Source organism: Treponema sp. UBA6852, assembly GCA_002449305.1.
Classification (GTDB): Bacteria; Spirochaetota; Spirochaetia; order Treponematales; family Treponemataceae; genus Treponema_D.
Genome location: DKDI01000040.1, coordinates 1 through 41,788, shown reverse-complemented (window position 1 = coordinate 41,788; position 41,788 = coordinate 1). Strand labels below are relative to the sequence as shown.

Annotated in this window: 34 protein-coding genes; 15 read left to right on the top strand and 19 right to left on the bottom strand. The window is 40.3% G+C overall.

The window, feature by feature from the left end:
- Nucleotides 1–208: 208 nt before the first annotated feature.
- The 4 genes from mmsB to eno all read right to left on the bottom strand — a co-directional run bounded on the left by mmsB (nucleotide 209) and on the right by eno (nucleotide 5,953).
- Nucleotides 209–1,459: a multiple monosaccharide ABC transporter permease gene (gene mmsB, locus B3209_RS09285; protein ID WP_295800204.1), complete on the bottom strand. Its 1,251-nt coding sequence runs from the start codon at nucleotides 1,457–1,459 to the stop codon at nucleotides 209–211.
- Between the two features lie 177 nt (nucleotides 1,460–1,636).
- Entirely contained in the window at nucleotides 1,637–3,169 is a 1,533-nt protein-coding gene (gene mmsA / locus B3209_RS09280; protein WP_296664467.1) for a multiple monosaccharide ABC transporter ATP-binding protein, read from the bottom strand.
- 81 nt (nucleotides 3,170–3,250) lie between these two features.
- Nucleotides 3,251–4,315, bottom strand: a complete 1,065-nt coding sequence (chvE, locus tag B3209_RS09275; RefSeq protein ID WP_273352073.1) for a multiple monosaccharide ABC transporter substrate-binding protein — start codon at nucleotides 4,313–4,315, stop codon at nucleotides 3,251–3,253.
- Between the two features lie 348 nt (nucleotides 4,316–4,663).
- Nucleotides 4,664–5,953, bottom strand: a complete 1,290-nt coding sequence (gene eno / locus B3209_RS09270) for a phosphopyruvate hydratase (protein WP_296664464.1) — start codon at nucleotides 5,951–5,953, stop codon at nucleotides 4,664–4,666.
- 284 nt (nucleotides 5,954–6,237) lie between these two features.
- On the opposite strand from eno, the gene B3209_RS09265 reads away from it, so the two are divergent.
- From B3209_RS09265 to B3209_RS09255, 3 genes are all read left to right on the top strand, one after another.
- Nucleotides 6,238–7,530, top strand: a complete 1,293-nt coding sequence (locus B3209_RS09265; protein WP_296664462.1) for an aminotransferase class I/II-fold pyridoxal phosphate-dependent enzyme — start codon at nucleotides 6,238–6,240, stop codon at nucleotides 7,528–7,530.
- Nucleotides 7,514–8,779: a hypothetical protein gene (locus B3209_RS09260; RefSeq protein WP_296664472.1), complete on the top strand. Its 1,266-nt coding sequence runs from the start codon at nucleotides 7,514–7,516 to the stop codon at nucleotides 8,777–8,779. Before B3209_RS09265 ends, B3209_RS09260 begins: the two co-directional genes overlap by 17 nt.
- A 101-nt stretch (nucleotides 8,780–8,880) precedes the next feature.
- A complete protein-coding gene (locus B3209_RS09255; RefSeq protein WP_296664460.1) occupies nucleotides 8,881–9,282 on the top strand; it encodes a hypothetical protein in 402 nt (133 codons plus the stop codon).
- A 3-nt stretch (nucleotides 9,283–9,285) separates the two neighbouring features.
- On the opposite strand, the gene B3209_RS09250 is transcribed toward B3209_RS09255, so the two are convergent.
- From B3209_RS09250 to B3209_RS09220, 7 genes are all read right to left on the bottom strand, one after another.
- Nucleotides 9,286–10,641: an SLC13 family permease gene (locus tag B3209_RS09250; protein ID WP_296664458.1), complete on the bottom strand. Its 1,356-nt coding sequence runs from the start codon at nucleotides 10,639–10,641 to the stop codon at nucleotides 9,286–9,288.
- Nucleotides 10,642–10,657: 16 nt separating this feature from the next.
- Nucleotides 10,658–12,778 (bottom strand): energy-coupling factor transporter ATPase, encoded by a 2,121-nt coding sequence (locus B3209_RS09245; protein WP_296664456.1) that lies wholly within the window; start codon nucleotides 12,776–12,778, stop codon nucleotides 10,658–10,660.
- A 2-nt stretch (nucleotides 12,779–12,780) separates the two neighbouring features.
- Entirely contained in the window at nucleotides 12,781–13,455 is a 675-nt protein-coding gene (locus B3209_RS09240; protein WP_296664454.1) for a YfcE family phosphodiesterase, read from the bottom strand.
- A 1-nt stretch (nucleotide 13,456) separates the two neighbouring features.
- Complete coding sequence (locus tag B3209_RS09235; protein WP_296664452.1) at nucleotides 13,457–14,227, bottom strand: hypothetical protein; 771 nt, start codon at nucleotides 14,225–14,227, stop codon at nucleotides 13,457–13,459.
- Nucleotides 14,228–14,330: 103 nt separating this feature from the next.
- Complete coding sequence (locus tag B3209_RS09230) at nucleotides 14,331–15,212, bottom strand: FecR family protein (protein ID WP_296664450.1); 882 nt, start codon at nucleotides 15,210–15,212, stop codon at nucleotides 14,331–14,333.
- A gap of 24 nt (nucleotides 15,213–15,236) precedes the next feature.
- Nucleotides 15,237–16,427, bottom strand: coding sequence for a hypothetical protein (locus B3209_RS09225; protein WP_296690552.1), 1,191 nt, complete (start codon nucleotides 16,425–16,427; stop codon nucleotides 15,237–15,239).
- A gap of 7 nt (nucleotides 16,428–16,434) precedes the next feature.
- Nucleotides 16,435–16,905, bottom strand: coding sequence for a hypothetical protein (locus tag B3209_RS09220; RefSeq protein WP_296664445.1), 471 nt, complete (start codon nucleotides 16,903–16,905; stop codon nucleotides 16,435–16,437).
- A gap of 74 nt (nucleotides 16,906–16,979) precedes the next feature.
- Here B3209_RS09220 and B3209_RS09215 point away from each other — a divergent pair, with 74 nt between their 5' ends.
- On the top strand, nucleotides 16,980–19,826 hold the full coding sequence (locus tag B3209_RS09215; RefSeq protein WP_296664419.1) for an adenylate/guanylate cyclase domain-containing protein: 2,847 nt from the start codon (nucleotides 16,980–16,982) through the stop codon (nucleotides 19,824–19,826).
- A gap of 92 nt (nucleotides 19,827–19,918) precedes the next feature.
- Here the strand turns inward: B3209_RS09215 and B3209_RS09210 are convergent, their stop codons facing one another.
- Nucleotides 19,919–20,917, bottom strand: a complete 999-nt coding sequence (locus B3209_RS09210) for a hypothetical protein (RefSeq protein WP_296690551.1) — start codon at nucleotides 20,915–20,917, stop codon at nucleotides 19,919–19,921.
- A 497-nt stretch (nucleotides 20,918–21,414) separates the two neighbouring features.
- Between B3209_RS09210 and B3209_RS09205 the strand changes: the two genes are divergently transcribed.
- A complete protein-coding gene (locus tag B3209_RS09205) occupies nucleotides 21,415–22,923 on the top strand; it encodes an L-fucose/L-arabinose isomerase family protein (protein WP_296690550.1) in 1,509 nt (502 codons plus the stop codon).
- A 91-nt stretch (nucleotides 22,924–23,014) separates the two neighbouring features.
- Here the strand turns inward: B3209_RS09205 and araD are convergent, their stop codons facing one another.
- Nucleotides 23,015–23,731: an L-ribulose-5-phosphate 4-epimerase AraD gene (gene araD / locus B3209_RS09200; protein WP_296690549.1), complete on the bottom strand. Its 717-nt coding sequence runs from the start codon at nucleotides 23,729–23,731 to the stop codon at nucleotides 23,015–23,017.
- 28 nt (nucleotides 23,732–23,759) lie between these two features.
- Complete coding sequence (locus B3209_RS09195) at nucleotides 23,760–25,358, bottom strand: xylulokinase (protein WP_296690547.1); 1,599 nt, start codon at nucleotides 25,356–25,358, stop codon at nucleotides 23,760–23,762.
- Nucleotides 25,359–25,586: 228 nt separating this feature from the next.
- On the opposite strand from B3209_RS09195, the gene B3209_RS09190 reads away from it, so the two are divergent.
- From B3209_RS09190 to B3209_RS09170, 5 genes are all read left to right on the top strand, one after another.
- Nucleotides 25,587–26,516, top strand: coding sequence for an ABC transporter substrate-binding protein (locus B3209_RS09190; protein ID WP_295797679.1), 930 nt, complete (start codon nucleotides 25,587–25,589; stop codon nucleotides 26,514–26,516).
- Between the two features lie 122 nt (nucleotides 26,517–26,638).
- The gene (locus B3209_RS09185; protein ID WP_296690546.1) at nucleotides 26,639–28,153 is read left to right on the top strand and encodes a sugar ABC transporter ATP-binding protein; all 1,515 of its coding nucleotides are present in this window, start codon (nucleotides 26,639–26,641) and stop codon (nucleotides 28,151–28,153) included.
- Nucleotides 28,150–29,244 (top strand): ABC transporter permease, encoded by a 1,095-nt coding sequence (locus tag B3209_RS09180; protein ID WP_296690545.1) that lies wholly within the window; start codon nucleotides 28,150–28,152, stop codon nucleotides 29,242–29,244. Before B3209_RS09185 ends, B3209_RS09180 begins: the two co-directional genes overlap by 4 nt.
- The gene (locus B3209_RS09175) at nucleotides 29,245–30,297 is read left to right on the top strand and encodes an ABC transporter permease subunit (protein WP_296690544.1); all 1,053 of its coding nucleotides are present in this window, start codon (nucleotides 29,245–29,247) and stop codon (nucleotides 30,295–30,297) included.
- A 114-nt stretch (nucleotides 30,298–30,411) separates the two neighbouring features.
- Nucleotides 30,412–31,194, top strand: a complete 783-nt coding sequence (locus B3209_RS09170; protein ID WP_296690543.1) for a helix-turn-helix domain-containing protein — start codon at nucleotides 30,412–30,414, stop codon at nucleotides 31,192–31,194.
- A gap of 71 nt (nucleotides 31,195–31,265) precedes the next feature.
- Here the strand turns inward: B3209_RS09170 and B3209_RS09165 are convergent, their stop codons facing one another.
- Nucleotides 31,266–32,126, bottom strand: coding sequence for a flagellin (locus tag B3209_RS09165; protein ID WP_273355447.1), 861 nt, complete (start codon nucleotides 32,124–32,126; stop codon nucleotides 31,266–31,268).
- Nucleotides 32,127–32,263: 137 nt separating this feature from the next.
- Nucleotides 32,264–32,692 carry a hypothetical protein gene (locus B3209_RS09160; protein WP_295797656.1) on the bottom strand — a complete coding sequence of 143 codons (429 nt, stop codon included), beginning with the start codon at nucleotides 32,690–32,692 and terminating at the stop codon, nucleotides 32,264–32,266.
- A gap of 110 nt (nucleotides 32,693–32,802) precedes the next feature.
- Here B3209_RS09160 and B3209_RS09155 point away from each other — a divergent pair, with 110 nt between their 5' ends.
- From B3209_RS09155 to B3209_RS09135, 5 genes are all read left to right on the top strand, one after another.
- A complete protein-coding gene (locus B3209_RS09155) occupies nucleotides 32,803–33,741 on the top strand; it encodes an AraC family transcriptional regulator (RefSeq protein ID WP_295797653.1) in 939 nt (312 codons plus the stop codon).
- A complete protein-coding gene (coaBC, locus tag B3209_RS09150) occupies nucleotides 33,735–34,925 on the top strand; it encodes a bifunctional phosphopantothenoylcysteine decarboxylase/phosphopantothenate--cysteine ligase CoaBC (protein ID WP_296664006.1) in 1,191 nt (396 codons plus the stop codon). Before B3209_RS09155 ends, coaBC begins: the two co-directional genes overlap by 7 nt.
- An 11-nt stretch (nucleotides 34,926–34,936) precedes the next feature.
- Entirely contained in the window at nucleotides 34,937–35,746 is an 810-nt protein-coding gene (locus B3209_RS09145) for a mechanosensitive ion channel family protein (protein ID WP_296664007.1), read from the top strand.
- A 50-nt stretch (nucleotides 35,747–35,796) separates the two neighbouring features.
- Nucleotides 35,797–36,285 (top strand): hypothetical protein, encoded by a 489-nt coding sequence (locus B3209_RS09140; protein ID WP_296014780.1) that lies wholly within the window; start codon nucleotides 35,797–35,799, stop codon nucleotides 36,283–36,285.
- 78 nt (nucleotides 36,286–36,363) lie between these two features.
- Nucleotides 36,364–37,464 carry a hypothetical protein gene (locus tag B3209_RS09135; RefSeq protein WP_296664009.1) on the top strand — a complete coding sequence of 367 codons (1,101 nt, stop codon included), beginning with the start codon at nucleotides 36,364–36,366 and terminating at the stop codon, nucleotides 37,462–37,464.
- Here B3209_RS09135 and B3209_RS09130 read toward each other — a convergent pair.
- The 3 genes from B3209_RS09130 to B3209_RS09120 all read right to left on the bottom strand — a co-directional run bounded on the left by B3209_RS09130 (nucleotide 37,461) and on the right by B3209_RS09120 (nucleotide 41,496).
- Entirely contained in the window at nucleotides 37,461–39,005 is a 1,545-nt protein-coding gene (locus B3209_RS09130) for a peptide ABC transporter substrate-binding protein (protein WP_296664011.1), read from the bottom strand. The two genes, B3209_RS09135 and B3209_RS09130, sit on opposite strands and share 4 nt — an antisense overlap.
- A gap of 18 nt (nucleotides 39,006–39,023) precedes the next feature.
- Nucleotides 39,024–40,430 carry a hypothetical protein gene (locus B3209_RS09125; RefSeq protein WP_296664013.1) on the bottom strand — a complete coding sequence of 469 codons (1,407 nt, stop codon included), beginning with the start codon at nucleotides 40,428–40,430 and terminating at the stop codon, nucleotides 39,024–39,026.
- A gap of 163 nt (nucleotides 40,431–40,593) precedes the next feature.
- Entirely contained in the window at nucleotides 40,594–41,496 is a 903-nt protein-coding gene (locus B3209_RS09120) for a 1-acyl-sn-glycerol-3-phosphate acyltransferase (protein WP_296664015.1), read from the bottom strand.
- Nucleotides 41,497–41,788: the final 292 nt, after the last annotated feature.

Sequence of the window (41,788 nt, the reverse complement as noted above, 5' to 3'; positions counted from 1 at the left end):
GAAAGAAACTCGGTTAATAATCCATTGCAAATTTACATCAGATTGCCGTGTCAAGAACGGCAATGACAGACTTTCTAGCACTGGAATGACAGTTAGGTAACTGTTTTTATCAAAACTTGAAATTGAACCTAAATATAAAAAAATACCCGGCATCTTTTTAGACACCGGGCAAAACAAAAGGAGGAAAAAAATGAATAAGAATTAACTTTTATTTTGAACTGCTTCTTTTCTTTGAAACAACATCAAAGATTACAGCAAGCAAAAGAACAAGACCTTTTACAGCGCGCTGCCAGTTAGCATCAACACCAAGAATCGACATACCGTTGTTAAGGATTCCCATAAAGACAGCGCCGATTACAGCACCGCCTACAGTTCCTGTTCCACCATAAGCTGAAGCTCCGCCAATAAAGCATGACGCAATTGCATCCATTTCGTAGCTTGTTCCAACAGTAGGAGCAGCAGAGTTCAATCGGGCAGCACAAACAAGGCCAGCAACAGCCGCAATGAATCCCATGTTTGTGTAAGCAAAGAACATAACGTTGTCTGTGTTTACACCGGAAAGACGGGCAGCTTTTTCATTTCCGCCGATTGCATAAAGATAGCGGCCAGGAACTGTATTTTGTGTGTAGTAAGAATAGATTCCGACAATCACCGCAAGAATTACAAGAATAAGCGGAAGTCCTTTGTCCTGGGCAAGAAGCCAGCCAACAAGCATAATCACAGCACACAAAACAACCTGCTTTCCAATAAACGAGCCTGCAGAAGATACAGAATATCCCTTTCTCTTTTTTGAGGCGCGGCTACAAACTGCGGAAGCAACAGTAACAAAGCAGCAGATAACGGCAATAATCAAAGTTACAATCAAAGTAATCTGCGCATTCTTGTCAACAAGAGCATAATAGGCATCTTCTGAGGCTTCAAAAAGCTCGTCTGTTGCCTGCTCAAGCGCAAGGTCTGGAAGATAGCTGTTAAAGATATTCATGAATGTTGAAGGGAACGGAGAAATTGTCATTCCGCCAAGAAGAATCAAGGCAACTCCGCGCCACAAAAGCATTCCGGACAAAGTACAAATAAACGGCGGAATATGAACATAGGCAATAAAAAATCCATGCCATGCGCCGATTGCTGTTCCGACAATAAGACATACAATAATCGAAGGAATAACTGGCCAGCCAAGATTTACAATTAAAATTCCTGCAACCGCGCCAACAAGACAAATTACAGAACCAACAGAAAGGTCAATGTTTCCGCCGGTAAGAATACACAGAAGCATACCAGTTGCAAGAATTACAACCCAAGCGTTCTGGTTTATAAGGTTTGTAATATTTTCCGGAGCAAAAAGCGAGCCTTTTCCGAATCCAACAATCAAAGCCTGAAAAAACAGCATGACCGCCAGAAGAATAAAAATCATCGTGTTGCCCTTAAGCATTTTCTTTAAGCTGTTTGTGTTAACTGCCATATTTACACTCCTATAAAAAGTCAATGAGGAAATATCAATTTCCGATTTGACTTTTTAACACAATTTCGCAACAAAGTGAGAAATTGCATTTAATAAAAAGTTTGCAACGCAAACTTTAAGTAGATAAAACAGACGCTATTTCGACTGTTTTATCTTACACTCCTTAATTAGGTTAGGCTATTTATTTTCCGAGTTGATGATGCATGACATGATTTTTTCCTGACTTGCATCCTTAGCGTCCATTTCTGCAATCATGCGGCCTTCATTCATAACATAAATGCGGTCACTCATTCCAAGTACTTCCGGCATTTCAGAAGAAATCAAAATTACAGATTTTCCTTCTGCAACCATGCGGTTTATAATGCAGTAAATCTCGTATTTTGCGCCAACATCAATTCCGCGTGTCGGCTCATCAAGAATCAGAATATCCGGGTCTGCAAAAAGCCATTTTCCAAGAAGAACTTTCTGCATATTTCCGCCCGAAAGATTTCCTACAGCTTCGTCTACACTTGCGCATTTTGTACGCATTTCCTTTGCTGAATCCTGGGCAACGCGCCGGCATTCGTCAAAGTTGTAAATTCCATGCTTGGAAACTTTTTCCGGCTTTGCAGAAATTGTATTCTGTGTAATTGTTTCTGAAAGAATAAGTCCATTGCCTTTGCGGTCTTCTGTAACATAGGCAATCTTGTGGTTGATTGCGGACTTTACATTCGGAAGCTCAATTTCTTTTCCGTTAAGAAAAATCTGTCCGGAAATATTCGCGCCATAAGAATGCCCAAAAACGCTCATTGCAAGTTCAGTGCGCCCGGCTCCCATAAGCCCCGAAATTCCAAGAACTTCGCCTTTGCGCAAATTGAAATTCACATTGTCGCAAACCTTGATTCCGTCGAAAACAGGATGATCAACGCACCAGTTCTTGACTTCAAAGCAGACATCTCCAACTTTTGAAGCGCGCTTAGGAAATCTATCTGTAATATCACGGCCAACCATCGCCGCAATAATTGTATTCTCTGAAAAATCGTCTTTGCTCTTGTCGAGCGTTTTTATTACAGCGCCGTCGCGGATAACTGTAATTTTGTCAGCAACATAAGAAATTTCATTCAGCTTGTGGGAAATAATAATTGAAGTCATTCCATGCTTTTTGAATTCAAGGAGCAAATCCAAAAGATGCTTGGATTCGTTTTCATTCAATGAAGCGGTTGGCTCGTCCAAAATCAAAAGCCGAACTTTTTTTCCAAGTGCCTTGGCAATTTCTACAAGCTGCTGCTTGCCAACGCCAATGTCCTTTATAAGTGTATGTGATGATTCTTTAAGACCAACTTCCGCAAGAAGGGAATCAGCCTTGTCGAATGTTTCTGCCCAGTCAACCTTGAATTTTGAGCCGCGCTCATTTCCAAGGAACATATTTTCTGCAATCGTCAGAAGAGGAACAAGAGCCAACTCCTGATGAATAATTACAATGCCCAGCGATTCACTGTCTTTTATTGTCTGGAATTTGCAGAGTTTGCCGTCATAGATAATATCGCCGGAATAAGAGCCGTATCCGTAAATGCCGCTTAAAACATTCATAAGAGTAGACTTTCCAGCTCCGTTTTCGCCGCAAAGAGCATGAATCTCGCCTTCTTCTACAGAAAGCGTAACGTTGTTCAGAGCTTTGACGCCAGGAAACTCTTTTGTAATATTCCGCATTTCCAATAATGCTTTTGCCATTGGAATCTCCTATTTTAAGCCGATTATAAACTTCTAAAAAAGACGGGGCTTTTGACCCCGCCTTGACCATTTTAGCTTTTGCTATTTAAGCTGAGCTTCTGTGTAGTATCCAGAATCAACAAGGAGAGCCTTGTAGTTTGAAACATCAGCGTAAACTGGATCACAAAGGTATGAAGGAACAATTCCTTTGCCATTGTCATAAGTCTTTGTGTCGTTGATTTCTGGTTTTGTTCCCTGAAGAAGAGCGTCAACCATTCCAACAACTTTTTCTGCCAAAGTGCGTGTGTCTTTGAAAACAGACATTGCCTGAGTTCCCTTGAGCATGTTCTTTACAGAACCAATGTCGCAGTCTTGTCCAGTAACAATCGGGAAGTTTGCCTTTGTGTAGCCAGCTGCAACAAGAGCGTTTGTAATTCCCATTGCAACAGAGTCGTTTGAAGAATAAACAGCGTCAAGTTTTGTTCCGCGTGGACCGTATCCATTTGAAGTAATAAGGTTTTCCATGCGTTTCTGACCTTCTTCTGTAGACCAGTTCAAAGTTGCGCACTGTGCTTTTGAAGTCTGTCCTGAACGGCAAACGAGAACTCCGCTGTCAAGGTAAGGCTTGAGTGTGTCCATTGCTCCGCCGAAGAAGAAGTTGATGTTGTTGTCATCTGGAGAACCTGTGAAGAATTCGATGTAAGCAGGATCTGATTTTGTGCGGTTCTTGAGATTCAGCTTGTCAACAAGATATTCACCCTGAATTGTTCCTACTTTGTAGTTGTCGAATGTTGCATAGTAAGAAACTGAATTTGTGTTCATAATCAAGCGGTCATAAGCAATAACCGGAATTCTCTTTTTCTTTGCACCGTCAAGCGCGTTTTTAAGAGCTGAACCATCAATAGAAGCAACAACAAGAACATTGCATTTTCCAGTAATCATGTTTTCAATCTGGGAAACCTGAGTTGCAATGTCGTTGTTAGCATACTGCAAGTCAACAACATAGCCTGCTTTTTCCAGCTGAGCCTTCATGTTTGCTCCGTCCTGGTTCCATCTCTGCAAGTCTTTTGTAGGCATAGAAACACCTACTTTTGTTCCTTTCTTTTTTGCTGCGAAACATGGAAGCACAAGAGCGCAAGCCAAAAGAACAGCGATAATTTTTTTCATAAGATAAACCTCCTTAAAAATGCATATCTTATTTTTTTTTAGTTAACAGAACTCCAAAAACGTTCCGTTACTTTTTAGCTTGATTAAAGTATACAATATGAAACGTTTCCTGAATTCCCAATTTTCTTGATTATTTTGTTAATTTATGTGATTTTTTGAATAAATCCATAAAAAAGGAAAGAAACTTATTAGGATTTTTTTGTTGTAAGAAAAATGCAGAACTGCAAAACCGTAAATTTTTTCCCGAAACAAAAAAAACTCCGGGCAAGGAGGCTTACATTCCTTTTCCCGGAGCATATTCTACAAAGGTCTCGAGGTTGAACCCTATTGTATAAAAATTAAAAACAGCTATTTCACTCTCTTGTAGCCGTAAACCGCCAAGTCTCCAAGTTCTTCTTCTATGCGCAAAAGCTGATTGTACTTTGCCATGCGGTCTGAACGAGATGCGGAACCTGTTTTAATCTGTCCTGAATTTGTTGCAACTGCGATGTCGGCAATTGTTGAATCTTCTGTTTCGCCGGAACGGTGCGAAGTTACACTTGTATATCCGTGGCGGTGAGCCATTTCAATTGCATCAAGAGTTTCTGTAAGAGAGCCAATCTGATTTACTTTTATAAGAATTGAATTTGCGCATCCAAGCTCGATTCCTTTCTTTAGATATTCAACATTTGTAACAAAAAGGTCATCGCCAACAAGCTGACATTTTGAGCCGATTTTATCAGTAAGAAGTTTCCAGCCTTCCCAGTCGCTTTCCGCCATTCCGTCTTCAATTGAATCAATAGGATACTTTGAAATAAGATCTGCAAGATAATCTGCCTGCTGTGCCGAAGTAAGTTTTTTTCCGTCCGCGCCTTCTTTCCAAGTATAATCGTAAATTCCGTTTTCATAGAATTCAGAGGAAGCGCAGTCCATTGCGATTTTTACATCTTTTCCAGGCTCATACCCAGCTTCTTTTATAGCCTTTACGATTGTATCAAGAGCATCTTCTGTTCCGTCAAGTTTAGGAGCAAAACCGCCTTCATCGCCAACAGCAGTTGAAAGTCCGCGTGCCTTTAAAACAGCCTTCAAGCTATGGAAAACCTCTGTTCCCATGCGGATTCCTTCTTTAAATGAAGAAGCTCCAACCGGGCGAATCATAAATTCCTGGAATGCGATAGGAGCGTCTGAATGCTGTCCGGCATTTATAATGTTCATCATTGGAACTGGCAATGTGTAAGTATTTGTTCCGCCAATGTAACGGTAAAGAGGAATGCCAAGGTAAGCTGCGGCTGCTTTTGCCACTGCAAGTGAAACTCCAAGAATTGCATTTGCTCCAAGCTTGGACTTTGTTTTTGTTCCGTCAAGCTCAATCATTTTTTTGTCAATCGAGCGCTGCTCAAGTCCGCACATTCCGATAAGAGCCGGAGCAATTACTTTGTTAACATTTTCAACTGCCTTGAGAACGCCTTTTCCCAAGTAGCGTTTTTTGTCTCCGTCGCGCAATTCAAGAGCTTCATTCTCACCAGTAGAAGCTCCAGAAGGAACTGATGCTCTGCCAAACGCGCCGCTTTCCAAAGTAACGTCAACTTCTACTGTAGGATTTCCGCGAGAATCAAGAATTTCACGTCCGACAATTTTCTGAATTTTACAACCGCCCATAATTTCCTCCTGGGATAAAAAGAATAGTTAGCTATTGCTAATTTCTTTAAATATAATAAAATCTATTAAATTTTTCAAGTTAAATTCAAAAGATTTTCAAGAAACTTCATTTTTGTGCCACGACACTTGTCATTCCCTGACTTGATCAAGGAATCTAGCAAAATTTGTAACATAAGATTATCGGATCAAGTCCGATAATGACATATCAAAATACAAAACTCTACATTTATCCTGCAACTCAAAATTATTGAAACAAACAGGCAAAAAAGCTATAATTTGCAATCATGATAAACCCATTAGCACAAGAATTAAATGACGCGCTCAAAGGCACAACGCCAGGCGAGCTGCTTTCTGATGTTGGAACAAGACTTTACTTTCCAAAGGGAATAATCGCACAAAGCGCAGAAGCCAAAAAACTTGGAAAAACTGCGAACGGAACAATCGGAACCACAGTTGTTGAAGGCAAACCTATTATGCTTCCTTCTATAAAAAAATATGTGCCGGACTTAACTTCTTCAGAACTTGTAGGATATGCGCCGACAGCAGGAAATCCAGATTTGCGTGCAATGTGGAAAGAATCAATTATCCGCAAAAATCCGCTTTTAAAAGATAAAAAATTCTCATTGCCGGTTGTTGTTCCTGGACTTACAGCGGGAATTTCCTACCTTGCAGACCTTTTCCTTGATGAAACAAAGCCGCTTGTTGCAGCAGATCCGTCTTGGGACAATTACGTTCTTATTGCCGAAGCAAGACGAAACGCAAAATTTGTTCAGTTCAAGATGTTCAAGGATGGAAAATTCAACATTGAAGGATTGAAAGAAACTATGCAAAAACAGGCTGAATCTGGCTCTGTTCGGATTCTTCTGAATTTTCCGCAGAACCCTTCAGGCTACAGTCCAACTTCAGACGAAGCAAAACAGCTTGTTTCAATTGTAAAGGAAATTGCGGAAAAAGGCGCAAAAGTAATGGTTTGGTGCGATGATGCGTACTTCGGACTGAACTATGAAGACGATATAGAAAAACAGTCGCTATTTGCATATCTGTGCGACCTGCACGAAAATGTTCTTGCCGCAAAAATTGACGGACCTACAAAAGAAGATTTTGCCTGGGGATTCAGAACTGGATTTATAACTTTTGGCTGCAAAGGACTTTCTGATGCGCAATACGAAGCTCTTGTAAAAAAACTTATGGCTGCAATCCGCTCATCAGTTTCATGCGCGGCAACTCCATCTCAGTCGCTGATTTTAAAAGCGGCATCAGACGGAAAATTTGAAGAAGAAAAAGCCGAATTCCGCAAAATCCTTGAACGCCGTTATAAACTTGTGCGCGAATTTGTTTCCACACACGAAAGCAAATTCATAAAGCCGCTGCCATTCAATTCCGGCTACTTTATGTCTTTTGACACAATGAACATTGACGCAGAAAAGTTAAGACAAAAACTTTTGACTGACCGCGGAATCGGAACAATTTCCATAGACGCAAAAACTTTAAGAGTTGCTTTCTCAAGCCTTGATGAAGAAAAAATCAACATTGTTTATCAGGCGATTTACGACGTTGCGGATGAACTTGGAAAATAAAAAGATTCTTGCATTTATAGCCGCGCTGATTTCTCTTTTGCTTGCCTCCTGTAAAAATTCGGGAAGCAAGCCATTAATTATCTGGACAGACAATGCAGAAATTGTTTCCTATGTGGAGCTTTTTAATGCCACGCACGAAAACATAAACGCATTTGCAGTCTACAAAGATGAAGCGGCGCGTTCACTTCCGTCGGCAAAAGACGAGCTTACCCCGGATTTAGTCATAGGTTCCTGGCTCAAAAATTCTACAACACGAAAATATTTTCAGCCGCTGGATTATCTTTTTCAAGAGAAAAGCCTGAACCGCACTTTGTTTTATAAACAGCTTCTTGAATACGGACAAATAAACGACAAGCAATATCTTATTCCCATAAGCTTCAATTTGCCAGCAATGGTTTTCAGCAAAAAAAATGAAAGCTTTGTAGAATCAGAGCATTTTTTAAATCTTGAGCAGATAAGGACATTTTCAGCAGCATTCAACAAAAAAAATAAAAACGGAACATATACAGCAATGGGGTATGCGCCTTCCTGGGATGCAGATTTTATGTATCTTGTAACAAAACTTTTCGGAGCCGCCTACCACGAAAAAGGAACAAGCTTTATATGGAACGAAAAAGCGATGGAAACTTCAATTTCTGAAATGCGCCAATGGACAATCGCGCGAAATTCCAGCACTTCCGCAGAGCAAAACTTTCAGTTCCGCTACCTTTATATGCCGGGGTACAAGCAGGTTGCCACAACACGATGCCTTTTTTCTTATACAACCAGCGATAAGCTTTTTACGCTCACAGATGCGCAGATTACAGATCTTTCTTTTAGATGGATTGAACAGGACAATAAAATTCCAGTTGAAGACAATATTCTGACAATCGGGCTTTACAAAAAATCAGAGCATTCAGCGCAAGCAGAAGAATTTATTTCCTGGTTTATGAAAATTGAAACTCAACAGCTTTTAATTGAGCGCACAGAAAGCATGAAATTGGACACTGTAAACTTTGGGATTGCAGGCGGATTTTCTACCTTGCGCGAAGTAAACGAAAAATTTTATCCGGCATTCTACAGACATCTTTTAGGAAATATGCCGCCGGAACAATTTATAATATTGCCGAATATTCTTCCATATAGATGGAACAGCCTAAAATCAAATGTAATAATTCCGTATTTAAAAGACAGTACAAAAACTGAAAATTCAGGCGCAGTTCAGTCGCTTGAAGAACGAATTGCTGAATGGACAAAGCAGTTCTATTAATTTTTTAAGTTCAAAAAAGCCAGCTAAACTTTTTATTTTAAATTCCGATACATAAGATAGTGTAAAGAAAATCGCTTGCACTAAAAACTGAGGGTAGACTTATGTATTCAAACGGAATCAGCCTAAATGCGGCATCTTACAGAACTCTCTTCTCTACTTCTTCAGGCTCGCTCTGTGTTCCAGTAAAGCCTAGCGCAGTCATATATTCTCAATTTGATTATGTGCACGGAACTGCAACTGAGCATGGACAGCGCGGAGTTCCAATAAACCGTCTGCGCATTTTAAATACACTGATTTCCCAGCTTGTTTCCATGAAGCAAAAGCCAGCCCTTTCAGAAGATGAAGCTTCAGGACTTTCCGAAGAACAAAAAGATGAACTTATAAAAAGCTACCAGCAGCAAATAAAAACTGCGATTGCCGCCAGCAGCGCACAAGGGCAGTCAGCCTACGGACTTGCAGGTTTAATGCCGGAAGCAGGTGCAGTTGTTTCAGTTTCAGCATAAAAATTATGCCCAGATAAACCAAAGCAAAGCAGATGCGGCAGCTGTTGTAATAAGAGTGAACGGAACTCCAATTTTAAGCCAGCCGGAAAATTTCATAGGATAATTTTCTTTCTTTAAAATTCCCATTGCAACAATATTCGCGCTTGCACCAAAAGGTGTAAGGTTTCCGCCGAGGCAGCTTCCGACTAAAAGCGCAAACATAAAAAGCTCTGGATTTATTCCGATTTGAGATGCCATTCCACCCGCAACAGGAAGCATTGCAATTATATAAGGAACATTGTCAACAAATCCGCTTACAATGACAGAAATCAAAAGTATTATAACAAAGCCCGCAATTTCAGAGCCGCCTGTAACATTCACAAGCAAATCAGCAAGGTCATTCAAAAGCCCAGTCTCTTTTATTGCGCCGATTACAACAAAAATTCCAAGCAGGAAAAAAATAGTTTCCCAGTCAAGTTCTTTTACAACTTTTGCAGTTTCGGCGTTTGTTTTTTTCTGAAACAATTTGAACCAAAGCAAGCACAAAATTCCAATCGACATTACTAAAGTTCCGCTCAAATACTCAAACCTGGTATTTACAAATGAAACTGCGGCAAGTCCAAAAATCATAAGCAAAAGACAAGCAAAAGGAACCCAGGAAACAACTTTTTCACTTTCAACCTGAACTTTATTTTTTCTGTTTTTCGCAAAGAAGAAATAAAAGAAAATGCATCCGGCAACCATTCCAGTTTGAATTATAAAAAAGATTGAAGGCTTGCCCAAATAAAAGAAGAAATCGTTAAAACTATATCCAGCATAGCTTGCAAAAATCATTGAAGGCGGATCTCCAACTAAAGTCGCAGTTCCTTCAAGGTTGCTCATAACGGCAAGTCCCATCATAAAAAATGTAGGATTCGTTTTTAGCTTTGAGCAAAGCGCAAGTCCGATTGGAGCCATTACAAGAACTGTAGCAACATTTTCAACAAAAATTGAAATTATTCCTGTCATTGCAAGAATCGCAACCATTGCAATGCAAGTGTTCCGGCTACTGTTCACAATTTTGTCAGCGATTTTTACTGGAACTTTTGAATAAATAAAAAGAGATGCGATAACCATGCTGCCAAGATAAATCATAATAACGTTCCAGTTTATGATTTCAAATACAGAATGATAAAACGCGTATATTCTCTGCGGAAACTGACCTTCAAGCGCAACTACATCCTGCGGAAGCGGAAAAATTTGTCCCGGAAAAAAAGTCGCAATAACAACAACAAGAACCGCCGCTCCAGTTGTAAACAAAACTTTTTTATTCTGAAATAAAATTACAAGCGCGTACATCAAAACCGCAATAAGAGCGACTAAAGTTTTCATGCTAAGCATATTTTCTCCAACTAAACTATTTAAAATATCTTGCAGTAAGAGCATCCGCAAGGCAACGTGCTTTTCGGATTGTCTGAAGAACAAGCGGCACAAAAACAGGAATTATCGATTTTAATTTTTTTATTCCCTTTGCATTTCCAAATGTTCCGCGGATAATCTGTGTTTTTATAATGCCCGAAAATTCATCTAAAAGCAACGGTATAAATCTAAAAATAATTCCAACTATCAAAACAACGCATCTGACAGGGAATTTAAAAAAATTCAGCGGCTTTAAAATAGAGGAAATTCCGTCCATAACCTGCCGTTCATCCGCAGTAAAAATATAAGTTCCAATCGCAAAAATTGCACAAACAGAATGAACAAAGGAAGCGGCAAAAAGCAAAAGTTTACGCTGCGTAACAAAAATTATTTTCCAGCTGAAAAGAATTTTATCTTCTTCGTAAACTGGAAAAAGAATAATTCCAAGCAAAGAAAAAATTACAATCCAAGGAACAAGTTTTGCAATTATTTTAAAAGCATTTTTTAGTGGCGACTTGGAAAGAACTGAATACAAAACATTGACAAAAACCATCGCAACGCAAGCCGGAAACGGAAGCAAAATTGAAACAAAGAATAAAAACAAAAATAAAAATGTTTTCTTGCCTGCTGAAAGGGAATTTATAATTGAATGCGGAATTTTTTCCGGCGTAGAAAAAACTGAAGCCGCTTTAGAAATTTTTTCAAGAAGTGAAGCATTTTCAATTAGCTCCATTTCCTTTAAATTGCCCAAATCTGAATCTGAATTTTTTTCTTCATGCTTAGAAATCAAATCTTCCCAACGAAGTCTAAAATCCGCAGCTTCAGCTTCCTGAAATCTGTGTGTGCTAAATAAAACAGTCTTTCCGCTTTCTGTAAGTTTTCTAAAAGATGCAAGAAGATTTTTTCTTGAAATCGGATCCAAGCCAGCAGTCGGCTCGTCAAAAATAAAAATATCACTATCAAGAGCAACAAGCCCCGCAACAGAAAGTTTTCGTTTTTCACCGCCGCTAAGCGAAACAACAGGAAGATTTCCGTATTTTTTGTAATCAAGTCCGGCAAGTTCCATGGAATTTTTTACGCGCTCAAAAAGCTCTTTACCTTTTACATTTTTATTTTTAGGACCAAACGCAACGTCATCTGCAGAATATGGCTCAAACAACGCAGCTTCGCTTTCTTGCAAGCCAAGAACGGGGCGAGACAAAGCATAAATTTTTCCGCTTTGATTTTTTTTAAGACCTGCAAGACATTCAAATAAAGTTGATTTTCCGCAGCCGCTCGGACCAGTCAAAGCAACAAGACTACCTTTTTTAAGCTCAAAAGAAATATTTTTAAAAACTGAAAAAGTTCCATAGGAAAATGAAAGCTCTTGAACTTTTAAAGCTGCTTCTTCAAATTTATTTTTTGCTGAATTTAAACTTTCAAATGAAGTGTATTCTCCGTCAATTCCGAAAATCGATTCAAAAACATTTTTGTTTTCTTTAAACTCTTTTGGCGCCCCGTCAAAAATTATCCGCCCCTGCTCCATTACAACGATTCTTTTTGCAGCCAAAGCTTCGTCCAAATCGTGCGTAACAGAAATAACAGTGTGCCCTTTTTTGTTCCAAGCATTTACAAATTCCACAAGTTGTTTTTTTGAGTCCGGATCAAGCATAGCCGTGGCTTCGTCAAGAATCAGTAAATCTGGAAAAAGCGCAAGAATTCCGCTGAAAGCAAGCCGCTGTGTTTGCCCCAAAGAAAGCTCAAAAGTTTTACTTAACGCCTTGTCCACAAGAGAAACAATGGAAAGACATTCGATTGTGCGCAGTTCAATTTCCGCTTCTGTCATGCTAAGATTCTGAGGACCAAAAGCTGTGTCGCGCTCAACGATTCCAGCTACAATCTGCTCTTTTGGCTGCTGAAAAACAATGCCTGGAAGAATTCCATTTTGCTTTATAATTTCACCTTTTAAAGGCTCAAAAAATCCAGCAATAAGACGGGCAAGCGTGCTTTTTCCAGAACCGTTAAGTCCAAGAAGCGCAATGTATTCACCTTGGCTCACAGAAAAATTTATATTGTCAAGCGCGATTTTATTTGTGCGAGGATATTCATAGTAAATATTTTTTAGCTCAAGCAACGGCATTTTCAAAAAGTCCTAGCCGGAAAAAACGTTTTGCTTCCAGAAATCGAAAGTTCATAAAAAATACATTCAAATCCGATGTTTTTTGTTAAATTTAACATTGCAAATGAAGGTTTTTGACCGCCACGAGGTCTAAAACAGCTTCCTGGATTTATAGTAAAAACTTCGCCAAGTTTTTCTGCTGCAATGTGAGTGTGGCCGTAAAGCGCAATCTTACAGTTGTTTTTCTTTGCCGCGGAAACAATTTCTCCAGTTCCAAGGTAAAGGGAATTTCTGTGTCCGTGCGTAAAATAAATTCTTTGCCCGCAGGCTTCAAGCACATTAAAAATTGGAACTTTCAGCTGAACATAATAAGGCTCATCGGAAAGAACATTTCTAACAGGATAAAGGTCCGCGTCATTGTTTCCTTCGACAATTCCAATTACAGGCGGAATAATAGCTTTAATTTCATCTTCATCAACAGCATTTGAAATCAGCTTGGAAATATCGCAAATTCCATCACCGCAAAAAACAAGAGCATCGCTTATAACTCCAAACTGACGCAAAATCAGCAAAAGATTAGAATACGCGCCATGAGAATCCGACACAACAAGAATTCGGGCAGAATCTTTTGTTGCGAGTTTTTGTATTTCTTCACGGCTGCCGATAAGCAAAGATTCATCTTGTAAAAGTGTGTTCAATTTATTCCGCCGAATTTAAAATTATAAAATGATTTCTTGACTGAATTCCAGTTTCGCTGTCAACGTAGCGGGCAACTTTTCTTTTTCCTGCCACAGCCTGAACATGATAATAAAGATCGCTGTCCTGCGGAAGAACAAACGGAAGCTCCGCGGCATATTCAACTGCCGAAATCAAAAGCGCCAAAGTGTCGTCGTCTTCATTTTTATTTTCTGCATCGCCAAACTGAATTCCAGCCGCATACTCATGGTCAATCACAAAACTGCAAGTAAATTCCTGTCCCAAAACATCATCCTGCGGAAAAATCGAAAAAACATTGAACGGAGGATTTCCATCCCACTCTTCTTTTATTCTTGCAAGTGGAGAATGCGTATTTTCCGGCGCGCCAAGAAGAACAATTCCATGAACATTGTTTTTTTCGATTATATCACGCAAACTAGAAATTCTGCCATGCAAATCATCTGGAAAAACAATCGGAAGAACAAGGCCTCCGTTTTCTGTAAGTCCAAATTTCTTCTCCAAGGAATTTATCGCTTTTTTTACAAAATCATCATCATTAAAGCCATATCCAATAAGAACACAGACAATTCCATTTTCACTTGTCCAAAAATTTTCTTTTAGCTTAGAGAAACTTTCGCGCGGCTGAATTTCAATAGAATCATCTGAAGCAATTTTTATACTGGGAACATTTTTTTCTTTGCAGCTTGCAAGAACAATTGCAAAAGCAAAAAAAAGAAATTTTCCTATCAATGCAATTTTCTTTTTTAATTTCATTTTTTTAAAATTCCATTTTATAAAACAAACGAACCCCGCTGCAAAAATAACAACGGGGCGCATTTTGGGTTACTTTACAAAATCACAAGTTTTCGTTAATAAATCAGTCTGCCCAGTTAATTGTAACAGCAACCGAGCCATTGCCTTTATTAGAGCTAGATTTAGAACCTGCACCTGGCTCAACACTTGTTGTATTTATTAAGTTCATTCCCATAGATTCATTTTCCAATCCTTTTCCAGAAACTGCCGCAACTTTTTCTGTATGAGGATTTGAAGGCCTACTTGCTATAACATCAGACTTGCTGACCTGACCTGCAAAAACCGGAACTCCATTTTTTTCTCCAACTTCTGCGCTAGAAGTAAACGGAGTTGATTTTGGATGTTCTTCGGCAACAACATTTTTACCATCAGAAGCTTCATTTGTAGAAGCGACTGTTCCTGCATTGCTTTCTTCAGATGGAGCAACATCAGTTGAATTATCTTCTATTTTAGAAATTTCCGCAGAAGAAGATTCAGGACCGCCAAAACTTACAAGTCCCTGAGTAACAGAAAGGCGACCAGAAGAAGTAACTCTAAATTCCGTTCCTCTTACAGAAGCTGTTGCAACTGCGGAACGAACTTTAAATCCAACTTTTCTTCCGTCAGAAGAAGAAACATTTGCTTTGAGAGATCCAGAATCAATGTAAATCTGAGTTGAATCCTTGTTTTCCATTGCAACCATGTTTTCAATTGTAATTCTGGTCAACGGTCCTAATGTGAAATTTGTTCCTTTTACAGAAACCACAGCATTCGATTTAAATCCAGTTGAAATAACGGCGCCTTTTTCCTGAATAATATCGCCCTCTTCAACTGGAATCCACATTCCGCCTTCCAGAATTTCAACCTTGCCTTCAATGCTTACAAATTTTGCTTCCAAAGCAGAAGCTGAAAAGCCCGCAAAAACTGCAAAAGCAAGCAACGGCAAAAACTTAAAACTCAATTTCATACAACACCTCCTAAAATTTTACGGTTAAAACGAAATAACCGCATTAAACGCGATTTCTGTTCTGCTAGAATCACTTGAATCTCCTGCAAAATGACTTGCATAAAGTGTCAAAGCAACATCAGAGAACAACTGGTATTTTGCATTTCCATAAACTTGGAAACCACAATAATCAAATGCGCTGCTATCATTGTCAACGAAAACAGCGTCTCCACCAACAGCGCAATAAAGCTTGTCAATTGGAATTATGGTTGCAGACAATCCAGCCTTTGAAATTCCTGAATAAATCGGCTCATCTGCTGAAAGACAAGCTGTAATCTGTGTGAATCCAATAAACGGAACAAAAGGACCTCTATCTCCAGAAGCATAAGAAGCAGAAAGAGTAATAGAAGAAGATTTAAAATCTGGGAACAAAGAAATATTGGCTCTTCCCAAAAATCCAAAATCAGAAAAATCTGTAGAGCTGGCAGTTCCGCTCAAACCGTAAAAAAGCATAGGAGCAAGAGGTCCATCCAAGCGCAAAGTTCCATAAAAGCGGTTGTCTTCATCTTCTGGAGAATCAGCAGGACCTTCTGTGTTCCAAAATCCAAGACCTTCTAAAGAAATTGTCTGGTTGAGCAATAAATATGGGAAGCTGATTTTAGCACCACCTGCTATATAAGGAGCACAAAAATCATAAAAGTCCTTTTCATCTTCATCGACCGGCTCCCAAACATATCCACCGCTGTGCATAATCGAAGTATTCTTTAGATTCAAAAGTCCTGTGTATCCGCCAAAAACAGAAACATCAAGCCAAGAAGCAGAAAACTGCGCGTAAGCTCCGTCAATTGACTGTGCAAAAATAGTTTGCGAAATGTCTGTCAAGAAAAGACGCCCTGCGTCAAGGAAAAATTTCCCAGCAGAACACTCTATAATAGAAGAAAACTTCAAAACATTTAAATCTGCAATAAATTCATTTTCGCTATTTTCATGGTCGCCAAAGATTTTTTCATAGCTATGACTGATACTTGCTTCCAAAGAAAGAAATGTTGTGCCTTTTTTATTGAAAGGAATTTTTGCAAGCGCAGAAAAAGCCTCGCTCTGCTTTAATGTAGGCTCGCTGTACTCTTCACCATCAAATTTCAAATCTGTGTTATCGCCCAAGAAGAAAGAAAGTTCAGCTGAAAAAACAAATGCAGATAAAACTGAAAATAAAATGGCGGCAAAATATTTTTTCATATTCATGCTAGTTTCTCACCTCATAAAAATCAATGCAATCTGTAACAACATTAAGAAATTCCCTGCCAGTAGGAATGCGCTTTGGATCAAACGAAGAAGGAATTACGCCGTCATTGCGGAGCTGCTTAAAGGCATAGCGCGGACTTGGAAAAATCTTCATCATAAGGCTGTCTGGAACATTCCAAGTAAAATAGCATAGCCAGGCAAGATTTTCAAAATTAATAAAATCTTCTGAGGAAACCTCCGCTTTTATAGCTGGTTTAGAATACTCTTCTCCTATTTTTTTCCAAGCATCAACGGCATCTTCTTCTGAATCGTCATCTGAAATATAGCCCATTGCAACTGCTGTAAAATACGCGGCAGTTCCGTAAGTGAGCTTTTCAGTAGATACAGTTTTCTCCACAATTTCCGCAGACTGACAAAAAACAGCCGAAACAGAAATGAGAGCAACTAGAAAAATCGAAGTAAAAAATTTCATATCACTCCTCTAAAAAATTAATATGTACAAATGTTCATTTACAAGAAATTATACTATATGATATAGTTTTTGTCATGGTAATGAAAAATAAATTCAAAGAATTTTTTAAAACTAAAATAGAACTGATTATCATGGCAGTTTTTGCGCTTTTGAGCGTAGTGGCAATTCAGACAAACCTTTTTCAAAAACTTGACTACAGGCTTTATGATTCAATGCTTAAAATAACGAAAGGAATCGAAGCGCATCCTAACATTGTAATTGTCGATGTTGATGATGAATCTTTAGGACGCGTTGGTTCTTGGCCTTGGACTCGCGATATTCTGGGAAACGCCTTAATCCGCATGAAAGAATTCGGCGCAAAACAAGCTGTATTCGATATTGAATACATTTCACCTTCTTCAAAAGGCGTAAACGAAAATTTAAGCGACACGGTAAATAAGACTTTTATAGACGGCGAGCAGGCGATTTCAAGTTCAATTTCGGAATTTGCGAATGGAATTGAAGGCGGAACTGTAAATGCGAAAAATGCGCAGGAACATGCGGAAAATCTTATTTCAAATGAAATTGACGGAATTCTTTACGAAATGCAAAAAGAAATCACTTCTGGGTTTGAGCTTGACTACGATGATTTTTTTGCAAGATGCGTTCAGTTCTTTGGAAACACTTCGCTGACGGTAAACATGCGGCACATTGCGCAAAAAAGCGATGAATCAGAAGAAAATTATGCTAGAACACGTTTTCTTTTTAACAATGTAACAGATGAAAAAAATCTTATTCAAAAAGGCAATATTTATTCAGTAAAAGAAGAAGCTAGCCAGGAACTTGGATTTACGCCGGCGCTTCACAAAATTCTTTCACGCGCGCAAGGGCTTGGATTTACAAATGTTATTGTAGACAAAGATGGTATCAGGCGCAGAATTGAGCTTTTGAATTTTCAGAACGGAAAATATGTTGGACAGCTTTCTTTTGCTCCGCTTATGAAGCTTTTGGATGTTCAGTCAATGGAAAGAACTTCAAATTCAATAATTTTGCAAGGACTGAAAAATCCGAATTCAGATTCAAGATACAGCGTTACAATTCCGCTGGACAAGCATGGCAGGATGCTCATAAACTGGCTGCACGAAAGTTACGTGGACAGTTTTAGGCACGTTCCGTCGTATTTGCTTTACAACCTTGATCTTGCGGAAAAATTGATAATACAAAATCTTTCGGATATAAAAAATGCGGATTTATCTTCGCTTTCAGAAGAAGATGCAGAATATATTTTGAATTCCATGTATTTTGAAGACGAATACGAAAAACTTTCAAATTCAAAAAAACGTCTTCTATTAAAATGCCGTGGATTTGACGAGGAAGGAAAGGCAATAAAAGGCGGACTTTCTGAAGAAGACTACGAGAAATATTTTTCAGCAAGAACCGAATTCTTTAAAAATCTCAAGGAATTTTCTGATTCATTTGCAACAGTTCCGGGATTTGATCAAATTCCAGAACTTCCAAAGCTTTCAAAAAGCATTGAATTTTATCTTCGCGACTTTGAAACGTTAAAAGGCAGCATGGAAGGCGCATTCTGCATAATCGGAAACTCGGCGACTTCCAGTACAGATTTGGGTGTAACGCCATTTTCCAAGCAATACGCAAACCTTGGGCTTCACGCAAACGTTATAAATACAATTCTTCAGAAAAAATTCATACGTGAAATCGATCCGCTTTTAGGACTTTTGTTCTGCGTTGTTTTTATTCTGCTTACAATGCGCATAACGGCAAAATTCAGCACAGGAAAGAAAAACTTTACAAGATTTTTATATGTAATTGTTCCGCTTGTTGTTTTTTATATTTTGATGACACAGTTCAACATTTATGTTCCGTTTGTAATTCTTTTTGCATTTTCATTTCTAAACTATTTTGCCGGAATAATTGTGAATTTTCATGCTATAAACACAGACAAAAAATTTCTTCAGTCAACATTCTCTGCTTATGTTGCTCCTGCGGTTGTAGACGAAATCATTAAAAATCCGGAAACAGCAAAACTCGGCGGAAACAGCAAAAACATAACCGCACTTTTTTCAGACGTAAAGACTTTCTCTGGATTCACAGAAGCTGTAAACAATGCGGAAGGCGAAAGCAAAGGTGCTGAACGGCTTGTTTCAATTTTGAACGGATACCTTGGGGCTTTGAGCGATGCAATAATGGACTGCCACGGAACAATTGATAAATATGTAGGAGACGAAATTGTTTCATTTTTTGGCGCGCCGGTTGACGACAAAGAAAATGCGTTCCATGCGTGCCTTGCGGGAATAAGAATGTTGCAGGCGGAAGCAAAATACAACGAGGAAAACAAAGACAAGCTTCCAATAAATCCGCGCACTGGAGAACCATTCTATTTGAATTCACGTGTAGGAATAAATACAGGAAACATGGTTGTTGGAAACATGGGCACAAAAAAGAAGCTCAACTATACAGTCATGGGAAACAACGTAAACCTTGCATCCCGCCTTGAAGGAACAAACAAAGTTTACAATTCCTGGATAATGTGTTCAGACAGCACTTGGAACGCCGCCGACAACGGAGAAAACAAAGGTCTTTTAGTCGCTCGGAAATTCGACTTTGTGCGTGTTGTGAACATTGAAAATCCTGTTCAGATTCACTGCATTTTAGGATTAAAAGATGAACTTCCGGCAAAGCAAATTGAAGCGGCGGAAATTTTCAATGAAGGAATCAAATGGTATTTAAAGGGAAATGATTTCCCTGACACTCCAAAAGATCCGGAGGATTTCAAGAAAGCGTACCAGTTTTTTAAAAACGCAAAGGAATGCTTTCCGCAGGATATGTCGTCCGATGTATTTATGAAAAGGTGCAGCTACTTCTTAATATACGGTTCCGGTGAAAAATGGGACGGCGTTTTCACAATGAAAGAAAAATAATATTGATTGCCGTGTCAAGTGCAAGAATGACAGAAAAAAAACTCCGTGCCAGTGAAATTGGCACGGAGTTTTTTCAAACTTTTTTATTAAAGCTACATTCTTCTTAAAGTCAGAGTACCATCTTCATCAACAAAAACAATCTTTTCGTCAGATAATGAGCCAGAAAGCGTTTCACCACCACTACCTAGCGTCAAAGTGTTTCCTGAAACTGTGCCATCTACAACCTCAGAGTCTTCTTGAGGATTAGCACTGCTTTTAAATATACGATTTTCATAAGTGCAAGACGCGCCGTTAACAATTACTATATGAGCTTTTGCTAACAGTCTTTTACTATCTGCTGTAGCTTCTGCAATGGCATAAAGATTTCCTTTAAACTCTTTCATTACAGAGCCCTCATTATCTTTTATGCTTCCGTCTGAATTAATTGTAGCAATTAAATCATTCCCTTCATCAGCTTTTACTGTCAAAGTTGAACCAGAAACTGAATAATCATATTCGCCAGACTCGATAATATTGTTCTTTTTTTCGTCAACAGCTCCATTTTTAAAGTCATACTTAAGTCCAGTGAATTTTACTTTTTGTCCATTAGAATCAAAAGCAAGCATACTAACCCGGATTTTCACCTTGTTAGTTAACTCTGAGGTATATTCCTTTTTTTCAAATTCAATTGAATAATAAGTTTTTCCTGCAAGGATATTTTTTGTAGAAGAAGTTCCATTGCCTTCATTAGTTTCTATAACTGTTTCCTTTACTTCAGTTTTAGTTTCATTTCCGTCTTTGTCTTTTATTGTTACAGGCTCGGAAGTATCAACTTTTCCATCCGGGGTAGACTTTGCTTCTGTTGTATTTCCTTTACTGTCTTTAATAACAATTTTTCCATCTGCCTTTGTATACGTTCCGTTAGATGTTGTTCCATCTGATGCTTTTATTATAACAGTGCCATCGTCATACAACGTAACAACATCTCCGTTGATTACAATTGCCTGAATAGGCTTAGCGTCATCACTGTCATCATCAGACTTGCAGCCTACAAATGCAAGCGCAAGAACCATAGCTGCCAATACAGCTGAAATTTTAGCAAACTTTCTCATAAGTTCACTCCTTATAAATTGAATTTGCCAAACAAGAACTCTGTAATGCAGAATCGCTTTTATTTGGTTCTCCAAGTATACCCCCCCCCAGGAATTGTCAAGTACTTTGAGGAATTTATATGAATTTTTTTTGCAGATGAAATTTTTGAAAGATGGGATGTTCCAAAAGTATCTTTTATGTCATTTTCGGGCTTGACCCGAAAATCTAAATGCATATATTGCAATCATTTAGAGATTGCTATGCAAACATCGCAGTATTAAGTACGACGATGACATTTAGAACTTATTAGACATCCCCATGACAGAACAGTTAAGCTCAAAGATGACAGCTTTTTATGCGCAACTGTTGCTCAACTTTTCATTTTTTCAATACACACATCTTATTCCTGCAAGAAAAAAACTTGACATCTGACATTTGTGAACTTAAACTGATTTTTAAGATTCAGCAGAAAATGCAAATCAAAAAACACACAAACCAATTCAAGGAGGCTTTTTATATGGAAAAGTTTTCAAACATACCAGAAGTCAAGCTCGGAATAATTGCAGTAAGCCGGGACTGCTTTGTAATTTCACTTTCTGAAAAAAGAAGAGCGGCAATCGTAAAGGCATTCGGTTCAAAAGGAAGCCTTTATGAAGCAAAAACAACTGTAGAAAATGAATGCGACATGCTGAAGGCAGTTGAAGAAGTAAAACAGGCTGGATGCAATGCGCTTGTCGTTTTCCTCGGAAACTTCGGACCGGAAACTCCAGAAACACAAATCGCGCAGAAGTTTGACGGACCTTGCATGTTTGTTGCCGCCGCTGAAGAAACACAGAATGACCTTATAAACGGACGCGGAGACGCTTACTGCGGAATGCTGAACTGCTCCTACAATTTAAACTTGCGCAAAATTCCTGCCGTAATTCCAGAATATCCAGTTGGAACAGCAAACGATATTGTAAAAATGATTGAAGAATTTATTCCTGTCGCACGTGCAATAATCGGTCTTAAAAATCTTAAGTTTATCACATTCGGACCGCGCCCTCAGGACTTTTTTGCTTGCAATGCGCCAATCAAGGGACTTTATGACATTGGAGTTGAAATTCAGGAAAATTCGGAACTTGATCTTCTTGTTGCATACCGCGCCCACAAAGATGACAAAAGAATTCCAGAAGTTGTCGCTGACATGGAAAAAGAACTTGGTTCAGGCGGAAACAACTTCCCGGATCTTCTTCCACGCATGGCGCAGTTTGAACTTACACTTCTTGACTGGATTGAAGCAAACAAGGGCTGCAAAAAATATGCAGTTCTTGCAGACAAATGCTGGCCGGCATTTCCTAAGGAATTCGGATTTGAGCCTTGCTATGTAAACAGCCGCCTTGCTTCCCGCGGAATTCCTGTTGCTTGCGAAGTTGATATTTTCGGCGCGCTTTCTGAATATATTGGAACTTGTATTTCTGGCGCTCCAGTTACACTTCTTGACATCAACAATTCTGTTCCGCAAGATATGTACGATGAAAGCATCAAGGGAAAATTCTCTTATCCTTATGTTCTCAACGACACGTTCATGGCATTCCATTGCGGAAACACACCTTTCTGCTGCATGAACAAGGCTTGCAACCCTGGAGTCAAATATCAGTTGATTCAGCACAGACTTCTTGAGCCAAAAGATTCCACACCAGACTTTACACGCGGAACTTTGGAAGGCGACATAATGCCAGGCCCAATCACATTCTTCAGATTGCAGTCAACTCCAGATACAAAGCTTCAGGCTTACATTGCGCACGGTGAAATTCTTCCTGTTGCAACCCGTTCGTTCGGCGGAATCGGTGTATTTGCAATTCCAGAAATGGGAAGATTCTATCGCCACGTTCTTATCCAGAAAAATTATCCGCACCACGGCGCAGTTGCTTTCGGCCACTACGGAAAAGCATTGTTCACACTTTTCAAGTATCTTGGAATTCCTGATGTTGCGTACAATCAGCCAAAGGGAACTTTATATCCATCAGAAAATCCTTTTAACTAATATGCAATTTAGCATTTAGTTTAGAGTGCAAAAAAAAATCCGTCTGTGTTTGCGCAGGCGGATTTTCTGTTTTATGTAAACATTCTTATTTCTACTTCTGGCCGTAGTAGGCGTTCGGGCCGTGTTTTCTCATGTAGTGCTTTTCAATGATATAGTCCGGCAAGGTCTGCTGCGACGGATTAATCTGAAGCGTGTTCATCGCCATGTGGCTCACTTCCTCAAGGACGGCGGCATTGTAGACGGCTTTGTCCGCGGTGGCTCCCCAGGCGAAAGGTCCGTGTCCGCCCACAAGAACCATGTTCACTTCATTCGGATTCAGCTTGAGAGAGCGGAAGTGGCTTACGATGAGATTTCCTGTTTCCTTTTCGTAGTCGTTCTGAACTGCCTCGCGGCTCAGATACGGCGTGCATGGAACTTCCGTCTGTATGTGGTCGGCGTGGGTTGTTCCGAAAAGTGGAACCGCCTTTACAGCCTGCGCCCAGCTCACCGCATAAGTTGAGTGGGTGTGGATTATTCCGCCGATTTTAGCTCCGTCGGCAACCGCAAATTCCCTGTAGAGGACAGCGTGCGTCGGAGTGTCGCTTGAAGGTCTTAGTTTTCCTTCCACGACATTTCCGTCAAGGTCAACAATCACCATGCTTTCAGGCGTAAGCTCCGGGTAAGGAACTCCCGATGGCTTGATTGCGAACACGCCGGCCGCCTTGTCAAATGCGCTTACGTTTCCCCAAGTGTAAAGCGCAAGGTGCTGAGCTGGAATCTGCATATTCGCCTCGTAAGTTTCTCTCTGTAATTCTGTGTATTTTCCCATTTTATTCTCCTTGAAAATTTTCAGCTGATTATTTCACGTTTTCGACTGCGGTGCGTTCTGCTTTGAGCGCAGACTTGTAGCCTTCAAGCCATTTGTCAAATCCTGCGGCATCCGCTGCGTCCGGTTTCACGGTTTTCTTCTGCGCGTTCGCAAAAACTTCGGTTTCAAGCCAGCTGCCGAGACTTTTTCCCTTTGAGTCCGCCGTGTATGAAGCAAGAAGCGCCATTCCCCAGGGACCGCCCTCGCCTGCTGTTTCCATCGCGCTGATCGGAGTGTGCATTGCCGCCGCCATCGTCTCAAGTCCCACTCCTTCCGTCTTGAAATATCCGCCGTGGCCTGTCATCGAGTCAATCTTCACGTTCTCGGCAAAAAGAACGTCCATTCCGAGCCTAAGCGTTGCGACCGCCGAATAAAGCTGGCTTCGCATGAAATTCGCAAGGTTGAATCTTGAATCCTGAGAGCGCACAACCATAGGCCGTCCCTCGCAGAAATCAGTAACACTTTCGCCTGATATGTAGTTGACCGTGTAAATTCCGCCCGCGTCCTTTTCTCCGTCCTTTGCGCAACCAAGAATCGTGTCGTAAAGTTTTCCCGCGCTGAATTGCGCGCCCAGAAGTTTTGCCGCCTCGCCGATAAGCTCGACCCACTTGTTGTATTCGGCGGTGCAGGTGTTCACGTGAACCATCGCAGTCGGCTTTCCGTCCGGAGTTGTAACGATGTCGATTATTCCCGGATACGCTTTTGAAAGTGCCTTCTCAAGCACGACCATCGCGAATACGGAAGTTCCCGCGGAAACGTTTCCTGTTCTTGGAGCGACAGCATTCGTAGCGACCATTCCGGTTCCAGCATCTCCTTCAGGCGGAGCGCACAAAATTCCGTCGCAAAGCTCACCTGTAGGGTCAAGCCACAATGCGCCTTCCTTTGTAAGCTTTCCGGCATCAGCCCCGGCAGGAAGCGTCTTCGGCAGAAGTTCCAGAAGTTTTTTTACACTTCCCTTTTCTTCAACAAGAGAATCGAATTTTTCGGCCATTGATTTGTCGTAGCTTCCGGTCTGCGGATCAATCGGGAACATTCCGCTAGCGTCTCCAACTCCCAGAACTTTTTTTCCTGTCAGCATGAAATGCGCGTATCCTGCAAGCGTCGTAAAAAAATCCACCTGCGGAACGTGAGCCTCGTTGTTCAGAATCGCCTGATAATAATGCGAAATGCTCCACCGTTCCGGGCAAGGATAATTGAAAAGCTCCGTGAGTTTTTTTGAAGCCTCGCCTGTAATCGTGTTTCGCCAAGTTCTGAACGGAACTAGAAGATTGTTGTTCTTATCGAACGCAAGATAGCCGTGCATCATCGCGCTGATTCCGAGAGCCTTAAGATTTAAAAGCTTGACACCGTATTTTTCAAGGACATCTTTTTTAAGTTCAGAATATGCCGCAACGATTCCATCGTGAATTTCTTCCAGACTGTACGTCCAGATTCCGTCCACAAGTGAATTTTCCCAAGTAAAGCCGCCCTGAGCGACCGGATTTTTTTCAGAATCAATAAGAACTGCCTTTATACGCGTCGAACCGAATTCGATTCCAAGGACAGCCTGACCGTCTTCAATTTCTCTGGCAATATTTTCTTTCGTCATGTTTTACCTCTGATTTTATAGTAACTGACATTGCGAAAAAAACAAGTGGCGGTTTCCCCTAAAAAACGGCAAAAACTATCACCAAATACGAATTTCCGAACAAAATGATAGGAATGTCCAAAAATCGGGAACAAAAAAACTATTCCTTTCCTTGCGGTTAAGAGTGATAATCATAATCACAAGGGGTGCAGAGGACATCCTTAAATCCAAACACACAGAGGTGCAGAAATGAAAAAGAATTTAGTTTTGGCTGCTGTAATGGCAATGATGGTTCTTCCAACATTCGCGGCAAAATTGGTAAAAGTCGGAATCATCAACAATGACCCGAACGAATCAGGCTACCGCACTGCGAACGTCAACGACATGAAAAAGACATTCACAAAGAAGAACGGCTACAAACCGACTTTCTTCTACAGCCTTAAAAACGACGAGCAGATTGCCGCCGCACGCAAAATGGTTCAGGACGAAGTTGACTACCTTCTGATTTCCGCAGCAGGAACTTCAGGATGGACATCAGTTCTCAAGGACGCGCAGGATGCCGGAATCAAAGTAATTCTCTTTGACCGCACAATCGACGCTGACGAAAGCCTTTACGAAGCTTCAATCGTTTCCGACATGGCGCAGGAAGGAAAAACTGCCGTAAACTGGCTTGCAGGACAGAATCTCAAGGAATACAACATCATCCACATTCAGGGCGTTATGGGCTCAGCGGCACAGATCGGACGTTCAGGCGCGCTTGACGAGAAGGCAAAGGCAGAAAGCAACTGGAACATCGTTGCCCAGCAGACAGCAGAATGGAACGCCGAAAACGCACAGCAGATTGTTCAGGCTGTAATCGATTCAGGCAAAAAATTCAACGTAATCTACGCTGAAAACGATGACATGGCAAAAGGCGCGGTTGCTGCTCTTGACAAGGCGGGAATCTCTCACGGTGTGGGCAAAGACGTAATCGTAATGGGATTCGACTGCAACAAATGGGCGCTTGAAGAGCTTCTTGCAAAGAGATGGAACTACGACGGCCAGTGCAATCCGTTCCAGGCTTCTTACATCGACGACATCATCAAGAACGGCGCAAAGCAGAAGACAGTCATAATGGACGAAAAGGGATTTGACGCTGCAACAATCACAAAGGCTGATGTCGCAAAATACGGTATCTAAGCGAAGTTATTACCGGATTCTTCGATAAACAACAGAAAAATTTGCTGGAGAATCCAATACCTTGGACACGGGGTTCGGATTACCTTGAAATCTGAATCCCGTGTTTTTTTTGGAGGCATAGCATGGAAGAAAAATCAGTTCTTGAAATGCGCGGAATACACAAAAAATTTCCCGGTGTATACGCATTGCAGAATATTGATTTTACTTTGCGTGAAGGCGAAATTCACGCTCTTATGGGAGAAAACGGAGCCGGAAAATCAACATTGATTAAGGTTCTGACAGGCGTACATCACAAGGATGAAGGCCAGGTTTTTGTAAAAGGAATCGGAGCGGTCAACATCCGTTCCCCGCAGGATGCCCAGAACGCAGGCATCTCGACAGTTTATCAGGAAATAACTCTCTGCCACAATCTCACCGTAGCGGAGAATATGTATATAGGAAGAACAAAAGGCCCGTTCACAAGCTGGAAAAAGATGAATGAGGGAGCCGAAAAAATTCTAAAGGATCTTGACATTCCTTGCGAGGCCGAGCAGCAGCTTTCTAGCTGTTCAATCGCCGTTCAGCAGATGGTCGCAATTGCGCGCGCCGTTGACATGGACTGCAAGATTCTGATTCTTGACGAGCCGACTTCTTCGCTTGACGATCAGGAAGTCCAGAAGCTTTTCCGGCTTATGCGGAATCTTCGCGCAAAGGGAGTCGGAATAATTTTCGTTACCCACTTTCTTGAGCAGGTTTACGAAATCTGCGACAGAATCACCGTTCTGCGCGACGGACAGCTTGTGGGCGAATACGAAATCCGCGACCTTCCGCGCCTTGAGCTTGTATCGAAAATGCTCGGAAAATCAGTCGAGAATCTTGACAAGTCCTCAAAATCTGCAGAAGCTCCGGTATTCGCTGCGGATGAAGTTCCGGTCTACGAGGCGGAAAACCTTTCAAGCACGGGCGGCGTAAAACCGTTCAACTTCAAGATTTACAAAGGCGAAGTAAACGGATTCACAGGACTTCTCGGATCGGGAAGAAGCGAGAGCGTGCGTGCGATATTCGGTGCGGACAAAGTTCTCGGCGGAAAAATAAAAGTAAACGGAAAAAGCGTGAACATCACAAAACCGATTCACGCGATGAAAAACGGAATCAGCTATCTGCCTGAAGACAGAAAACGCGACGGCATAATCGGCGACCTTTCCGTGAGAGAAAACCTGATTCTTGCGCTCCAGGTGATGAGAGGCTTCTTCAAACCGTTCAGCCGGGCGGAACAGGAAAAACTTGCGGACGAATACATCAAGCTTCTTGAGATAAAGACAGCTTCCGCGGAAACTCCGATAAAATCCCTTTCGGGCGGAAACCAGCAGAAAGTTCTTCTTGCGCGCGCCCTGCTCTCAAATCCGCAGTATCTGATTCTTGACGAGCCTACACGCGGAATCGACATCGGAACAAAAACGGAAATTCAGGAGCTTGTCCTGAAGCTTGCAAAGGAAGGCAAGAGCGTTACGTTCATCTCATCAGAAATCGACGAGATGCTCCGCACCTGCTCGCGTCTTATCGTCATGCGGGATCTCAAGCAGGTCGGAGAGCTTTCCGGCGATGACCTGAACCAGACAAAAATCATGGAAACTATCGCAGGAGGAGAAAAACAATGACTTCTAAAAAAATCACGGACTTCCTTCTTGGACTTGTAAAAAAGCAGATTTTCATTCCGATTGCGGCGCTGCTGATTCTTGTAATATTCAACCTTGCCGCGGATCCTTCATTCTTCAAGATTACGCTCGGTCAGAACAGCGAAGGCTTCCCTGTTCTTTCAGGCTATCTGATTACGATTTTAGACAACGCTTCAGAGCTTGTGATTCTTGCGATTGGAATGACGCTTGTAACGGCTGCTTCTGGCGGACAGGATATTTCCGTTGGAGCTGGAATTGCGATTGCAGGCTCGGTGGTTCTGCGTGTTCTTTGCGGAACGGATGCGCGTCCTGAAACACTTCAGGCTCCGATTTTCGTGGCATTTCTTGTCGGCTGCATTGTGAGCATGGCGTTCGGCGGATTCAACGGTGTTCTTGTATCGTACTTCAAGATTCAGCCGATGGTCGCAACTCTTATTCTTTTTACGGCCGGACGCTCAATCGCCGCCTGGATTAACGACAACGCGCTTCCGATTGTTGTGGAGCCTGTGTTCGGCTACTTCGGAAACTTTATTCCGGGAATTCCTGTTCCGACTCCGGTTTTCATCGCGATAATCTGCATAATAATCACGATGCTTGTTCTCAAATTCACGAACCTGGGGCTTTACACGCAGGCAGTGGGAATCAACAGCAACTCGTCAAGGCTTAACGGACTTGACCCTCAGTTCATCAAATTCATCACCTATGTGATTATGGGACTTTGCGTTGCGGTCGCCGGATTCATCAAAGTCTGCCGAATTTCTTCTATTAATTACTCCGTTATCGCAAAGGATATTGAAATGGATGCGATTCTTGCGGTCGCGCTCGGCGGAAATGCTTTGAGCGGCGGAAAATTCAATATGTGGGCTTCGATTCTCGGAGCTTACGTAATCCAGTTCCTTACGACAACGCTGTTCAAGTTCAATGTCGCTTCAACCGCGCTTCCGGCTTACAAGGCTGTCGTAGTCATCATTCTTGTTGTAATCAGCGCTCCGGTATTCCGCGAGAAAATGTCGCAGCTGGCAAAACAGATTTCCGGGGCAAGAAAACACGCTGTAGCGAATGGAGGCTGTTAAATGAACTTTCTAAATAAAAAAAAGCAGAACGATACTGTCCTTGCAAAAAGAAAACCGCTTTCAGACACGAACCTTCTTCTTGTGATTACGATTTCGGTATTTGTCGCGATGTATCTTCTTGCGGTCATTTTTCTAGGCGCAGGATTCAGGAAGCCTCAGACTTTCTTAAATCTGTTGAACGAGAACGCTTCGCTCATAGTTCTTTCGTGCGCGCTGAGCCTTGTAATGATTACCGGCGGAATCGACATTTCCGTGGGAACTGTAACAGCTCTTGTATGCATGTGCTGCGCAGTCCACCTTGACAAAAACGGCGGAACAATTGCGGGAGCGGTCATCTACGCGCTGATTATCGGAGTAAGCTTCGGACTTGTGCAGGGATTCCTTGTCGCCTTCCTTGACATTCAGCCGTTCATCGTCTCGCTTGCGGGAATGTTCTTCGCAAAAGGAATGACGACAATCGTAAACGCGACTCAGTTCAACGTAAAGCATGAGGGATTCGTAAAGCTCATAGAAACAAGAATCTACGTTCCGGGCATGGGCTCTGTGAACAAGGTCGGCAAGTACATTCCGGCTTATGTGGAACCGGGCGTTCTCGTGGCGCTCCTTGTTGTTGTGATTCTTTTCCTTGTGCTCAGGTGGACAAAACTCGGACGCAACTTCTATGCGGTTGGCGGAAACCAGCAGAGCGCGAATATGCTCGGAATCAATGTTCCGATGACAAAATTCCTTGCGCACTTCATCTGCTCGGTTCTTGCGGCAATCGGCGGATTCGTATACTTCATGCACGTAGGCTCAGCATCTCCAAGCCATGCAAGCGGCTACGAAATGAACGCAATCGCATCTTCGATTATCGGCGGAACAATGCTCACGGGCGGAGTCGGAAACATCGCGGGAACGTTCTTCGGCGTGCTTTCACTTGCGACAATCAAGAACATCGTGTCCTCTCTCGGACTTGACGACGCCTGGTGGACAAACATCACGGTTGCTTTCATGATTTGTCTTTTCCTCCTGATTCAGAGCGTGGTTCTTTCAAGGAAGAATTCAAAACAATAAACTTAAGTCTTTGACAAAACTGATGATTTGATACAAAATTACGGCTGCCCCTGAAAACTTGGAGCAGCCGTTTTTAAAAGCCTTGAAATGATATTTTGATTTTTATAAAAACAGATGAGAATAGATTTTGCCGGAGCATTTTACAAGAAAACCGAAGAATCCTCTTTTAAAATGAAATTTGTCTCAGGAACAAAAGAATGCGTCCTTCTTCATTTTTACAATCCCATGGTCATCACATTGGAAGGAAAACAGATTGAAACCCAGGCGAACGCGTGCATTCTTTACAGACCCGGAACTCCGCAGATTTACTGGTGCAAGAACAACGAATTTGAAAACGACTACATAAAATTTCTTCCGGCGGACATGACTTTTTTCAACGACTTTCAGATTCCGTTTGACGAGATTTTTTACGTGACCGATTCCGATATAATCAGGCGCGAGATGACGGACATCACTTACTTTCTGACTGAACGCTACGAAAACCACGACCACGAGCTTTTGGACCGCCTGTGCAAGGTTCTGTCCAACCTCCAGAACAACCGGCTTTATCCGAGCATAAAAACAAAGCGCGAAAGTGAAACCCGGTTCAGACTCAACCAGCTCAGAAAAAAAGTTTCGGAAAATCCTGAAAAATGGACAGTTGACCTTATGGCGGACAATTTCTTTCTAACACGCTCGCATTTTTCGGTATTATACAAGAAGACTTTCGGAGTCACTCCGCAGACAGACATCCACTTTTTTGTGAACGAAAAAGCCCTCCGCCTCCTGAATACAACCGAACTCACAGTCCAGGAAATCTCCCAGAAATGCGGCTACAACGAATGCGAGAATTTCATCCGCGCCTTCAAGAAAATGAACGGCGTCTCTCCGCACCAGTACAGAAAACAAAATAAATAAAAAAAGCTTCCTTAAAAGTTTTTCACTTCTAGGGAAGCTTTCGTTACGCAGATTTTACGCCGCTTTCAATTCTACTGGAGAAGAGAAAGAACGTTCTGTGAGCTCTGGTTTGCCTGAGCAAGCATCGCTGTTCCAGCCTGAGAAAGAACCTGGTTCTTTGTAAAGTCAACCATTTCCTTAGCCATGTCTGTGTCGCGGATGCGGCTCTCAGAAGCCTGAAGGTTTTCTGCACCAATATCAAGACCAACAACTGTCTTTTCAAGGCGGTTCTGATATGCACCAAGGTCTGCGCGCTGTTTGTTAATCTTCTTGATTGCTTCATCCAAAGTTCCGATTGCGCGGTTTGCTTCGTCTGGGCTTTCAAGAGTCATAATCTCTTCTGTTCCAACTGCGCGGAGTCCAAGAGCTGCTGCGCTCATTGTTCCAATATATACCTGTGTGCGCTGATCCATGTTTGCGCCAATGTGAAGCCACATAGAAGCTGTAACGCTGTTTTCACCTGTTGGGCGTGCAAAACGACCAGTAAGCATGTTCATGCCGTTGAACTGTGCGCAAGAAGCAATGCGGTCAACTTCAGCGATGAGTGAAGAAACTTCAACCTGAATCTGCATACGATCTTCGTCAGTGTAGATTCCGTTGCTTGACTGAACTGCAAGCTCGCGGATGCGCTGGATAATATCTTCAGTTTCCTGAAGGTATCCTTCTGTTGTCTGGATAAAAGAAATGCCGTTCTTTGCGTTTGTAGAAGCCTGATTCAATCCACGAATCTGGGATCTCATTTTTTCTGAAACAGCAAGTCCAGAAGCATCATCACCGGCGCGGTTGATTTTCATTCCAGAAGAGAGTTTTTCCATGTTCTTCTGGTTGTTCAAATCAGTCAAACCCTGTGAACGCTGTGCAAACATTGCACTCATGTTGTGATTGATAACCATAATTTATCTCCTATGATCAAGATACTGGAGTTCTAAGCAAACATTTTGTGCCTGCTTCCCCTGCTTTGGGTTTACCACCCTATATTTTGATTGTCGGAGTTTGATTTTTTTACTTTAGATTTTTTTTAGATAAAATGCTATTTTTTTCCTTTGCAGCATGAATTGCAACCGGTTACAATAACGTGCTTTTTTCCTTCAGTTTTATTAAAAAGCCGGGCAACAAGATGTCCGTCTGCAAGAGAAATTTCTTTATGGCAAACAGGACAAATTCTTTTTAATCCAGGCTCAACTCGCGGATAGCAATGCGGACAGCCGTTTATCGTGCAAAGCTGATCCGGAACATTCATAGGTCTGTAAACTCTGCTAACCAAATCTTCACCCGGAAGAAGAGAAGAACCGCAAATTGGACACGAAACCAAAAGTCCTTTTTTCTGTGCATTTTCACTGCGGATTTTTCTAGCTTTAAGTTCTGAATTTTTATTTTCCAAGGATTTAAATTTTATATAAAGATTCAGCAAGAAAATTATAAGCGCAAAAACAGCAACGGCAATAAAATAAGTCAGCATAAAGGCATTATAAATTCTAAAAAACTTTATTTCAACAAAAAGCTGCCCAACTAAAACAAAAGGTTGTTTTTGATAAAACCACATGATATAATCGGAACGAGAATAAAAATATGACAAAAGTATCTTCTGACTTGAAAGAAAAAATTCCTGTAAATGAACGGCAGCAGCGCGGAACTTCGCTTTTTCCGTTGCAGTACAATTTTTGCAATACAGAAAATCCGTACTACGACTTGTGGCTTCATTGGCATACAGAATTTGAGCTTATCCACATTCTTTCTGGGAGCTACAATCTTTTTCTTGGCGACCACGAAATTGTTTTAAACAAAGGAGATTCTTGCATTATTCCCGGAAAAATTGTCCACGGAGACGCACCAGAAAAAGGCGCAAGTAAATACGAATCCGCTGTTTTTGATATTGAACTTTTGCGCCAGCATGGATTCAGTCCGGACAGTTTTATAAACGACATTATATTGGAAAATATTTCGCTGCAAAATTATATTCCGGCGGAACAAAAAGATATTTTTTGCACAATTGAATTTTTATTCGACACAATCCGCGAGCAAAGAGAAGGCTGGGACATAATCGCTTCCGGCGCGCTGATTGTTTTCTTTGGGCTTTTAAAAAAGAATCACTTTTATTCGGAAAAGAAAATTCTTCCGGCGCAAAAAAGAGCTAGAAATAAAAAGCTTGATCTTGTTTTGGATTTTATAAAAAAGAACTACGGAAACGACATTTCACTTGAGCAACTTTCTGTGGCAGCCGGATTTTCGCCAAAATATTTTTGCCGTGTTTTTAAAGAAATGACAGGACGTTCTCCAGTTGAATATTTAAACTGGTTTAGAATCAGCAGAAGCTGCGCGCTTTTACGGGAATCCAACGACAAGCTCTTGAACATCGCTCAAAAATGCGGATTCAAAGATTTCAGCTATTTTATAAAAATGTTCCACAGATACAAAGGAATGACGCCGCTCAAATACAGAAACATGGAATTAAAGGCAAACAAAGCTTCAGAAACTGAATCCGCGCAAAAGGAAAACAAAATATGCTAAAAGACAAAACAATTTTAGTCGGAGTTACAGGAAGCATTGCGGCATACAAGACAGCAACACTTGTAAGCATGCTTGTAAAAACAGGAGCTGAAGTCCGCGTTCTAATGACAAAAAACGCCACAAACATAATTAATCCGATTGCATTTGAAACTCTAAGCGGACACAAATGCCTCATAGATACTTTTGACAGAAATTTTGAATTCAAAGTAAACCATGTTTCACTTGCGCAAAAGGCGGATATTTTTTTAATTGCTCCGGCAACTGCAAACACAATCGCAAAAGTTGCAAACGGAATGGCAGACGATATGCTGACTTCTGTTTTCCTTGCTGCAAAATGCCCAAAGATAATTTGTCCTGCAATGAACACAGCAATGTACGAAAATCCAATAACGCAAGACAATCTTGAAAAATGCAAAAAGTTCGGATTTAAAATCCTTGAGCCGGAAACAGGACTTCTTGCTTGCGGTGAAAAAGGAAAAGGAAAAATGCCTGAGCCTCAAGCAATATTTGAATTTATTGAAAATGAAATTTCATTTGAAAAAGATTTTCTAGGCAAAAAAATTCTTGTTACAGCCGGACCAACTCAAGAAGCAATAGATCCTGTTCGGTTTATCACAAACCATTCATCTGGAAAAATGGGCTATTCAATTGCAAAAACAGCGGCAGCAAGAGGCGCGCAAGTAACTTTAATTTCAGGCCCGACATCGCTTAACCTGCCGCAAAATGCAAAGACAATAAAAATCACAAGCGCAAAAGAAATGTTTGAAGCCGTAAAAGAAAATGCGCCGGACTTTGACATAATAATAAAATCCGCGGCAGTTGCAGATTTCCGTCCAAAAAATATCAGCTCTGAAAAAATAAAAAAAACAGGCGAAGAGTTTTCAATAGAACTTGAGCGCACAGACGACATTCTTGCTTTCCTTGGAAAAAATAAAAAGCCGAATCAAATTCTCTGCGGATTTTCTATGGAAACACAAAACTTAATTGAAAATTCCAAGAAAAAACTTTCAGCCAAAAATTTGGATTTAATCATCGCAAACAATTTAAAAACTCCGGGCGCAGGCTTTCAAGCGGACACAAATCAAGCCACAATAATTACAAAAGATTTTCAAAAAGAACTTCCACTGATGCAAAAAGAAGAACTTGCAAGCCGCATACTTGATGAAATAAAAGCATTTTTATAGAAGGAAAATTCATGGAAGAAAATTTTTCACAGGCAATTGAAAAAACAAAAAGCATTTTGCACGCAGATGAATTTATAAAATATTTCACATTTGAAAATATACTAAAAATTGCAATAAGCATTGTTTCCATCATAATTTTCTATATTGTCTATAGGCTAATAAAAAAATTCATAAGAATAAAAGCGGCGGCAAAACTTGAAAAAAACACTGCAGTCCTTGTAAACAAAGCCATAAGCTACATTTTTTATGTTTTAATCGGAATGTACATTTTGGGACTTTTCGGAATCAACTTAAAAGCAATTTGGGGCGCAGCTGGAGTTGCGGGACTTGCAATCGGATTTGCAGCGCAAACAAGCGTCAGTAATTTTATAAGCGGACTTTTTGTGCTCGGCGAAAAATCCATGAAAATCGGAGATACAATTTCTGTAAGCGGAACAAGCGGAACTGTAGAATCCGTAGGGCTTTTAAGCGTAAAAATAAAAACTTTAGACAATCAGCTAGTCAGAATTCCAAACAGCAGCATAATAAATTCCGTGCTGACAAATTACAGCAGCTACAAAACGACAAGACAAACTTTTGAAATTCATATAAGTTACGAAGCCGACTTGCAAAAAGCAATGCAAAAAATAAAAGAAATTGCATTGAGCTGCTCAGTAGTTCTTAAGTCTCCGGAACCGCAAGTTTTTTATGACGGACTTGGAGGTTCCGCAAAATTAAAACTTATAGTCTGGATAAAAAATGAAGATTTAATTCAAGCCAAAAACTGCATTTTAACCGGCATTGTAAAAAACTTCAGGCAGGAAAATATAAAAATAATGTAAAGATTGAACTTTTTCTGCAATTTTTTTTATTCTGCGGATATATAATAAGCATGAAAAACTTTTTATTTATCTGCCCGGTCATTTTATTTTTTTCCTGCGAATTTTTCAGCTACACAGAAAATGAAAAATTCAGTCTTCCGTATTCAGGCGAATGGAGTGTTAAAACAAGCCGTCAGCCGGATTCAGAAGAAATATTTGTCATCGGAAGAAATTTTTACTCTGAAGTAAACAAAAACGAAGCTACAGCCTTGCTCGCCTATTCGCATTCAGATAAAAAAATCTACGGCGCAATTTATCCATACGGAAACAATTTGACTTATTTAGATGGATTTGCCGCGGAAGTTTTGTTTTCAATTTCAGCCGCCGCAGTGGATTCCGATTCATGCAAAAATGAATATCTTTCAAAATTCAACTGGCAAAAACTCATGGAAGAATGCCGCGTCTTTGAAGAAAATGTCTGGAAGCTTGACAAAGAAAGAATCATGAAAAAAATTTCTTCAGGCAATTTCAAAAAGAGTGATTTAAAACTATTGGAATGAAAAAGAATTCGTTGTATCATAAAATGGATTTTTAAATAAGGATTTAAAATGAAAAAAATATTTTTCAAAATGCTCATTGTGGCAAATTTAATATTTCTGTTTTCTTGCGCAAAAAAAAATAAAACTGCCACAACTGAACTGCCGACTGTAAAAATCCATAACTGGTACTATTTTTCAAATGAAGGATTTCAAAAAATCGATTTGCCGCAAAACGCTCCAGAAGTTTATGAAAAACCCTGGACAGAATCAGTGCGAATAACAAGCGCGGCAAGCCTGGTAGATTTAGAAAATAAAACTTCTGAATTTTCTGCATACGCCTTAGTAAATAAAAAAGGACTTCTTTGCTTTAACAACGACAAAATAGAGCTTTATTGCGACAATTCAATTTTTCTTCCGGACACTGCGGATTTTTTGGTTTTCAGCGACGGAAAGCCTGTTTTTTACTTGTACAGAAGCAGTTTTTTTAATTCAGATTTTAATCAAACTACAATTCACAGCACGCGACCTTTTCTTGTTGAATTTGCACCGGACTCAAAACTTTTCTACCCAATAGTTTCTTATTCAAATTTAAATCTTAAAGATGAAGATCAAATTACAGGATATTTTTGGGACGGAAAAACTTGGGCTTGTTCTGCAAAAAAAATAGTACAAAACGGAGTTGAATTTTCATATTTTTGCTGGCAGCCTTTAGTTCCTTTGACAGAAGCCTGTCCTGCGTTGGGCCAAGAAATTTTTATGTTCAATCCATTGACAGAAGACAGCTACAAAAAAATGATTCTTCCCAAGCTTTTTGAAGAATCGCCTGAAGAACTAAAATCGCTGCTTGCCTCTATTCCCAAAGAATTTTCATTTTATATTTCATGGAAAAATCCATCTGGAACAAGTCCAGAAAACTACAGCCACATTGGAACATCCGACAATTTTTTGAGCGCGCACGCAGGATTTTCAGCTGGAAAAAAATACATAACAGCAGTTTTTTCAGACGGCACAACTTACATAAAAAAATCAGCAGAAAATTCCATAAAAGCATTCAGGCTTCCGCTTTTGCCAAAAGGATTTTCTTATGGAGAAATGGCAGTTTCTGGAGACACGCTTTATGTCGCATGGGAAGAAAGTTCCTTTTTTAAAACTGCAAGAGCCGGCTTTATCAGCGTAAATTTAAAGGAAATAATAAATTAATAGCATACTAAGTTCGGAACTTTTGAAAACGGAGCTGGCTTTATATAAAGATATTTCAGCGGATGAATATCAAGTCCATTCACTTTCCAGCCGCCGATTTCATCAGTATTAACAAGATGCGCGCTTACAGGATGCGAAACAGGAATCAGAACGCTTTCATCCAAAAGAATCTGCTCAGCCTGCGCCATAAGTTTGTAACGATCGGAAATATTGTCAATCCGTGAAGCTTCCTGCAAAAGAGAATCGTAAGTTTCATTTTTGAATCCAGAAACATTCAGCGAAGAATTTCCGCGGAAAAGCTCAAGAAAAGCCAGCGGGTCAGCAAAGTCGCCAATCCAAGAATAATGGAACAAGTCAGCTTTCCAGGACGGAATCGAAGCATTGTATCTGTCAAAGCTTGTTGTCTGAATTTTAAAATCCACACCAAGCGGTTCCCAGGCATTTTTCAAAATTTGCGCGCACTCTGAAAGGTAACCATCGCCAGTCGCAGCAAAAATCAACGTCAGTTTTTCTTCCTGTGGAATTCCATTTTTCTGCCGCGCTTCATTCATCATTTTTAAAGCATCGCTTTCATCATAATCTGAAATTCCTGCAACTTCAGGATAACCCGGCAAAGGATAAATGAAAGTTTCAGCTTTTATATTGAATTTTTCACGCAGCTTGTCATAAGGAATTGCTTCAAGCAATGCGTCTCGGAATTCTTTTTTTGCCCAGACATTGTCTTGCTTTTTAAAGAAAAAATAGGACGTTCCAAATTCAGTGCCAATCAAAAGCTTTGACTTGTCAATTATTTTTGAAGCTTCGGCATTTCCCATAATCCAGTCAATTTCGCCGTTGTTGAATTTGTGGGAATTTTCAGAATAATCATCGCTTAAAGAAATTTTTATTTCAGGAACTTTCACATTTTCAGAATCCCAGTAAAATTCATTTTTCTTAATTAGAATTTCATTTCCGTCGTAAGATTCAAGCGCAAAAGCCCCGCTATAGACATTTTTATTTTCACTTACAACACTAAAAGCATGATGGCACAAAATTTTCGGAAGATGACCAGCCGGTTCAGTCAAATGGACAACAACTGTAAAATCATCTCTTGCATCGATTCTTACATCCTGCGCAGAAATTTTTCCCTGCCTAAAATCAGACGCGCCTTCTATGCAATCCAAAAGCGAAGCAAACGGAGCGTTAGCAGTTTCCAAAAGTGAAATCCAGGAATTTCTTACATCTTTTGCAGTAATCAAATTTCCGTCGCTGAATTTCGCATCATTTCGCAAGGAAAATGTCCAGCGTTTTTTATCACGTGAAATTTTATATGACGAGCAAATCGCAGGCAAAGGCGCAAGATTAACAGGGTCATAAGAAAAAAGTCCTTCGTACAAGCCAGTAAAAAGCTGAGCTTCGGCAGTAAAAGCGGCCGTATGCGGATTCATGTCATAAGAATGAAGCGATGCGCAAATATTGACTCTGCGTTGCTTTGGCAAATCCTGTGCAAAAGAAAATACGCTAATTAAAAAGAAAACTAACGCTGCAAAAACTTTTTTCAAATTAAACCTCTATAAAACTTATAAAATTCCAAGTTTTTTCATCTGTTCCTGCTCTTCAACATAGGAAAGATATTCTGCACGTTTCTGGTTAAATTTGACAACAATATTTTTGATTGTCATAAGCTCCATAGACAAACCTTTGATTCTTGAGCGGTCAACAGTTTTTGAAGTATTCTTGAAAAATTCATCAAGCCCGTAAAGCTGCGCAAAAATATGATTGTTTTCAACCATCTGCTTGTTTAAATATTCAAGAATCGCTGAATCATTCTGGCTGTCGGCTTTTTTATAGCCAGGTGAATTCGGACTGATAAACGAAGCATAAACTCGCGTTTTTTTCTGAAGAGTTGCATAAAATTCGTTGTATTTTATTGTTTCTTTTTTCTTTGTTTCTGTGCGCTTGTCAGTAATAAAAATATCGTAAGAAACGGGCGGCTCTTCCAATCCAAAAAGATTTCTTAAAAATCTAAGAATTGCGTCTTTAAAAGTTTTCTTTTCACTCTGAAGAATTTCATGGTTAAAGTTGACCTTTTCAGCAATTGCCTTGAACTGCTCTCCTGTTGAAGCCAAAATCCGCAAAGCATCCATTATAATTGCGTGAGTGTCAATCGTAGATTTTTTTTCTTCCTTGACATCTTTTATTTTCAGCCTTTCGTACAAAGAATTTTGCAGTTTTTCTTTTTCTGGTGAAGTTTCTTCCACAACCAGTTCAGAAACAAGCTCGTTATTAAACGCTTTTCCCGGAAAGCAAGATGGAAAAAGCCTCTTTATTTCACCAAGCAATGCGCCCGAAGAAGCAAACGCCTTTTCTTTGTCAAAGGATGGATTTGCAAAAACTTTTTTTCTGATTTCAACTTTATAACGTTCACGCTGAAAATCCGCAAGGTTCTTTAAGCCGCTGTCAATTTCAGCCATCGCAGTTTGTGTTTTTGAAACGCTGTCTTTTAGAAGACTTTGAACTATCGGCTGAACTCCGCTTTTAAGTTCATTCATGGCAATTGCAAGCGCACGCGTATTAGGCCGAGTTGAATTAACGCTCAAGTTTGCCCAAGAAAAAGTATTGTTCAGCTCAAGCATTTTTTTAATTTTTCCGTTGTCAAGCTGCGAAACAGAAAATTTCATAAAGTTGCAGACATAATCCAGCATCGTTTCATATTGGCTTAGTCTTATTCCAAGAACAATTGAACGCTCGTTATCTGCAAAAGATGAAGTTTCAGGCAAGGAAATTGCAGTAATGCGGCTGTCATTTTTATACGGATCTGGAACAACCAAAGATCTTTTTACAAGATTGTCAAAAATATTCCTCAAGCAGGAAAAATGAAGCCTATAATCTTCCAAAAGTTTAGGAAGCTCCACATTGTCAAACCATTGCTCCCGCTCTTCTGCAGCTGAAATAATTTTCTGATTAAAATTTTCATTCTCGGTCATATTTTTTTCCATAAGATATTAGCACAGCGGAACAAAAGGAGCAATTCCAATAAGAAAGCTTTTTTCCGCAGAATTACCTTACAATGCTGATAAACATTTTCTTTTAAATTTCGGAAAAAAATAACCGTTGCTTAATAAAGTTTTTTGATTTAAAAACGATTTATTAAGAAAGCCGTGTCTTTTCCACATTTTCGTGCTGAGTTTCAAGAATATCCATGATTTTATCTATCATTTTCTGCTTAGGATCAGGTTCACTTTCTGGCAAAGTCGCAAGATATTCACTGCGGAATTTTTTGCATTCAATAACAGGACTTGCTGTGAATACGAGTTTATCAGAACCAACCAAATCGCTCAGCATATCTTCTTTTCCGTCCTGAATTTCAAGAATCGAACCGTTTATGCTTACACAAATTGCAATGTCAAACAAACGAAGGTAACTGTCAATTTCCCGCAATCCGCGTTTTGTTTCAGGATGTCCCGGACGGTATCTTGTTCCCGATGGAAAAACCAAAATAACTTCACCACGTTTCTTGCAGTCATCCATTGCACGCATTGCAGCCAAATTAATTTTTCTTGCCTTGAGCATTTCTTCCTTTGCTTCTTCTTCAGACTGAGCCTTTTCTTCATTTTTTGTGAGGCTTCTAGTAGGATAAATTACAACCCTCGTGAAACTTTCGGCAAATGCACGGACAATAGGATTGTCTTCATTCAGTTTCATGCCTGCAATTGCAACTGTCCGTTTAGAAAGATCAGCCAAATCCGAATTTCCACTGTGCTCAAGCATATAAAGCAAAGCCGGCAAATCTGTATTTGAATAATGTTCCATTAAAATCAGCCCGCTTTTTCCTGATTTCACCTGATTATAAAAATCCAAAAAATTATTAATGCCACCTAAATAACTTTCTGGCAAAAGATTGTCTTCAACCAGTTTATCCATCAGTTTTCTATTTTTTGGGTTTGCAAGTTGATAAACATTTGAGCTGTCAATTTTAGCAGCAGCAACAGAATTCAATGAAAGAGCTTTAAAAAAGTCAGCATAAGCTTCACGGATGGTTTTCTTTTCCATGCAATAACCTCATAATGTAAACAATTAAGAAAAATAAAAAAGTGATTTTTTATTTTAAATGCAAAATACGAAGATGTCAACAAAGGAGCAAGAAACTGTGCCAGAAAAGTAAATCAACGGCTATCTGAGGGCGATAAAGGTGACCCTGCGCAGTTCCTCTTGGCACTCAGAGAGGCGGCGCTTTATTGCCACGGCAAAAAAGAGACCTCCCGCATGTCGGGAGGCCTGTAGAAAAATAAAGAAGCCGGCCGCTACCTGCTTTCCCGCCGCATGGCAGTATCATCGGCGCAGG

Bases quoted from the DNA above. Each gene is read 5' to 3' on its own strand.
- B3209_RS09255 (WP_296664460.1), top strand. From the start codon at position 8,881: ATGTATTCAAACGGAATCAGCCTAAATGCGGCATCTTACAGAACTCTC.
- B3209_RS09155 (WP_295797653.1), top strand. From the start codon at position 32,803: ATGACAAAAGTATCTTCTGACTTGAAAGAAAAAATTCCTGTAAATGAA.
- B3209_RS09195 (WP_296690547.1), bottom strand. From the start codon at position 25,358: ATGACGAAAGAAAATATTGCCAGAGAAATTGAAGACGGTCAGGCTGTC.
- B3209_RS09175 (WP_296690544.1), top strand. From the start codon at position 29,245: ATGAACTTTCTAAATAAAAAAAAGCAGAACGATACTGTCCTTGCAAAA.
- B3209_RS09170 (WP_296690543.1), top strand. From the start codon at position 30,412: ATGAGAATAGATTTTGCCGGAGCATTTTACAAGAAAACCGAAGAATCC.
- B3209_RS09265 (WP_296664462.1), top strand. From the start codon at position 6,238: ATGATAAACCCATTAGCACAAGAATTAAATGACGCGCTCAAAGGCACA.
- B3209_RS09190 (WP_295797679.1), top strand. From the start codon at position 25,587: ATGAAAAAGAATTTAGTTTTGGCTGCTGTAATGGCAATGATGGTTCTT.
- araD (WP_296690549.1), bottom strand. From the start codon at position 23,731: ATGGGAAAATACACAGAATTACAGAGAGAAACTTACGAGGCGAATATG.
- B3209_RS09120 (WP_296664015.1), bottom strand. From the start codon at position 41,496: ATGGAAAAGAAAACCATCCGTGAAGCTTATGCTGACTTTTTTAAAGCT.
- mmsB (WP_295800204.1), bottom strand. From the start codon at position 1,459: ATGGCAGTTAACACAAACAGCTTAAAGAAAATGCTTAAGGGCAACACG.
- eno (WP_296664464.1), bottom strand. From the start codon at position 5,953: ATGGGCGGTTGTAAAATTCAGAAAATTGTCGGACGTGAAATTCTTGAT.
- B3209_RS09250 (WP_296664458.1), bottom strand. From the start codon at position 10,641: ATGCTTAGCATGAAAACTTTAGTCGCTCTTATTGCGGTTTTGATGTAC.
- B3209_RS09225 (WP_296690552.1), bottom strand. From the start codon at position 16,427: ATGAAAAAATATTTTGCCGCCATTTTATTTTCAGTTTTATCTGCATTT.
- B3209_RS09185 (WP_296690546.1), top strand. From the start codon at position 26,639: ATGGAAGAAAAATCAGTTCTTGAAATGCGCGGAATACACAAAAAATTT.
- B3209_RS09260 (WP_296664472.1), top strand. From the start codon at position 7,514: ATGAACTTGGAAAATAAAAAGATTCTTGCATTTATAGCCGCGCTGATT.
- B3209_RS09160 (WP_295797656.1), bottom strand. From the start codon at position 32,692: ATGCTGACTTATTTTATTGCCGTTGCTGTTTTTGCGCTTATAATTTTC.
- B3209_RS09205 (WP_296690550.1), top strand. From the start codon at position 21,415: ATGGAAAAGTTTTCAAACATACCAGAAGTCAAGCTCGGAATAATTGCA.
- B3209_RS09140 (WP_296014780.1), top strand. From the start codon at position 35,797: ATGAAAAACTTTTTATTTATCTGCCCGGTCATTTTATTTTTTTCCTGC.
- B3209_RS09165 (WP_273355447.1), bottom strand. From the start codon at position 32,126: ATGGTTATCAATCACAACATGAGTGCAATGTTTGCACAGCGTTCACAG.
- B3209_RS09215 (WP_296664419.1), top strand. From the start codon at position 16,980: ATGGTAATGAAAAATAAATTCAAAGAATTTTTTAAAACTAAAATAGAA.
- B3209_RS09245 (WP_296664456.1), bottom strand. From the start codon at position 12,778: ATGCCGTTGCTTGAGCTAAAAAATATTTACTATGAATATCCTCGCACA.
- B3209_RS09235 (WP_296664452.1), bottom strand. From the start codon at position 14,227: ATGAAATTAAAAAAGAAAATTGCATTGATAGGAAAATTTCTTTTTTTT.
- B3209_RS09220 (WP_296664445.1), bottom strand. From the start codon at position 16,905: ATGAAATTTTTTACTTCGATTTTTCTAGTTGCTCTCATTTCTGTTTCG.
- B3209_RS09145 (WP_296664007.1), top strand. From the start codon at position 34,937: ATGGAAGAAAATTTTTCACAGGCAATTGAAAAAACAAAAAGCATTTTG.
- B3209_RS09230 (WP_296664450.1), bottom strand. From the start codon at position 15,212: ATGAAATTGAGTTTTAAGTTTTTGCCGTTGCTTGCTTTTGCAGTTTTT.
- B3209_RS09125 (WP_296664013.1), bottom strand. From the start codon at position 40,430: ATGACCGAGAATGAAAATTTTAATCAGAAAATTATTTCAGCTGCAGAA.
- B3209_RS09210 (WP_296690551.1), bottom strand. From the start codon at position 20,917: ATGAGAAAGTTTGCTAAAATTTCAGCTGTATTGGCAGCTATGGTTCTT.
- coaBC (WP_296664006.1), top strand. From the start codon at position 33,735: ATGCTAAAAGACAAAACAATTTTAGTCGGAGTTACAGGAAGCATTGCG.
- chvE (WP_273352073.1), bottom strand. From the start codon at position 4,315: ATGAAAAAAATTATCGCTGTTCTTTTGGCTTGCGCTCTTGTGCTTCCA.
- B3209_RS09180 (WP_296690545.1), top strand. From the start codon at position 28,150: ATGACTTCTAAAAAAATCACGGACTTCCTTCTTGGACTTGTAAAAAAG.
- mmsA (WP_296664467.1), bottom strand. From the start codon at position 3,169: ATGGCAAAAGCATTATTGGAAATGCGGAATATTACAAAAGAGTTTCCT.